Source organism: Chitinophaga sp. (assembly GCF_035761305.1).
GTDB lineage: Bacteria > Bacteroidota > Bacteroidia > Chitinophagales > Chitinophagaceae > Chitinophaga.
The window spans coordinates 1-54,187 of the sequence record NZ_DASTRI010000179.1; the positions used below are offsets into that span (position 1 = coordinate 1).

At 49.3% G+C, this 54,187-nt stretch carries 50 protein-coding genes; 31 read left to right on the forward strand and 19 right to left on the reverse strand.

Annotated elements, in window-relative coordinates; genetic code table 11:
- A partial coding sequence (locus VFS25_RS15240; protein WP_326463024.1) for a hypothetical protein occupies positions 1-524 on the forward strand: 524 nt, incomplete at its 5' end.
- Between the two features lie 66 nt (positions 525-590).
- Here VFS25_RS15240 and VFS25_RS15245 read toward each other — a convergent pair.
- The 9 genes from VFS25_RS15245 to VFS25_RS15285 form a co-directional block, all read right to left on the reverse strand.
- Positions 591-1,208, reverse strand: coding sequence for a DUF4230 domain-containing protein (locus VFS25_RS15245; RefSeq protein ID WP_326463025.1), 618 nt, complete (start codon positions 1,206-1,208; stop codon positions 591-593).
- A 274-nt stretch (positions 1,209-1,482) separates the two neighbouring features.
- Complete coding sequence (locus VFS25_RS15250; protein WP_326463026.1) at positions 1,483-2,001, reverse strand: cupin domain-containing protein; 519 nt, start codon at positions 1,999-2,001, stop codon at positions 1,483-1,485.
- A gap of 52 nt (positions 2,002-2,053) precedes the next feature.
- On the reverse strand, positions 2,054-2,494 hold the full coding sequence (locus tag VFS25_RS15255) for a GNAT family N-acetyltransferase (RefSeq protein ID WP_326463027.1): 441 nt from the start codon (positions 2,492-2,494) through the stop codon (positions 2,054-2,056).
- A 126-nt stretch (positions 2,495-2,620) separates the two neighbouring features.
- A complete protein-coding gene (locus tag VFS25_RS15260; RefSeq protein ID WP_326463028.1) occupies positions 2,621-3,469 on the reverse strand; it encodes a helix-turn-helix domain-containing protein in 849 nt (282 codons plus the stop codon).
- Between the two features lie 248 nt (positions 3,470-3,717).
- Complete coding sequence (locus VFS25_RS15265; RefSeq protein ID WP_326463029.1) at positions 3,718-6,507, reverse strand: alpha/beta hydrolase family protein; 2,790 nt, start codon at positions 6,505-6,507, stop codon at positions 3,718-3,720.
- 69 nt (positions 6,508-6,576) lie between these two features.
- Complete coding sequence (locus tag VFS25_RS15270) at positions 6,577-7,491, reverse strand: DMT family transporter (RefSeq protein ID WP_326463030.1); 915 nt, start codon at positions 7,489-7,491, stop codon at positions 6,577-6,579.
- Positions 7,492-8,235 (reverse strand): polyprenol monophosphomannose synthase, encoded by a 744-nt coding sequence (locus VFS25_RS15275; RefSeq protein ID WP_326463031.1) that lies wholly within the window; start codon positions 8,233-8,235, stop codon positions 7,492-7,494.
- A gap of 73 nt (positions 8,236-8,308) precedes the next feature.
- A complete protein-coding gene (locus VFS25_RS15280; protein WP_326463032.1) occupies positions 8,309-9,082 on the reverse strand; it encodes a 3'-5' exonuclease in 774 nt (257 codons plus the stop codon).
- 124 nt (positions 9,083-9,206) lie between these two features.
- Positions 9,207-10,559, reverse strand: coding sequence for a UDP-N-acetylmuramate--L-alanine ligase (locus VFS25_RS15285; RefSeq protein ID WP_326463033.1), 1,353 nt, complete (start codon positions 10,557-10,559; stop codon positions 9,207-9,209).
- A gap of 345 nt (positions 10,560-10,904) precedes the next feature.
- Here VFS25_RS15285 and ytxJ point away from each other — a divergent pair, with 345 nt between their 5' ends.
- Positions 10,905-11,231, forward strand: a complete 327-nt coding sequence (gene ytxJ, locus VFS25_RS15290) for a bacillithiol system redox-active protein YtxJ (protein WP_326463034.1) — start codon at positions 10,905-10,907, stop codon at positions 11,229-11,231.
- 256 nt (positions 11,232-11,487) lie between these two features.
- On the opposite strand, the gene VFS25_RS15295 is transcribed toward ytxJ, so the two are convergent.
- A complete protein-coding gene (locus VFS25_RS15295) occupies positions 11,488-12,093 on the reverse strand; it encodes a glutathione peroxidase (protein WP_326463035.1) in 606 nt (201 codons plus the stop codon).
- Positions 12,094-12,166: 73 nt separating this feature from the next.
- On the opposite strand from VFS25_RS15295, the gene VFS25_RS15300 reads away from it, so the two are divergent.
- A complete protein-coding gene (locus VFS25_RS15300; protein WP_326463036.1) occupies positions 12,167-12,733 on the forward strand; it encodes a UbiX family flavin prenyltransferase in 567 nt (188 codons plus the stop codon).
- Between the two features lie 29 nt (positions 12,734-12,762).
- Positions 12,763-13,182: a type II 3-dehydroquinate dehydratase gene (aroQ, locus tag VFS25_RS15305; RefSeq protein WP_326463037.1), complete on the forward strand. Its 420-nt coding sequence runs from the start codon at positions 12,763-12,765 to the stop codon at positions 13,180-13,182.
- Positions 13,183-13,257: 75 nt separating this feature from the next.
- On the opposite strand, the gene bioB is transcribed toward aroQ, so the two are convergent.
- The 5 genes from bioB to VFS25_RS15330 all read right to left on the reverse strand — a co-directional run bounded on the left by bioB (position 13,258) and on the right by VFS25_RS15330 (position 18,457).
- Positions 13,258-14,250: a biotin synthase BioB gene (bioB, locus tag VFS25_RS15310; protein WP_326463038.1), complete on the reverse strand. Its 993-nt coding sequence runs from the start codon at positions 14,248-14,250 to the stop codon at positions 13,258-13,260.
- A gap of 117 nt (positions 14,251-14,367) precedes the next feature.
- Positions 14,368-15,465 carry a M42 family metallopeptidase gene (locus VFS25_RS15315; RefSeq protein ID WP_326463039.1) on the reverse strand — a complete coding sequence of 366 codons (1,098 nt, stop codon included), beginning with the start codon at positions 15,463-15,465 and terminating at the stop codon, positions 14,368-14,370.
- A 55-nt stretch (positions 15,466-15,520) separates the two neighbouring features.
- Positions 15,521-16,363 carry a UbiA family prenyltransferase gene (locus VFS25_RS15320; protein ID WP_326463040.1) on the reverse strand — a complete coding sequence of 281 codons (843 nt, stop codon included), beginning with the start codon at positions 16,361-16,363 and terminating at the stop codon, positions 15,521-15,523.
- A 15-nt stretch (positions 16,364-16,378) separates the two neighbouring features.
- Positions 16,379-17,917, reverse strand: coding sequence for an acyl-CoA carboxylase subunit beta (locus tag VFS25_RS15325; RefSeq protein WP_326463041.1), 1,539 nt, complete (start codon positions 17,915-17,917; stop codon positions 16,379-16,381).
- Positions 17,918-18,004: 87 nt separating this feature from the next.
- Complete coding sequence (locus tag VFS25_RS15330; RefSeq protein ID WP_326463042.1) at positions 18,005-18,457, reverse strand: hypothetical protein; 453 nt, start codon at positions 18,455-18,457, stop codon at positions 18,005-18,007.
- A gap of 99 nt (positions 18,458-18,556) precedes the next feature.
- Here VFS25_RS15330 and VFS25_RS15335 point away from each other — a divergent pair, with 99 nt between their 5' ends.
- The 3 genes from VFS25_RS15335 (at position 18,557) to VFS25_RS15345 (ending at position 22,219) form a co-directional block, all read left to right on the forward strand.
- Positions 18,557-19,540 carry an acyl transferase gene (locus VFS25_RS15335; protein WP_326463043.1) on the forward strand — a complete coding sequence of 328 codons (984 nt, stop codon included), beginning with the start codon at positions 18,557-18,559 and terminating at the stop codon, positions 19,538-19,540.
- Between the two features lie 59 nt (positions 19,541-19,599).
- Positions 19,600-20,496 carry a hypothetical protein gene (locus VFS25_RS15340; RefSeq protein ID WP_326463044.1) on the forward strand — a complete coding sequence of 299 codons (897 nt, stop codon included), beginning with the start codon at positions 19,600-19,602 and terminating at the stop codon, positions 20,494-20,496.
- 172 nt (positions 20,497-20,668) lie between these two features.
- Positions 20,669-22,219: a T9SS type B sorting domain-containing protein gene (locus VFS25_RS15345; protein WP_326463045.1), complete on the forward strand. Its 1,551-nt coding sequence runs from the start codon at positions 20,669-20,671 to the stop codon at positions 22,217-22,219.
- Between the two features lie 54 nt (positions 22,220-22,273).
- Here VFS25_RS15345 and VFS25_RS15350 read toward each other — a convergent pair whose 3' ends face one another.
- The 3 genes from VFS25_RS15350 to VFS25_RS15360 form a co-directional block, all read right to left on the reverse strand.
- The gene (locus tag VFS25_RS15350) at positions 22,274-23,341 is read right to left on the reverse strand and encodes an alpha/beta fold hydrolase (protein WP_326463046.1); all 1,068 of its coding nucleotides are present in this window, start codon (positions 23,339-23,341) and stop codon (positions 22,274-22,276) included.
- 95 nt (positions 23,342-23,436) lie between these two features.
- A complete protein-coding gene (locus VFS25_RS15355) occupies positions 23,437-23,802 on the reverse strand; it encodes a response regulator (RefSeq protein WP_326463047.1) in 366 nt (121 codons plus the stop codon).
- Positions 23,799-24,530 (reverse strand): HAMP domain-containing sensor histidine kinase, encoded by a 732-nt coding sequence (locus tag VFS25_RS15360; protein WP_326463048.1) that lies wholly within the window; start codon positions 24,528-24,530, stop codon positions 23,799-23,801. Before VFS25_RS15360 ends, VFS25_RS15355 begins: the two co-directional genes overlap by 4 nt.
- 922 nt (positions 24,531-25,452) lie before the next feature.
- On the opposite strand from VFS25_RS15360, the gene VFS25_RS15365 reads away from it, so the two are divergent.
- The 22 genes from VFS25_RS15365 to VFS25_RS15470 all read left to right on the forward strand — a co-directional run bounded on the left by VFS25_RS15365 (position 25,453) and on the right by VFS25_RS15470 (position 51,155).
- Positions 25,453-26,139 (forward strand): response regulator transcription factor, encoded by a 687-nt coding sequence (locus VFS25_RS15365; RefSeq protein ID WP_326463049.1) that lies wholly within the window; start codon positions 25,453-25,455, stop codon positions 26,137-26,139.
- Between the two features lie 319 nt (positions 26,140-26,458).
- Complete coding sequence (locus VFS25_RS15370; RefSeq protein WP_326463050.1) at positions 26,459-27,139, forward strand: polysaccharide biosynthesis/export family protein; 681 nt, start codon at positions 26,459-26,461, stop codon at positions 27,137-27,139.
- A 122-nt stretch (positions 27,140-27,261) separates the two neighbouring features.
- Positions 27,262-29,667 (forward strand): GumC family protein, encoded by a 2,406-nt coding sequence (locus tag VFS25_RS15375; protein WP_326463051.1) that lies wholly within the window; start codon positions 27,262-27,264, stop codon positions 29,665-29,667.
- Positions 29,668-29,939: 272 nt separating this feature from the next.
- Positions 29,940-30,485 (forward strand): UpxY family transcription antiterminator, encoded by a 546-nt coding sequence (locus tag VFS25_RS15380; protein WP_326463052.1) that lies wholly within the window; start codon positions 29,940-29,942, stop codon positions 30,483-30,485.
- 36 nt (positions 30,486-30,521) lie between these two features.
- The gene (locus VFS25_RS15385; protein ID WP_326463053.1) at positions 30,522-31,538 is read left to right on the forward strand and encodes a mannose-1-phosphate guanylyltransferase; all 1,017 of its coding nucleotides are present in this window, start codon (positions 30,522-30,524) and stop codon (positions 31,536-31,538) included.
- A gap of 148 nt (positions 31,539-31,686) precedes the next feature.
- On the forward strand, positions 31,687-32,634 hold the full coding sequence (gene fcl / locus VFS25_RS15390; RefSeq protein WP_326463054.1) for a GDP-L-fucose synthase: 948 nt from the start codon (positions 31,687-31,689) through the stop codon (positions 32,632-32,634).
- A 140-nt stretch (positions 32,635-32,774) separates the two neighbouring features.
- Positions 32,775-34,118, forward strand: a complete 1,344-nt coding sequence (locus VFS25_RS15395; protein ID WP_326463055.1) for a UDP-glucose/GDP-mannose dehydrogenase family protein — start codon at positions 32,775-32,777, stop codon at positions 34,116-34,118.
- An 84-nt stretch (positions 34,119-34,202) separates the two neighbouring features.
- Positions 34,203-35,300: a GDP-mannose 4,6-dehydratase gene (gene gmd / locus VFS25_RS15400; protein ID WP_326463056.1), complete on the forward strand. Its 1,098-nt coding sequence runs from the start codon at positions 34,203-34,205 to the stop codon at positions 35,298-35,300.
- A gap of 53 nt (positions 35,301-35,353) precedes the next feature.
- Positions 35,354-36,907 (forward strand): hypothetical protein, encoded by a 1,554-nt coding sequence (locus VFS25_RS15405; protein ID WP_326463057.1) that lies wholly within the window; start codon positions 35,354-35,356, stop codon positions 36,905-36,907.
- 20 nt (positions 36,908-36,927) lie between these two features.
- Positions 36,928-38,109, forward strand: coding sequence for a glycosyltransferase family 4 protein (locus tag VFS25_RS15410; RefSeq protein ID WP_326463058.1), 1,182 nt, complete (start codon positions 36,928-36,930; stop codon positions 38,107-38,109).
- On the forward strand, positions 38,109-39,386 hold the full coding sequence (locus VFS25_RS15415; RefSeq protein WP_326463059.1) for a hypothetical protein: 1,278 nt from the start codon (positions 38,109-38,111) through the stop codon (positions 39,384-39,386). The genes VFS25_RS15410 and VFS25_RS15415 overlap by 1 nt, the downstream gene beginning before the upstream one ends.
- Before the next feature lie 56 nt (positions 39,387-39,442).
- Positions 39,443-40,597 carry a glycosyltransferase gene (locus VFS25_RS15420; protein ID WP_326463060.1) on the forward strand — a complete coding sequence of 385 codons (1,155 nt, stop codon included), beginning with the start codon at positions 39,443-39,445 and terminating at the stop codon, positions 40,595-40,597.
- A gap of 99 nt (positions 40,598-40,696) precedes the next feature.
- Positions 40,697-41,608 (forward strand): polysaccharide pyruvyl transferase family protein, encoded by a 912-nt coding sequence (locus tag VFS25_RS15425; RefSeq protein WP_326463061.1) that lies wholly within the window; start codon positions 40,697-40,699, stop codon positions 41,606-41,608.
- 95 nt (positions 41,609-41,703) lie between these two features.
- Positions 41,704-43,071: a hypothetical protein gene (locus tag VFS25_RS15430; RefSeq protein ID WP_326463062.1), complete on the forward strand. Its 1,368-nt coding sequence runs from the start codon at positions 41,704-41,706 to the stop codon at positions 43,069-43,071.
- On the forward strand, positions 43,046-44,050 hold the full coding sequence (locus VFS25_RS15435) for an acyltransferase (RefSeq protein ID WP_326463063.1): 1,005 nt from the start codon (positions 43,046-43,048) through the stop codon (positions 44,048-44,050). Before VFS25_RS15430 ends, VFS25_RS15435 begins: the two co-directional genes overlap by 26 nt.
- Before the next feature lie 10 nt (positions 44,051-44,060).
- On the forward strand, positions 44,061-45,140 hold the full coding sequence (locus VFS25_RS15440; protein ID WP_326463064.1) for a glycosyltransferase: 1,080 nt from the start codon (positions 44,061-44,063) through the stop codon (positions 45,138-45,140).
- Positions 45,141-45,160: 20 nt separating this feature from the next.
- The gene (locus VFS25_RS15445; RefSeq protein ID WP_326463065.1) at positions 45,161-46,297 is read left to right on the forward strand and encodes an XrtY-associated glycosyltransferase XYAG1; all 1,137 of its coding nucleotides are present in this window, start codon (positions 45,161-45,163) and stop codon (positions 46,295-46,297) included.
- Between the two features lie 61 nt (positions 46,298-46,358).
- Positions 46,359-46,802, forward strand: coding sequence for a VanZ family protein (locus VFS25_RS15450; RefSeq protein ID WP_326463066.1), 444 nt, complete (start codon positions 46,359-46,361; stop codon positions 46,800-46,802).
- The gene (locus VFS25_RS15455; protein WP_326463067.1) at positions 46,803-47,354 is read left to right on the forward strand and encodes a WcaF family extracellular polysaccharide biosynthesis acetyltransferase; all 552 of its coding nucleotides are present in this window, start codon (positions 46,803-46,805) and stop codon (positions 47,352-47,354) included.
- 103 nt (positions 47,355-47,457) lie between these two features.
- Positions 47,458-48,729 carry a WcaI family glycosyltransferase gene (locus VFS25_RS15460; protein WP_326463068.1) on the forward strand — a complete coding sequence of 424 codons (1,272 nt, stop codon included), beginning with the start codon at positions 47,458-47,460 and terminating at the stop codon, positions 48,727-48,729.
- Positions 48,730-48,787: 58 nt separating this feature from the next.
- Positions 48,788-50,173, forward strand: a complete 1,386-nt coding sequence (locus VFS25_RS15465) for an undecaprenyl-phosphate glucose phosphotransferase (protein ID WP_326463069.1) — start codon at positions 48,788-48,790, stop codon at positions 50,171-50,173.
- 232 nt (positions 50,174-50,405) lie between these two features.
- The gene (locus VFS25_RS15470) at positions 50,406-51,155 is read left to right on the forward strand and encodes a hypothetical protein (protein WP_326463070.1); all 750 of its coding nucleotides are present in this window, start codon (positions 50,406-50,408) and stop codon (positions 51,153-51,155) included.
- Between the two features lie 93 nt (positions 51,156-51,248).
- Here VFS25_RS15470 and VFS25_RS15475 read toward each other — a convergent pair whose 3' ends face one another.
- Entirely contained in the window at positions 51,249-52,691 is a 1,443-nt protein-coding gene (locus VFS25_RS15475; RefSeq protein ID WP_326463071.1) for a capsule assembly Wzi family protein, read from the reverse strand.
- A gap of 203 nt (positions 52,692-52,894) precedes the next feature.
- On the opposite strand from VFS25_RS15475, the gene VFS25_RS15480 reads away from it, so the two are divergent.
- Together VFS25_RS15480 and VFS25_RS15485 are read left to right on the forward strand one after the other, a co-directional pair.
- Complete coding sequence (locus VFS25_RS15480; RefSeq protein ID WP_326463072.1) at positions 52,895-53,452, forward strand: NADPH-dependent FMN reductase; 558 nt, start codon at positions 52,895-52,897, stop codon at positions 53,450-53,452.
- Positions 53,453-53,533: 81 nt separating this feature from the next.
- Positions 53,534-54,187 (forward strand): AraC family ligand binding domain-containing protein (locus VFS25_RS15485; protein ID WP_326463073.1); only part of this gene is annotated, 654 nt, incomplete at its 3' end.

Sequence of the window (54,187 nt, forward strand, 5' to 3'; positions counted from 1 at the left end):
AGTTTCCCAAAAGGCTTACCGCCATTAACATGGAGAAGCTACAATTATTATATGAGCAGATGATTGCCGATGATGAGCTGATGCAGGAGCTGGAAAGCATTATCCACTATGCCATGCGGAAAATGAACCGGACCATTAAAGACGGTACGGAGATCTACGAAATGGTGGAAGGCAGCTTGAACATTGCGCCGGTTGGCCTTATTCCGCTTGATACCCAGGAAGGCTACCTGTTCCTGTCCGACGGGCGCCACCGCGAAACCCTGGTGTATGAATACCGCCTTACCATATTTGAACGGCATGATGAAAAGTACCGGGGCATTCATACGCAGTATATCGACGCTTACCAGCGCGACCTGGTACACTCCTGCGAGCATATAAAAACCATCCTGATACGCCAGCGTAAAAAGCTGCCTAACCCTGCGGTGTACCGGGTAGATACGGAGCTTACGTTTCCCTTAAATGAAACGCTGCTGCCCATTGCCAAACGGTGTTTGGTGAAATACATTACCACTAATGCAGCTTAACGGTTACGAGCAGCGTAAACATCCGGGGCAGTCATCTGCACATCTGCATATTTGCACATCCGCACATCACCGCAGCTCCGGCGCGCTGCTGCCGTCATCAAATACAATTTCCAGCGTATGGTCCTGTAAAAAGGGCTGGTAATACCGGGTAATGATCTTTTTGATCTTGTCTTTGGATTGTTGCAGGTAAATGGCGTTGCCGGCCAGCTGCTCCCGGGAGGTCTGGTACAGCTTTTTCTGCACGGCGGTGTAGGTTTCATCATCCTGTGTAAGCAGCCAGCCTTTGCGGTTAGCGGTTTCCATTTTGTTTACCTTTAGCTCATAGCTCAGGAGGTGGGGAGCAGGCAGCTGCACGGTAATTTTTTTATCAGTAACGGACACACGGAAATTTTTTTCGTTCACATCTACCCCGTATTTAGCCAGGTAAGGAATAGATACCCAGATGGTATTTTCGAGGAACAGCTTTTTGAAGTTATCGGCCCAGCCGCCATCATGCTCCAGGTTGCTGCGTTTAATGCTGGCCACACCCTGTACTTCCAGGCTGGCCAGCTCGGCTATTTCCCTTACCATGGTGCTGTTGCTTAGCACCTGCTGGCTAACGGAGCGGCTGCCAAACTGCTTGCCCAGCCAGAATACCAGCAGTACGATAAGTGCAAAGCCCAGGAAGTATAAAAATCGTTTCATGAATGAATTACGAATTACGAATTACGAATTTGATTGTTAAGAACAAGGTATAAATTACAATTTTTTTAATTATGATCCCGCAAAGGCATGGCATGCATTCGCAGTAATTACGGACAGCGCTATTGTACAAAATTTTCGCATACCATTACAAGCCTACATGCCACACTGCCCTGCAGCCTCATTTTCCCCATTCGTAATTATGCGCTTCATAATAATTTTCAATGGTGCTTATGCACCGCTTTGCGGGGGCGTAATTGATTAATTCGTAATTGACTTACTCCAGCCGCGTTAGCGCAAGGATTAAGTCCTTATGCTGGGGGTACAGCGCCTGCAGCTTCCTGCGCCGGGCCAGCTCAAAATCCTCAAAATCAAAGCCTGGAGCCACTGTACAGCCTACCAGGGCAAAACCGGCGCCGGCATCCATGCGGGAGGCAAACCAGTTACCGGCAGTGATCACTACCTGCAGCTGTTCGCCCATGTGCAGGTTGCGGCCCAGCCTGTGTACCGTTAACCGGCCGCCGGTATCAATTTCGTATATACTTAACGGTTCGCCGTCGTAAAAATGCCAGATCTCATCGGCCATAATACGGTGAAAGGCCGAGAACTGGCCTGCTTCCAGTAAAAAGTAAATGCAGGTGGCGGCGTTACGGTTGCCTTTCATGCCAGGCGGCAGGGTTGACTTATGCAATATCCAGGAGGAGCGGTAAGTTTCACGGAAGGCGCCTCCTTCCACATGTGGTTGCAGCTGCAGGTGCTCCCGCCAATATTCGGCGGTTTTAAGGGTGGTAATCATCGGGTAATGGTTTTTCCTGTATCGGTTGCTTCGTTTATGAACGGATAGTTATTCATGTTTGGTAAGCCTGGTACACTTCCATAAATCTTTCCGGGTGCGGCAGCGGGGTAAAGCCATACTGCGCATACAACTGGTGGGCGTCGGCTGTAGCCAGCAGCCACCTTCTTAATCCCTGCAGTCCCGGGTGCGCCCGCATGGTTTGCACCAGCCATTTGGAAAGTCCCTGCCGGCGGCAGGCCGGTAAAATAAATACATCGGCTACCCAGGCAAAGGTAGCGTAATCCGTTACCACCCGTGCAAACCCTACCTGCTGCTGTTGTTCAAAAACGCCAAAGCACAGGGAATGTTGTATGGACCGTTCCACCGTTTGCCGGGGTATGCCTTTGGCCCAGTACGACTCGTTGCTAAGGAAATGATGTATCAGGTTTATGTTCAGCCTTTCAGGATCCGTGCTGATCGTATATACTCCCTTCTGTACTTGCAGGATTTCCATTCGCCAAATATTTGGGTTACAAAATAATAAACATCGGGAAAAGGAAGGGGGTATAAAAGCAAAAGGTAAAAAGTGAAAGGGGGACGCCGCCTTTTACTTTTTACCCTTTTGTGGATGATATATCGCTTACGCTACTGCAATACCGGTATTATGCACCGGCATTTGCGCTACTGCAGCGGTATTGTTGTTACTACCTAAAGTGCTGAAGAAAGAAGGCGTTTGCCCGTTAAAATACACATAATCCTGCTTCAGTACGGCTTCATTATAATACTGGGGGCCGGTTGCGGCGGCCGGTTGCCATTGCGGTGTGTTTACCTGCTGCAGCAGCTGCATGGCCTTTTTAAAGCGCAGCATGCGGGCATACAGTTTGGGCGGCAAACCTACCACTTCCAGGAACAGCCTTTCCAGGGTGGGCTTTGACAGCCGGAAACGGGCTGCCAGGTAAGCTATGTTCACATGACCGTCTTTTTCCTGCAGGTAGTTGGCTACCTGCTCAACCTCCTGCCTGTTGTAAGCCTGGTGCTGCATGGCATTGGCCAGGGCAGCGTCCAGCAGGGCCGGCAGCTGTGCGCTGTCTGTATCGGCCAGCTGTGTGGCCAGTGCCTGCCAGTTGGTATCGGGCAGCTTGGCCAGGTCGCGGTAATAGTTGCTGATAGCGTGCATGTTAATGCCCAGCATACGATAGCTGCCATAGGCATTCAGGTGCACCACTACCGCTTTTACCGGGCCTTTTACCTTTAGCTGGCTGGAGCAGGTGAAGTGCCCCACCACCGACATTTGCGGCAAAGTAAAAGCTGCATGCTGGCAAGGCTGGCAGCTTACTTCTCCCTGTTGCAGGAATACCATATACTGATCACCTAATGACAACAGGTTTTGCGGTAAATTAATCACCCCTGTAGTATCATCGTGCCAGTAGTAATAATGCTTTACATAAGGATGTAAGTTGGCTGCAGGACGATAGATATGGAAGTTCATAGGAAAAAATTTCTAAAGGTTATAGGAACATCTATCTGATTACTCTCCCGGAAAACTCAAAAAACCGCTTGTTGATGTAAATATAGGCAAAATATATTATGCAATGACAATAAATAATATTAATCTTTTTTGATATTCAATACCAGGCGTTTAGAAAAGATGCAGCAGCAAATAGCGGGTGGCAATAGGTTTTTCAATATAAGTGCCGCTATTTGCTACCTAAAACGTTTATTATGGAATAATATTATTTATGGATTACTATTACTTGTGTTCCATCCCCAGTTTACCCCTTTTTCTGTAGCCGGCACCCCGTGCAGCAGCCATTGCGGCGCAGGCGCTCCTTTCAGGAAGTGGTCAAAGAACTGCTGTTCCCGGCGCTGTATGTCTTTCCGGTTCTGCCGGTGCACCAGGTTATGCGCTTCGTTATTATAGTTCAGCAGCCATACGGGTTTGCCCAGGCGGCGCAGGCCCGTAAACAGTTCAATACCCTGGTACCAGGGCACCGCCCCATCTGCATCATTGGCCATTATGGCCAGGGGAGTGGTAACATTGGGCAAATGAAACAACGGCGAGTTTTCAATGTACAGCTCCGGCTTTTCCCACAGGGTAGCGCCAATACGGCTTTGGGTATGCTCATACTGGAACTGCCGGTTCATGCCGCTTTCCCAGCGTATGCCGCCGTAAGCGCTGGTCATATTGGCTACAGGCGCGCCGGCCCAGGCAGCCTTGAACAAATGGGTTTGCGTAACCAGGTAAGCCACCTGGTAGCCGCCCCAGCTTTGTCCCTGTATGCCTATGTTGGCGCTGTCTACCCAGCTATGCTGCGCCAGTGCGCGGGCGCCGCTTATCACATAATTGCAGGCGCTTTTGCCAGGGTGCCCGTTCTCGTAAATAATGTCCGGCGCAAATACCAGGTAGCCCCTGCTTACAAAAAAGGGAATGTTCAGGCGTGAGGGCGTAGGCGCGGGCGGTTGGTAGTTGTACAACCCGTCCGACAGCTTTTCATAAAAATAAATAAGCAACGGGTAGCGCCTGGTGCTGTCAAAATCCTCCGGCTTGTACAGGATGCCTTCTGCCGGCTGCCCGTTATAGGCCGTCCATTTGAACAGGGTGGCAGTGCCCCAGTTATAGTTTTGCTGCTGCGGGTTTATATGGCTTAGCTGCACGGCATTTTCAAAAGAGGGCTTTTTGCCGGAAAGCGTGGCTGCGTATACATCCGGCGGCAGCTGGTAGCTGCTTTTGGTGAAAATATAGCTTTCGGCATGCTTTGCTTTTTCCGGCAGCAGGTAAGCATAAGGCCCCATAGCCAGCTGCTGCAGCGCGCCGTTCTTCAGCTGCAGGCGGTAAAAGCCGTTGTACTTGGTAGTTTCATTGAAGCTGGTGAGCAGCAGGTACTGGCCTTTTGTAAAAAAGCGTTCATCCTTATCCAGCTTCAGGTAGCGGAAGCGCGTTTTTTCCTGCCGTCCGGTACCATGGGTAAGGTTTACAGGCAACTGTTTTCCTGAAGGGTCCACCTGCCAGATGTCATAACGGTCATATATATACGCATATTTATCATCTTCCAGCCAGCCGGCTACACCGTAGGTGTCCGGCTCATCGGGGTGGTCATCTACCTCATCATACATGGCGGCAGGTATGTTTGCGGTTATGTTGCGTATGGCGCCGCTGTTTACCTGGAAGGCGAACCAGTGCCTGGCCGCACGGTCGTACCAGTACAGGTACTGCCCTTGGGGAGACATGTAAAAATCGCCGTCCAGTTTTTCCTTTACCAGGCGGCGGGCGCCGGTAGCGATGTTCAGCAGCCACGCGGTTTTCAGCGTACGGCCGGTCCATTGCATGGCAATTCGTTCGCCTTTATCCGTATAGCCCAGGGCGTTAGTGCTGTTACCCTCACCGGCCAGCACCACGGTTTCCAGGTTTCTGTCGCCCAGCTGCAACACCTTTTGCGTAGCGGGATCATATACCGCCTGGTAGCTTCTTTTCAGCTCCCGCTGCAGGTTCCGGAGCTGCATGGGCTGCAGGTAATCATCCTGGTAGTTCCAGATGTCTACCCTGGCTACTTCAAAATCAACCAGGCTGGTATCTTTCGGGGGGCGTACGGGCGCAGTGCCAAAGAACAGGCGCTGCCCGTTTTCGCTGAACATTATTTTGGCGCTGTCCGCCACGCTCCACCCGGCGGGCAGGCCGGCAGTGCGCCGGCTTACGGCAATAATGGCGCTGTCCTGCCCCGGTTTATAGTAGTATAGCTGGTAAATGCGCTGCAGCGCTTTGGCGCTGTCAGTTGTACCAACCCAGGCGGCCTGCTGCCCTTTATCATCAAAGGTCAGCAGCTTGCGTTCGCCATTGCCGCGGCTCAGTGTATCGGCCCGGCGGGCGGCTATATCCCACAGCAGCACTCCTGCCCTGGAAAGCGAATCATTTTTGGCAGTGGTAATTTCGGCCAACAGCTTGTTACCTGGTTTGCTTAACGCATAGTCCAGCACATGCTGCAGGGTATCTTCCTGTCCGCTGGCCAGGTGGCGTATAATAAGCGGCGTGCCGGCAGTGCTGTCTTTACTGTGCTGCGGCCTTTCCAGCAGGTAAGCCAGCACGCCGCTGCCTTTTTCGGGTGTTTTGAATGATTTTACCATGGGCGCTTTCCACAGCTGCCACTGCGCCAGGTTTACAATGCCCAGGGAATCTTTGGGCATTTCAGCGTTTTTTTTCTTTTTGATCTTTGCCTGCCGTAGCGCTTTAAACAGGGGTTCAATGGAAAAAATCACGTAGCCATTATCTGCCGTTATCACAGGCTTGCTGCCCCGCGGCACTTCCATGCTGCGGCGCGTTTTGTTATCATATATGCGCAGGCGGGCATCGCCTTCCTGCGGGGTTATGGTGTATACAATCCATTGCCCGTTATTGCTGATGGCTTTTGTGCCAATACTTTCCCAGCTGTCGTACACGCTGTGGTTCAAGGGCGGTTTAGATAGTGGTTGTTGCTGTGCATAGGTAACCAGCGACAGACCGGTTAGGGCTGCACCTATGATAGTAGTTCTCATAACAGCAAAATACTGGAAAACGCGCAGTGATGGAAACAGAAATGGAGGAATGGCTACCGCGGTCTTACCTTACTCGGGCCTTATCGGGTTGGCCGACAATTGTTTTTCCAGCCGGTGCTGGCGCAGCACCCGCATCATTTGCAGCAGCACCGACAGCATTATGCAAAGCAGGCCCACGTAAAAAGTCCACCCCAGGTATTTGTTTTCTTCAAACAGCAAAAAGGCCAGCAGTATGCTGTACACCGGCTCCAGGTTAAAGCAGAGGTTTACGGTAAAGGCAGATATTTTTTTGAGGGAACTTAAGTTAAGGGCATACAGCCATATGGTACAGGCCCAGGAAAGCGCCAGCAGGTAAAATGCATCCTGCCAGGAGGGCAGCAGGGAGGTAACCGGGGGAGTGGTTTGTGACAGGTATACCGGCAGCAGCAGCGTAATGAACAAAGTGCCTGCCATTACCTCATAAAACCCCAGGGTATAGGTATCAAAACGTTTTACCAGGCGCTTGTTAAACACCGTGAACAGCGCGGCAAAACCGGAAGATATAATGCCCAGTATAATACCGGTGCGGTACGATGTATTAAAGTGGAAAATAAGCAGTATGCCGCATAGTGTAAGCAGGCTTAATAACAGCTCTGCCGCATCAAACCGGCGGCGGTTAATAAGCGGGTCAAACAGGGCGGTAAATAAGCTGGTAAGTGAAAAGCATACTACACCTATTGATACGTTGGCGTATTTAATGCTGCCGTAAAAAAATACCCAGTGCAGGCCAATGATGGCGCCGTTGCTGCCAATGATCAGCACATCCCGGAAGGGAACTTTTTTGAGCATACCACGCCAAAGGAAAATAACAAGCAGGGTAACTGCGGTAATAAACAACCGGTACCAGGTAAGCAAGCCTTCGTTCAGGGAGATCAGCTTTCCCAGGATGCCGGTGAACCCGGCCAGGAAAACAGAGAGGTGCAGCTGCAGAAATGCTTTTTTCATTTATCGGGTGGTATGGCGGCGTTCATAACGCCGGAAAAGGCTTTGCGCCTGTATTTTCAGCACGCCCAGGATGCCTTCTTTCACAATACCTTTGCTCATTTTGGAGTAGCCCTCCCTGCGGTCGCGGAAGGTAATGGGTACCTCCTGCAGCTTAAAGCCCAGCTTCCAGGCGGTGAACTTCATTTCTATCTGGAAAGCATAGCCTACAAACTGTATGGCATCCAGGTTAATGGCTTCCAGCACGGCACGGCGGTAGCAAACAAAGCCTGCAGTGGCGTCCCGTACCGGCATCCAGGTAATAATGCCTACATAAATAGAGGCGCCGTAAGAGAGCACGGCACGATCCCAGGGCCAGTTTTCCGTACGGCCGCCTTTTACATAGCGGGATCCTACGGCCACATCCGCCCCGTTTTTTGCGCAGGCGTCGTACAGGCGCACCAGGTCTTTGGGATTATGGGAAAAGTCGGCATCCATTTCAAAAATATACTCATAACCCCTGGCTATGGCCCATTTAAAGCCATGAATGTAAGCAGTGCCCAGGCCCTGCTTGCCGCTTCTTTCTTCCAGGAAAAGTGTGGCGGGGTATTGCTGCTGCAGTTGCTTAACAATATTGCCGGTACCATCAGGTGAACCGTCGTCTATTATGAGTACATGAAAATCCTGCTGCAAGGAAAATACAGCGTCAATGATCTTTTGGATATTATCCTTTTCATTGTACGTAGGTATTATGACAAGCTTTTCCAATCAGCGAACAGCGTTTTTGTGGACTGCGAAAATAGTATAATCACGCCGCAAGATAGGGCGTTCCTGAAAAATATTACATTTTTTTTAACATCATACTATGATAAATTTCCGTCAGTTTCTGCTTGGTGTTCAGCGGAAAATCAGCCTTCATCATCCAGTCGTAGTACTGCGGTTCCATCTTCAGCACTTCCTTTACAGGGCGGCCTTTGTATTTGCCGAAGTTGAACACTTCTGTGCCGTTTTGCATGACCATACGGCGGGCAAAATCAATATACTCCTCTTCCTTGGTAAACTCTGCCAGCCCGTCCACATCGGACTGCAGGGTTTCATAGCGGTTCAGCTGCGCTTCCAGTATCTCAAAGGTGGCCAGCGCATCGGCTTCTGCGCTATGTGCATTTTCCAGCTGTTTATCGCAATAGAACTTATAGGCGGCGCTCAGGGTGCGCTTTTCCATAAGGTGAAAGATCTTCTGTACATCAATGAACCGGCGGTGCGATACATCAAATTCCAGCCCCGCGCGCAAAAACTCCTCTACCAGCATGGGTATATCAAAGCGGTTGGAGTTATACCCGGCAATATCGCAGTTATCCAGGAACTGGCGCAGCTCATTGGCCATTTGCTTAAAGGTATGGCAATCCTTTACATGATCGTCTGTAATACCATGAATAGCGGTGCTGGACGCGGGGATGGGGCATTCCGGGTTTACGCGTCTTACCTTGGACTGGGTAGATTTGTCCGGGAATACTTTTACAATGGCAATTTCGATAATGCGGTCTGTGGCTATGTTAGTGCCCGTAGTTTCCAGGTCAATAACAGCCAGGGGCCTTTTTAGTTGTAAAGTGGACATCTGAGAAATTTGATGATCTTAGTTTTATGAGTGTTTTGTAGTATGATGTAAGAAGTAAGATACTCACATTATGTGAATACTTATACCTCCTGTTGCTTATTGCTTACTTGCTGCTTTCCGCCGCTTACTGCAGGTATTTCGTCAACGAATGTACGTTCATTCCTTCATAATCGCCGGAGCTCATCATCAGCAGGTTGGTTTCCCTGTACTGTTGTGCATCCAGGAAAGCCTCCAGCTGTGCGCGCTGGTTGAATACATGCAGGTTTTGGCGGCCAAAGCCTGCTGCTATCTGATCCGGCTGCAGCGCGGGCATGCGTTTGATTTCCAGGGCATGCCGGCTGTAAAATACAACGGCTTCGTCGGCTGCATCCATGGCGCCCTGGTACTGGTTTAAGAAGCCGGCATTCAGGCTGCTGTAGGTATGCAGCTCCAGCACGGCTATCAGCCTCCGGTTGGGGTACTGGTGCTTCAGCGCCTGTATGGTAGCCTTTACTTTAGAGGGGGCATGGGCAAAGTCGCGGTAAATGGCGCACTGCTCATTTTTACCTACCAGCTCCAGCCTTTTTGCAGCACCTTTAAAAGTGGCAATAGACGGTAAAAAGGCATCATCGTCAATACCCAGCTCATTGCATACCAGGCGGGCGGCGTGCAGGTTCAGCAGGTTGTGCTCTCCAAACACCTGCAGGTCTGCAAAGCCTTCCTCAAAGTATACGCGGGTTACGCCGTTGCGGATCATGTGAATGGGCAGGGTGTAAGGCACCAGCTTCAGGTGGCGGCCTTCCCTGGCTACCAGGCCGCCCAGCATCTCATCTGTACTGTTGTAGATGAGGGTATGGCCGGCTTCCATTTGCCGGATGAAAATGGCAAACTGTTCCAGGTAAATATCAAAAGTGGGGAATACGTTAATGTGGTCCCAGGCAATACCGCTTAATACCGCTATATGCGGGTGCAGGAAGTGGAACTTGGGCCGCTTTTCTATTACCGAAGCCGGGTATTCATCGCCTTCACATACGATGAGCGGCGCATCCGTAATATTCACCGACTGGGCAAAGCCCTCCAGGCGGGCGCCTACCAGGTAGTCAAACTCTTTTTGCTGTGCCTGCAGCACGTGCATGATCATGGCGGTGATGGTGGTTTTACCATGGCTGCCGCCTATTACCACCCGCTTTTTCTGCAGGCTTTCCTGGTAAATATATTCCGGGAAGGAATATATTTTAAGGCCCAGCTCCTGCGCGCGCTGCAGCTCGGGGTTATCGGCGCGGGCATGCATACCCAGTATTACAGCGTCCAGGTCGGGGGTAATGCGGGCTGCATCCCAGCCCATAGATCCCGGTAAAATCCCTACCTTTGCCAGGTTGCCGAGTGCCGGTTCAAAAATTTCATCGTCGCTGCCTGTTACCTGGTAGCCTTTATGGTGCAATGCAATGGCCAGCTGATGCATAACGCTGCCGCCAATAGCAATAAAGTGAACTTTCATAATCGGACAGTAGGAGTTTGGAAACAGGATTTATTCACTGTGTAATGACAATCAGGTTTAAATCACTGCGCACACATCTTGTTGTTTTTTTTAATATATTTTTTATATTTGCAAAGTAACGTCACAAAGGACGATTAAAAAAGATTTTATACGCTTTCCCTATGATTTTTCGTTTATTCAATAAATTTCCCACCATGAGATTTCATGCTAAATTGTTGGGCGTTGCCGGCCTTATTGGTATCTTTGCAATTTTATTTTCTTCGTGTGCAACGCATCAAAAGCTTGGGTGCCCGATGAAAATATCCAAGACGGCGCCGGCACAAAAAAGTAAGGAGTGTTAAGAAAATGAACTGGAAAACGCTTGACAGCGCATCACAACTAGAACAAATTAAAGCAGCATCGGCACAGCAGCCGGTGGTAATTTTTAAGCACAGCACCCGCTGTGCCATCAGTGCAATGGTAAAGTCCCGGCTGGAACGGGCCGAAGCCCCCGGAAATGTGGACTTTTACTACCTGGATCTGATCAGACATCGCGATATTTCCAACAAGATTGCAACCGACTATGCCGTGGAGCATGAATCACCCCAGGTATTGTTGATCCGTAACGGGGAATGTGTGTATGACGAAAGCCATAACGGCATTTCAATGGATGAGCTCAGGGACGTAATATAATTGCAGATTACGGCCGCGCTAAAAGGGGCAATACCTGTTCCGCTTTGCAGGAAGCGCCGGGCTGCCTCCAGGTGAGCATATTGCAACTTTAGAGGTAGAATAATCTTTACAGGCATTCATGTGTGCTGCTATAGTGTAGTGTGCATGAATGCTTTTTTATTGAGCAGGGAATAGCTTTGCTGCCCGCTGCTATTTAATACCGGCGTTCGTATGCTTTTGTACCCATGAAAGGTTTATCCCCGCCGCCGGAATAGCATCAATCGTTTGTGGTCTTTTTTATACTAGCGTTTAGTTGATCCATAACGGCTTCCGGCGTTATTGCGGGGCCAAAATAATACAGCAGCTTACCCGATGCGCTTACCAGGTATTTGCTGAAATTCCATTCCGGGGCCTGGCTGTTCCAGCCGTTTGCCTGCGCATCGGACAGCCAGCGGAACACCTGGTTCTGCTGCGGCCCTTTTACCACGCTGCTTTTGGCCGCCAGCATAAAAGTAACTCCATAATTAACCTGGCAAAACGCGGCAATCTCCTGGTCCGAACCCTTTTCCTGCTGCTGGAAATCATTAGCCGGGAAGCCGATGATCACCAGCTCAGGATGTTGTTCCTGCAGCTTTTGCAATTGGGCATACTGCCCGGTAAAACCGCAGTCTGATGCGGTGTTCACCAGCAACAGCGTTTTGCCATTAAATTGCTTCATAGGCACTACATCGCCCCGGTTATTTACGATGGTAAGTGATGTAAAGGGCACTGATGGGTGTTTGCCGGCTTTGTTGAACAATATCTTATTTCTGCTGCCAAACAAACGGGAGAGGCGCATGAAGAGCGGGTATATTTTTTTCAGGAAAGATTGTCTGCCTGTCATAATAAGGTGTTTATGGCCGGTGATGCTTGTCTAATGTTCAAATTTCCTAGTTTTGCGCTATATATACAAAAGAATGAAGCATCGTATAGTAGTAGCTGTTACCGGCGCCAGCGGCTCCATTTATGCCCGTCAGCTGCTGCACAAGCTGCAGGCGGCCGCAGCGCAGGTAGATACCGTGGCGGTGGTGATGACGGAGAATGCCAAAACCGTATGGGAAACAGAGCTGGGGGATAAAGGATATGCGCAGCTGCCTTTTCGCTTTTACACCCAGCAGGATTTTCATGCACCTTTTGCCAGCGGTTCCGGGCGATTTAACACGGTGATCATTTGTCCCTGCTCCATGGGAACGCTGGGCCGCATTGCTACCGGCGTTTCCAACGACCTTATTACCCGTGCGGCGGATGTAGTGCTGAAAGAACGCCGCAAGCTGATATGCGTAGTGCGGGAAACCCCTTATAACCTGGTGCACCTGCGCAATATGGTAACCTTAACAGAGGCCGGCGGCATCATTTGCCCGGCCACCCCCTCTTTTTACAGCCGGCCTTCCACGCTGGAAGCCGTAGCCGCTACTGTTACCGACCGTGTGCTGGACCTGGCCGGCATTGAGCAGCAAACGTACAGGTGGGGAGGCGGGGAGTAATTCATTATTAAGTAATTCGTATTTGACATATGCGTATAGTTATCATCAACGGGCCTAACCTGAACCTGCTTGGAAAGCGGGAGCCTGGTATTTACGGCAGCGAAAGTTTTGAAGCTTATTTTACCACTTTGCAGGCGCAGTACCCTGCGGTGGAGTTTAATTATTTCCAGAGCAATGTAGAGGGCGAGATCATTAACCAGCTGCATGCGGAGGGCTTTAGCGCCGACGGTATTCTGCTTAACGCCGGCGGCTATACGCATACTTCTGTAGCCATACGCGATGCCATTGCAGCTATTAAAACGCCGGTTATTGAAGTGCACATCAGCAACGTATATGCCCGGGAAGAGTTCCGCCATACCTCAATGATAGCGCCTAAATGCGTGGGCAGCATTTGTGGCCTGGGCATGAAAGGCTACAGGCTGGGAGTAGAATATTTTTTACAGCAGTAATAACTGCCATGTATAAACGTAAAGAGCGCCCGTACAGGCGCTCTTTTGTTATTTGTACTTTTAGTCATGACGGTTTTAACAGGCAGCAGCTGTTTCTTTTTCATCTTTGAAGGCTTCGCGGGGTTTTAATCCCAGCAGCTGAAACATCAGGTTGTCCTCTTCAAAAGACGGGTTTTTGGTGGTCAGCAGCTTTTCGCCGGTAAAGATGGAGTTGGCGCCTGCCATAAAGCACAGGGCCTGCTCTGAAATGCTCATTTCCGCACGGCCGGCGCTCAGGCGTACCATGGCGCCCGGCATCAGGATGCGGGTGGTGGCAATCATGCGCACCATATCCCAGAATTCTACTTTAGGCATATGCTCCAGCGGCGTGCCTTTTATGCGGGTAAGCGCATTAATAGGCACAGACTCGGGGTGCTGAGGAAGATTGCTGAGGGTGTGCAGCATTTTTATGCGGTCTTCATGGCTTTCACCCAGGCCTATAATACCGCCGCAGCATACGCTTACGCCGGCCTTGCGCACGTTATCCAGCGTTTCCAGGCGGTCGTCGTAGGTGCGGGTGGTAATGATCTCGCCGTAATATTCATCGGAAGTATCAAGGTTATGGTTGTAGGCATATAAGCCGGCATCGGCCAGTTTCTTCGCCTGCTCTTCGGTAAGCATGCCCAGTGTGCAGCATACTTCCATACCCAGCTCGTTTACGCCTTTTACCATATCCAGCACCCGGTCAAAGTCGCGGTTATCGCGTACTTCGCGCCAGGCGGCGCCCATGCAAAAGCGGGTAGAGCCGGCATCTTTTGCCTTGCGGGCATATTCCAGCACGGTATCTTTCTGCAGCAGGCCATGCACTTTAATATCAGTCTGGTAACGGGCTGCCTGCGGGCAATAGGCGCAGTCCTCGGTACAGCCGCCGGTTTTAATAGACAGCAGCGTACAAACCTGTACTTCTGCCGTGTCCTGGTACTGGCGGTGAATGCTGGCAGCGCGGAACACCAGTTCCAGCAGCGGTGTATTATAGATAGCTTTTATTTCTTCAATGGTCCAATCATGGCGAATCTGCACATCTTGCATAAGTATATTATTTAATAGGAAGCAAACGTACGGAAAAAAAGCTAAAAGCTCAAAGTATAAAGCCTAAAGCACTGAAAGTCATACGGCGGCATTCCACGTTAAGCATTCAGTTTCCCTTTACAAATACCTGAAATTCGTCTTGGGCGTAATATTCAGCAGCGTATGGTAAATAAGCATGATAGTGTTCTCAATATCCTCCTTCTTCACCATTTCTACTGTAGTATGCATATACCGCAGCGGCAGGCTGATAAGCGCTGAGGGCGTGCCGTCATTGGAGTAGGCAAAGGCGTCTGTATCTGTGCCGGTGCTGCGGCTTACCGCGTGGCGCTGGAACGGAATGTCGTGCTTCTCCGCGGTTTTTATGATCAGGTCACGGAGAATGTTGTGCACGGCAGGGCCGTAGGTAATGCTGGGGCCATTGCCGCAGCGGATCTCACCTTCTACATTCTTGTTGATCATAGGAGTGGTGGAGTCGTGCGTTACATCCGTAATAATGGCCACATTGGGCTTAATGCGTTTGGCGATCATTTCTGCGCCCCGCAGCCCAACCTCTTCCTGCACGGCATTTACAATGTACAGGCCAAAGGGCAGCTGCTGTTTGTTCTCTTTCAGCAGGCGGGCCACTTCCGCTATCATAAAGCCGCCAATGCGGTTGTCAATGGCGCGGCATATCAGGTAATTATAGTTCAGCTCTTCAAAGCCGTCTTCAAAAGTTATTACGCAGCCTACGTGAATGCCCAGGTCTTCCACCTCTTTTTTACTGCGGGCGCCGCAATCCAGGAAAATGTTATCCACTTTAGGCTGTGGTTCTTTATCCGGGTTGCGGTTGCGGGTGTGGATGGCCGGCCAGCCGAATACCGCTTTTACAATGCCTTTTTCCGTATGTATGTTCACCCGTTTAGAGGGCGCTATCTGCTGATCAGAGCCGCCGTTGCGGATCACGTAAATCAAACCTTCTGCGGAAATATAGTTTACAAACCACGAGATCTCGTCTGCATGTGCTTCTATTACTACTTTAAAGGGAGCATCCGGGTTAATGATACCTACGGCCGAGCCATATGCATCTACGATCTGCTCGTCAATATAGGGTTGCACGTATTGCAGCCACAATTTCTGGCCTTCCTTCTCAAACCCGGTAGGAGAGGGGTTATTGAGGTAGTTTCTCAGAAAGGTCATTGAGTCTTTAGTTAGTACGGTTTTTTGTTTTTTCGCCATGATCTGCATGATTATCCGGCAAAAATAGGAAAATACCGCCAGTGGGTAGCGGCTTTTAATGATTTAGGCTAATGAGCAGGTGCAGCAGGGCCGATAACATCATGAGCCCGTCCAGCACGAAATAGTACATATAGTCGGAACGGTTATGCCGGGCATTGCGGGTAAGCAGGCCTGTAACCACCACCGGCACCAGCAGCGTGGCTACTGCCACCGGTGTTGTAAAAGGCCATAGCAACAGTGCGCACAGGGCCGCCATCAGCAGGGCTATATAGTATATCCAGAATAATTGCCGGTCCGACAGGATAGTGATCAGGCTGCGGATGCCTTCCTTTTTATCGGACTCTACATCGCGGTAATCGAACAGGATGCAAATGGCATATATCAGGAAAAAGCGGTGCAGCGTAAGCAATATAGCAGCCGGCGTAATGGGGGCGCCGGCAATGAACACAGGCAGCGGGGTAGATACATACGTCCATACAAAAGTGAGGAACAGCGTTTTACCTACTGCTATGGTGCGCAGCCATACAAACAGGCGGTACGGCAGCTTGGGAGCCGAGTACAGGAAGGTAAGCATGGCAGCGCCGGCCAGCGGCAGCCAGTGCTGCTTCAGCTGCCAGAAGAACACCAGCGCGCCTATTGCGCCTATAGCGCAAAATGCCAGCTGCATAGTACGGTGCCGGGCGCCCCACAGGATGCGCTGTGAGGTAGAATACTCTGCCGGCGTTAAATACCAGTGAAAATTATAGCTGCAGATGGTGGAAAAAAATACAAAGGCATTATACGTAAAGTAGTCGTAATGCAGGTTCAGCACGGTGTTGGTTTGCCATACCATTAACACGGCGCACAGCGAGATATAGATGGAGCTGAAAAGTAAGAAATTGAATATCGATCGTAACATAAAAAGAGGCGCTCATTAGAGCGGTATATTCCCGTGTTTTTTACGGGGCATGTTCACCACTTTGTTCTCCAGCATTTTAAAGCCTTTCATTAGTTTAATACGCGTTTGGTCCGGTATAATCACTTCATCAATATATCCTTTTTCCGCTGCCAGGTAGGGATTGGCGAACCGTTCTGTATAATCTGCTACCAGCGCATTCATACGTGCCTCCGGGTCAGGGGCTGCATCTATTTCCTTTTTATAGATGATCTCTACCGCGCCTTTGGGCCCCATTACCGCTATCTCTGCCTGCGGAAAAGCAAAGTTAAGATCTGCGCCAATATGTTTGGAGTTCATTACGCAGTATGCGCCGCCGTATGCTTTGCGGGTGGTAACTGTTATTTTGGGTACGGTGGCTTCGCTTAGCGCATACAGCAGCTTGGCGCCGTTGGTAATAATGGCGTTCCATTCCTGGTCGGTGCCTGGTAAAAAGCCCGGCACATCTACCAGCACCAGCAGGGGAATGTTAAACGCATCGCAGAAGCGGGTAAAGCGCGCGCCTTTTACAGATGCATGTATGTCCAGCACGCCGGCCAGGTGTGCCGGCTGGTTTGCTACAATGCCTATGCTGCGGCCGCCTATGAGCGCAAAGCCCACAATAATGTTCTCTGCAAAATCGCGGTGCACTTCAAAAAAGCTATCTGTGTCTGTTACCTGCGCAATCACCTCCTTCATATCATACGGCTGGTTGGGATGCCCGGGTATAATGCTGTTCAGCGCTTCCCTGGTTTCCGTTGCACGCTCGTAAGGGTACACCGGCGCAGCTTCCTCGCAGTTCTGCGGTATATAGCTTAACAGGCGTTTGATGTATTGAATGCATTCTACTTCATTGCTGCAGGCAAAATGGGTAACACCGCTTTTGGTGGCATGCGTTTGCGCGCCGCCCAGCTCCTCTGCGGTTACCTCTTCATGCGTAACGGTTTTTACCACGTTAGGCCCGGTTACAAACATGTAGGAGGTTTGTTCCACCATCATTATAAAATCTGTAATGGCCGGCGAGTATACGGCGCCGCCTGCGCAGGGGCCCATAACAGCGGATATTTGTGGTATTACGCCGGAGGCGCGGGTGTTACGGTAAAAAATGTCGGCATAACCGCCCAGGCTTACCACGCCTTCCTGTATGCGGGCACCGCCGCTGTCGTTCAGCCCTATTACGGGTGCGCCGTTCTCCATAGCCAGGTCCATGATCTTGCAGATCTTGCGGGCATGCGGTTCAGACAAGCTGCCCCCGTATACGGTAAAGTCCTGTGAAAATACATATACCAGCCGGCCGTTTATGGTGCCGTAGCCGGTAACCACACCATCGCCCAGGAACTGCTCCTGGTCGGCGGTAAGGCCGCGGTTACGGTTGGCCACCAGCATGTCCAGCTCCTCAAAAGAGCCTTCATCCATCAGCAGCTGCAGCCTTTCGCGGGCAGTAAGCTTTCCTTTCTTATGTTGGGATGCGATGCGGGTTTCGCCGCCGCCCAGGGCAGCTTCCGCTATCTTACTATGTAATTGTGCAGTTTTGTCCATGTGCGTAAATGAGGGGTAAAGCTAAAAAAATAAAAGGACTCCTGTAAAAAGGAATCCTTTCATAATATCATACTCATTATCGGGTAACTATTCTTTTATGATGCCCAGCTTGGGGGTGGTAATCGTATCGCTGCTATGCCCTTCATCATCCATAATAAAAACCTGCAGGCGCAGGCTGTCTGGTTTTACAAATGGATCATATATCTTAAAATCAGAGCCCTGCAGGTTGTAAATTACTTCCGCATCTACCTTGCTGCCTTTATGCGCGCCAATATCCGGCATTTGCCTGGCTTCAAAAACAGTATCGTTCAGGGTAGTAGGGTCGCTGTCTAAAATAATGCGGAAATTAAACGTGTTCTGAATATCCCCGTCGCCGTCGGTTACCTGGAAAGCAGCGTCAAAATCAGATGTCAGGCTGTCAATATAAGGAATAGAATAAGACTTGAAGGTTATCGTTGGCTTGGTACCTGATGCACTGTCTTTTGAACAGGCCGTGAAAATCAGGGAAACTGCCGCAGATAATAAAAGTATTTTCTTCATAAAACAAACGTACGTTAATTATTTTATATTAATAACGCGTTTTACATGCCTTTTGTTACCCCGGCGGCCGTAACTTTGTGCGGTTTTTAAAAGTGACAGATGAACAACCAGGCACCGGTACCCGATTTTAATATGCAGGCGGCAGACCTGACCCCTGCCGCGCTGGAAATGTTCCGCTACCAGTACCGGTATAATGCCCTGTACAGGGCGTATACAGATGCCCTGCATATACAGCCGCAGGCAGTGCAGGCCCTTACCGATATTCCCTTTTTACCCATACAGTTTTTCAAAACCCATGATGTGGTTTGCGGGCAGTTTCAGCCTGAGCTGGTGTTTGAAAGCAGCGGCACCACGCAAACGGTTAACAGCCGGCACCTGGTGAAAGATGCCGGCATGTATGAGCGCAGCTTTATAACCGCCTTTGAGCAGTTTTACGGCCCGGTAACCGATTATGTGGTAGTAGGCCTGCTGCCCTCCTACCTGGAGCGGCAGCACTCGTCCCTGGTGGTAATGGTGCAGGAAATGATACGCCGCAGCGGCCATGCCGGCAGCGGCTTTTACCTGTACGAGCATGAAAAGCTGTATGCCCAGCTGCAGGAAATGGAAGCCCTTGGACAAAAGGTGCTGCTGATAGGCGTTACTTTTGGCCTGCTGGATTTTGCTGAAAAATACCGCCTTTCACTACAGCATACCATTGTAATGGAAACCGGCGGTATGAAAGGCCGGCGGGAGGAGTGGACACGGGAACAGGTACACGCCTTTTTAAAGGACCGGCTGGGCGTAACCGCGGTGCATTCAGAATATGGTATGACGGAGCTGCTTTCCCAGGCATATGCTTACCGTAACGGCATTTTTAATACCCCGCCCTGGATGAAAGTGCTGCTGCGCGATGAAAATGACCCCTTTCAGCTGTTTACTGCAGCTGCAGCCGGCGTAATAAACGTAATAGACCTGGCCAACGTATATTCGTGCGCGTTCATTGCCACTGAAGATATTGGCAGGCTGCACGCAGATGGCAGCTTTGAAGTGCTGGGCCGCCTGGATAACTCGGCGTTGCGCGGCTGCAGCCTGATGGTGGGGTGAGAGAATGATTTTACATTTAATATTTTCATAATTCGTATCTTGCAGGCTGAAATACGCCTATGAAAAAGCCGCTATTATTGTTGATATGGGCAGCCCTGTATTGTATTCCTGTGCAGGCCCAGTGGTTAAAGAAAATGACCGATAAAATAAAAGGCAATAACAATACTACCGAAACAGCTGCAGGCACGGAAAATACCCATGCAAAACCGGGAGAGGATGGAGAAGGCGATCCGCTAAAAGCAGCTGCCATACCAACAAGCGGCCCCTCCCTGGTGATTGGCGGCGACGACTCCGTAACCATCGATTCCAGCTATGAGTTTGATGTGGCCGTGTACCAGGAAACTACCGCCCTGCAGGGTAACCAGGTAGTAACAGACGGCGGGCAGGATATTATTATCTATTACAGCAGCAAGTCCCCGCAGTTCAGCATACAAATGACCAGCAAAAGCACCGCTGCCCGTTACCAGTTTTTTGTTGATTTTGAACATGAAGCCGTGTTAAGCATCACCGCCGTTAATAAAATAGCCAGCGGCGACAAACAAAAGCTGAACCTCGAAACCATGGAGCCGGTGTTTCCCGGCGAAACCGGTTACCTGAGCCAGCTTATAAAAACCGGCGCCAAAAAAGTGATTGCAGGCGTAGCCTGCGAAGAGTACACCGCGCAAAACCTGAAAAACGACCCGCGGGTAAATGACCGCGGCACCAACCGGTCGCTTATTACCGCACACGTGTGGATTCCCCAGGAGCCGCATACGCTGTTTCATGCCTATGGCTTAATCCCCGACAAGTATAAGATACAGATTGAAAAAATGCGCATTGAAGGTTCCTATGCGCCGGTAGTACTGCCCCTGGAAATGTATCTCGACTATGGCAATGGCGACCGCGTATATACCACTACCTCAGAAATTATTACCGGCGAGCCGCGCAAGGTGAACATCATGGATGTGATCCGGTGAGGATGCGTTTTACATTTTATTTGTACTTTTAGCGATTTATTTCCCATATTTAGCGCGAGAACACAACATTCAAAAGAAGGACGGCAGGGCCGTCAGTAACCATATTACCTGAGCATTTGCTGTTGTCAGCAATAATAAACGCGTCCTGCGTAAAGAGGGCCTACCAATCTTTATGGAAAAACGTAACCTATGCACCATTGTGTGGCTGTTCCTGTTGCTTACCGGTATTACCTTGCAACTACATGCGCAGCATATACCGCTGCGAAATCCATCGCTGGAGGGTACGCCCTCCGGGAAAAATGCCATACCGCATAGCTGGTATAAAATATCCGGTACGCCCGATGTGCAGCCCGGCATGTTCAGCGTAACCCTGCCGCCGGCTAACGGGCAGCATTTTACAGGCATGCACAGCGGGCCGGAGATCATGGAAGGTATTGCGCAGGAGCTGCAAAACCCTGTGAAAGCCGGGTTACAATACACCTTTTCTTTTAAGCTGGCCTTTGTAACGGTTTACTCCTTTTACACCTGCTACGGCAACCTGGCTGTTTTTGGCGGCAACAGCCCAAAAGATACGGCAGAGCTGTTATGGTCATCCGGGCCTTTTACACACCAGCAATGGAAGTCGTATACCGCGGTGTTTACCCCACATAAGGATTATAAGTACATTTCACTGTGGGCATATCCCACGCTGCCCTGCCACAAAAGCAAAATAGGAGTGGCAGTGCTTATAGATGATTTGTCAAAGGAGCTGCAGCAAACCGTAACGGCAACTGTACGCAGCACCCCTTCCTGCAATAACAGCAATACCGGCACCGCGTCTGTAACAATTACCGGCGGACAGGCGCCGTATGAATACACCTGGAGTCCTGGCAATTATAAAACCGCCGTCATCCGGCAGGTGCCTCCGGGCACTTACCAGGTAACGGTAAAAGCGGCCAACGGGGTGCAGGTGCAAAAGCAGGTAACGGTAAAAAGCTCAACACTGGATGCAGCAGTAAATGTGGCTACCTCCTCCTGTTATTACGATAACAAAAACCGTATTAACGTTAGTGCCAGCGGCGGTGTGCCGCCTTATATATATTCCCTGAACGGTGACTCGTCCCATGCGCCGCTGTTTGACCATGTGCCGCCGGGGCAGTACCGCCTGGTGGTGCAGGATAAACAGGTATGCGCCGATACCTTTGCCCTGCATGTGCAGCCGCCCCCGCCGCTGTTGGTACAGGTAACCGTGGTGCCGCCCAGCTGCAGCGCTACCGGTAACGGGCAGCTGATACCGCATGTGCAGGGCGGCGGCAGGCCGCCGTTTGCCTACCGGCTCAACGAAGGGCCGTGGCAGGCCGACAGTGTGTTCAGCAACCTGCCGGCAGGCAACTATTATTATGAAGTAAAGGACCAGGGAGCGTGCAGTGTAAGCGGTACCGTAACAATTACCTCAACTTATAATAACTGCACCCTGATAATGCCTACAGCGTTTAGTCCTAATGGTGATGGAAATAATGATGTGTTCCGGCCAAAGGTATATGATAATATAAGCCGGTACCACATCCGCATTTTTAACCGGTGGGGCGCGGTGATCTATGACGGTAATAACTGGCAAACCGGGTGGGATGGTACTTATAAAGGTGCGCCGCAGGACCAGCAAACTTATATTTATATATGCACCTATGTAGATGGGCGGCATCGCCCGCAGGAGCTTAAAGGTACCGTTACTTTGGTTCGATGATTTTTTTCTACATTCTGGGGCAGTCACAGCAATAAATTCCCCGCCCGCCTTTTATCAGTTTTTCAGTAGGATTCGCAGGTAGTTATTCCATATGGCAGGTAACGAGTTGGTGCCATGCCCGGAGGTGAGGGGGCTGGTGGGTATTAATATGTACCTGCCCCTGGGAACTTTTTTGATTTCCCGTTCCATGATGCCAAGCTCCGGCGGATTGATCTCGTCATCCGCAGAATTTACTGCAAATACCGTGGCTTTTATTTTTGACAGGTAAGGGGCGGGGTTATAATTGCGGGAAGCTTCCAGCGCATAAATCACATCATTGGCGTCCAGGCTGCGAAGGTTGCCGGCTTTTATCCTGGCGGCCAGGGTATCGGCCTTCGCCCGTGTAGGGGCGCTTTCCTGCAGGTGATAAGGGCTGCTGTTCATGAAAAAGAAGGAGGAGATGGCGCCGGTAAGGCCCAGCACAGGCTGCGAAGCATAGTTGCCCTGGTTCCAGGCAGGGTCCATTTCAATCAGATCAATAGCCATTTTACGCATAATGCGGTTGCGGCCTGCAATTTCGGTGGGCAGGCTGGCCAGGGGCATCAGCGCATCAACAAAATCGGGATAAGTATACCCCCATATCCAGGCATGCATGGCGCCCATGGAGGTGCCCAGTATCAGGCGCAGGTGGTTAATGCCCAGGTGCCGGGTAAGCAGCAGGTGCTGTGCTTTCACCATGTCATCATAAGTATATTTCGGGAACTGCATACGCAGGCCGTCACTGGGTTTGCCGGACCCGCCATGCCCTATGCCGTCTGCCAGTATAATAAAGTATTTGGCGGCATCCAGCGGCTGGCCGGGGCCAAACAGCTGGCCGGCAAATTGCCGGCCCAGGAAGTTACGGGCGGCCGCGCAGGTGCCGTGCAGTATAAGCACTGCATTTTTTACCACGCCGTTCCTGTCTTTTTGCGGAGTGCCTATGGTATAATAGTGCAGGCGCAGGCTGTCCAGCTGTTCGCCGTTTTCAAACTGAAAATGGGTGGCGGTATAAGTGTCTTCAGCAGGGGCAGGGTAGTTGCGCTGTGCGGCGGCAGGTAAGGAGAAATAGAGCAGCAGGGCTGCCAGCAGGCTTTTAAGTGGCATATTGTATTATCCGGTGAGCTCCCAAAATAGTACATATTTTCTTTATATGCCAGCTACCGGTAAATGCAGGTAAGCAGTTTCTTTTATAAGCAATGTTATTGCAGGAATTTTTTGATAACAGCGTGCAGGTTCTTAAAAACAAAGGGTTTGGTTACATAGCCCACAGCGCCTTTTTGCATGGCCATGTCTATTTCCTCTATTTGTGTTTTGGCGGTAAGCATAATAACGGGAATATTGCGCAGGGCTACATCCTGTTTAAACTGCTCCAGCATATCATAGCCGTTTAGCACCGGCATATAAATGTCGCTGATCACCAGGTCGGGGCGGTTAAGCCGGGCCTGTTGTACGCCTTCAGCTCCGTTAGCGGCTACTATAACAGTATACTGGTACAGCTCAAGCAGGCTTTTGAGTGTATCCAGCAGCGTGGGTTTGTCTTCTATCAGGAGAATGGTTCTGTTCATGCCTGTGCAGTAATTTCCGGGGCGTATTTAAATACAATAGTAAAGATGGTGCCTTTATTTTCTTCACTTTCAACCAATATAGTGCCGTTATTCCTTTCCACAAAGTCCTTCACTATAGAAAGGCCAAGGCCGGTGCCTTCAATACCGTCAACATTGCTGCCGCGGTAAAAAGAGTTAAAGAGATAGGGAACATCGTGCGCCGGAATGCCTATGCCCTGGTCTATTACTTTTATCACCACCTGGTGTTGCTGGTATTGCAGCTTCAGCATAGGGTTATCGCCGGAGTACTTAAAGGCGTTACCCACCAGGTTGGTAAAGATTTTTGACAGCTGGTTTTTATCGGCATATATCTTGCGGCGTGTACCGGTAACCTGCACGTTTAGCACCCGGTCATCTTTACGCTCGGAAAAGTATTGGTATTTAACATCGGCAATTACCTGTTCAACGTCTATCAGCTGTTTTTTGATTTCTATGTTATTAGATACAATGGTGCTCAGCGTTAATATTTCATCCAGCATAGTATTGAGCTTAAATATCTCTGCAGATATTTTAGAGATGTTATGCTGGTAAAACTGGTCTAGCAGGTTGTCCATTTGCAGCTTGGTTTCAAGCAGATCTATGGTAGAGGAGATAGCGGTTAGCGGCGTTTTAAATTCATGGGAAGCCATAGAAATGAAGTGGGATTTCATTTCGTGGAGCGACTTCTCTTTTTCAAGCGACTGGATCATGCTTAGTTCTTTTGTTTTTCGCGCGCTAATGTCAGTAATAATGTATATGCTGTATTGGTTACTACCCTGCATTACTGTTTGGGTGGTTACCTCCAGCCATAGATGTGATTTTTTACCGGGGATAGGTTGTCGTGTTTCAAACGGTGCAGCACCTTCTCCTTTAGCCTTGCAAATGTCATGTAAAATTATCTTAATGTCTGATAACAACACTTCCCTTTTCGTGTTAGTTAGTTGCTTAAAAAGAACATGGGCGGGTTTATTAGCGTATATCACGTCCATTTGCGGATGCAGCAACACTATTACAGGAAGTGGAAGCGAAGTTAAAACCAGTTCGTATGGCATGATAATTGACTGTTGAGCTTTCATTTTTCAGATATGGCTAATTACGGGCCGAAAATAAAATAAAGAATTGAACCGTCCGGTTAGTGTAACCATGCGGCAACCCGGTTGATGTGAAGTAAGGGTTATAACTTAAATAAGTATACGCATCTTTCTTTTTTTTTGGATGGTGTTGAAGCAGGTGAGCAGGCTGATACAGATGCCGTTACTATTAAAGTAAATTAAACATGCGCGTAAAATATTAATGTATGTGCAAAAACTGAGGTTAATTCAATTGAAATCAGGCACACAGATTGTATCATTCGTGGAAAGAACAAACTACTTATGCCAGTAATATTTAAAAAAAGTGTGAGCAGGTCATTTCGTAATAAGGATCACAAAGATTTAGCAGTCGATTGTCAAATGTAACTTTTTATAATGGGTTTATTTTTTCGTAAGCGTATAAAACTTAACATATAATTAATGCGCTTTCAACACTGTGTAAAACTGAACCTTTTTTCTTCCCGAATTCGGTGTTATATTTGATTTATATTATTGAAAAACCATATCGATTAAATCCATATCAATTGTTACCCTTATTACGATGATCAATATTGGAATCATAGAGGACAACCATTTTCAGTTGAACAATTACAAAGAGTTTCTGGAAGACTTCCAGGAATGTAAAGTGGTGTTTGCCTGCAAATCAATGGAGGAATTTAAGGCGCTGCCTTTTAAGAATCCGGATGTGAAAGTTATCCTGCTGGATATTTCCCTGCCCGGTGAATCCGGTATACAGGGCATGCAGGAGCTAAAGCAAACTTACCCGGAAGCCAAGATCATAGTGCTTTCCGGCCACGACGGTAAACAGTATGTAATTGAGTCGATAAAGAAAGGCGCCAGCGGGTATATTATTAAAACCAGCCGCCTGATGGAGATCTATCATTCCATACTGGATGCAGTGAACCAGGGCGGCACGTTATCGCCCAAGGCTGCACATCTGCTGATCAGCTACATTAACAAAGATCCGCTGGAGAATATCAAACATAAGCTTACCAAGCGCGAATACGAGCTGCTGGCGCTTTTGAAGGAAGGATATTCTTATAAGGAAATGGCGGATAAACTTTATGTAACCGTATTTACGGTGAACCAGCATCTTAAAAAGATCTACCAGAAACTGAATGTTGCATCCAAATCAGAATTGATTTCAAAGATCTGGTCCAACAATCTTTTTACCAGTTCAGGGGCGCTGATTTTGTCAGCTTCATTGATAAATTTAATATTTATTTAATAGAAGTTAAGGCGATTTTACCTGCCTACTTTAATGAGTAAGGCGCCATACCCTGAAAGTGGTATTTATACTTCAGTAAGTAGTTGTAACCGGAGGGCGGTTGAAGTAATATTGTAACGTGAAAATGGATTGAACAATGATGCCCCTCATGCAATATTAAACGTGTAAGCTTTAAAACCATATAAACAGTAAAATGCATCTGAGAACGGAATTCAGTTTAAAATTGCTTATTGCGGGGTTTGTGATTGTTAGTTTGTTGATTACGTCTTGTGCCGCACCCAAGAACGTACTTTATTTAGAGAATTTGCATGATACAACAATGGCGGTGACAAGTAACTTTGAACCGCTGATACAAAAAAATGATGTGCTGCAGATTACAGTGACAAGCTTAAACCCGGAGGACGCTGTAATATATAATGCATCCAATACAGTAGTACCAACGGGCGGCGGTGGCGCATCATCCGGTAATACAGCTGCTTTAGGCGGTTTCCTGGTAGACCCGCAGGGATATATACAATACCCGGTGCTGGGCGCCATTAAAGCAGCAGGATTAACCAAGAAAGCGTTAACCGACTATATACACGATCAGCTGGAGCAGCGTAAACTGCTGGTAGATCCGGTTGTAAGCGTACGCTTTCTGAACTATAGGGTTACGTTGCTGGGAGAAGTAACAAGACCAACGGTAGTGAATGTAACCAATGATAAAATATCAATACTGGAAGCACTCGGCATGGCAGGCGATATTACAGTGTATGGCAGAAAAGAGAATGTGCTGCTGATCCGGGACCAGGACGGCCAAAGGATCATCAAAAGGTTGAACCTGAACGACAAGAACATCCTGGCTTCCCCGTACTATTACCTGCAATCAAACGACGTAGTGTATGTTGAGCCTAACAAGGCCAAACAAATCAGCGGCGAAAAAAGCCGTGTAGTTTTACCCATTGTATTCAGCGGCCTGTCACTGATCGTGATTATACTTGACCGGCTTGTACTGAGATAAGAAAAACCATCGCCTGCCATTTATGGCCGGCAGCCCTGAAAACCAGACCATATTCATGTGAAACCATATCGAACTTGTTTTTTAATTATTGACAAACCAATTTGATGAGGCCTGGAATAAATATGCAACACCCGAACAGACGCCCGCAGCAGGAGGAGCAGGTAGACCTGATGGCATTGATCAGACAAAGGTATTTGCCCTACTGGCCCCTGTTTTTGCTGTCAGTGATCATTGCGCTTACCATTGCATTTGTTTACCTCCGGTATGCAACGCCTGTATATTATGTATCTGCCACCTTGCTGGTAAAAGATGAAAAAACAGGCATGGATGAAGCAGACATTCTGCAGTCACTGAACATAGGCGGCGGTTCCAAAAAAGTTATTGATAACGAAATAGAGATCATAAAGTCCCGCACGCTGGCAAAGGATGTGATACGCAACCTGAACCTGTTTGCAGAAGTATCTGTAAATGGTAAGATACGCGATGTAGTGGCCTATGACGACAGCCCGGTACGCTTTAAGTTCCTGGACCCCGACTCCATTAAGCCCACCGCATACACGGTTTTACCATTGGTATTTGACGCCAGGCATCAACAGGTGAAAATAGGCAGCCAAACCTACCCTTTATATGATACCGTTCATACCCGGTGGGGAAAAGTGGTGATCACACCCAGGCCGGGCAAACCGGTGAACGTAGCCGGCAAAACTTATGTTGTTCGCATTGCAGGAGAAAAAATACTGGCCGGTTTGCTGCAGAGTAACCTCAAAGTAGAGCCCACCACCAAGTCAGGCACCATCATCAGCCTGGGTTATACCGATGTGGCGCCCAAACGCGGGGAAGACATCCTGAATGAGCTGGTAAGAGTATATAACGACGCATCTATAGAAGATAAGAACCGTACCTCCGCCAACACCATGGCCTTTGTTGACGACCGTTTGCGGGTAGTGAACCAGGAGCTGAGCGAAGTAGAGTCTAACGTAGCCTCTTTCAAAAAACAGCAGGGTATTGTGGATATATCCGAACAAAGTAAGCTGTTTCTTGAAAGCGTTTCCGAGAACGACCGCAAGATTGCCGAAAGCAGCATGCAGCTGTCTATGCTGGACTCTATAGAACATTATGTACGCGGCCGTAAAGAAGGCGAAAGCACGGTGCCGGCTACACTGGGCGTATCGGACCCGGTGCTGCTGGAGCTGGTAAGCAAGCTTTCCGAAGTAGAGCTGCAGCTGGACAGGCTAAGCAAAACTACCGGCGAAAACAGCCCGCTGCTGCAAAGCCTGCGCAAGCAGGAAGCACAGCTGAAGCCCAGCATACTGCAAAATATACGCAGCCTGCGTTCAAACACCCTGGCCGCGCAGGCCCGGCTGCAGGCAGAAAACAACCGCTATAACAGTATGCTGAGAGGCGTGCCGGAAAAGGAAAAAGCATTTGTTGAAGTAAGCCGTCAGCAGGAAATAAAGAATAACATCTATACCTTCCTGTTACAGAAACGGGAAGAAACAGCAGTAGCGTCTGCAGCCGCAGTATCAGACAGCCGTATTGTAGATGCGGCAGAAGCGCTGGGTACGCCCATCAGCCCCAAAAAGACGCTGGTGCTGGCTATTGCCGTAGTAGCGGGGTTGGCGTTCATTGCAGGTCTGATAACGATACGGGATATGATGAAGCGTGAGATAACATCACGCGCTGAAATAGAGAAGGCAACGCAAGCGCCAATTCTGGCAGAGATATTGCAGGATGTGAGCAAACAACCACTGGTGATTGCCGAAGGCAGGCGAAGCTATGTGGCAGAGCAGTTCCGCTCTTTGCGTACAGCGCTTTCTTATATAGGACTCAGCAATCTGAATGGGAACGGGGCAGTAAACGGAAACGGCACTAACGGCAGCACGCATCACCGGAAAACATTGCTGGTAACATCATCCATTTCAGGGGAAGGTAAAAGCTTTATCTCTGTTAACCTGGCTACCAGCCTGTCACTGGTGAAAAAGAAAGTGGCGCTGCTGGAGTTTGATTTGCGCAAACCGCAGATCAGCAAAATGCTGGGTGTGTCAAGAGAACCGGGTATCAGCAATTACCTGGTAGGGCAGGCGGAGATAGCTAGTATAATACAACCTGTGCCGGGCAATGAGTATCTCTATATACTCCCTGCAGGCGCCATACCTCCCAATCCCACGGAACTTATATTGAATGGTCAGCTGGAAAAGCTGATCGCCAATCTGAAAACACGGTTTGATTATGTGATCATTGATACTGCGCCGGTAGGTTTGGTTACCGATGCACGGTTGCTGGCGGCGTATGCAGATGCTACGCTGTATGTGATCCGCCACCAGGTAACGCCCAAACTGTACCTGAGAGTGATCAATGAGCTGTATCAGAACAAAGAGCTGGGTAACCTGAACCTGGTGTTCAACGGCATACAGCCGCGCGGCATAAACGGGTACGGACCCAATGGCTACGGCTATGGTTACGGGTATATTGAGGACGCAAAAGGTACCCGCCGCAAACAATTTTTGAAAGGGATTTTTAACATATAATGTAGGATCTGAAGCAACGGGTGGTAAGCTATATAGCTGGCTCCCGGTATCTCAATCAATAAACGGAAACAGTATATGCCAACCGCTACTCATGTGACTGAGAGAGCGAAGCTATTCCGGGAATATTATTTAACTGTCTTTATTGAAAAAAACCGATTGTATGATGAAAAGTTCAACAGCAGCGCCATTGTCTTTAAAAATCCCCCGTTATAGAAACTGCGCAATGTTAACCAGAGTATTAACCTTAAAATGAGATGCCCATGCAACAGGAAATGTCAACTTGGTATGCAGTATATACCAGAGCAAGATGGGAAAAGAAAGTGGCTGACTTACTTACCCGCAAACGGGTAGAGAACTATTGCCCCATGAGCCCCGTAGAACATCAATGGAGCGATCGCCGCAAAGTAATCAGCGAGCCGCTGTTCAAATCCTACGTATTTGTGAGAGTGCCTGAAAGCAGGAAATGGGTGGTGCGTGAAACGGAAGGCATTGTGAATTTCGTGTACTGGCTGGGCAAGCCGGCCATGATCCCTGATCATGAAATTGAACTGATCAAACGTTTCCTCCGCGAGTATAAAGATGTAACGGTAGAACAGTTTCCGTTGCATGAGAACGACCTGATTGAGGTAAAATCCGGGCCGTTAATGCACCAGCGTGGCCGCATCATTGAGGTGGGTAAGAATAAGGTAAAGGCAAAGCTGTCCAGCCTGGGCTATACGCTGGTAGCTACCTTACCGGCAACAGAAGTGATAGTGATCGGCAACGATGCAGTGCCTGCAGAAGCAGAAGCACCCTATGCAGGACTTTACCAGCAATAACCGAATACCCTTAACAGATTTAACCAGCTACAACGAATGATGCAGCATATCATACTTTGCGGCGGGTCGGGCACCCGCCTGTGGCCCTTGTCAAATAAACAAACGCCCAAACAGCTATTGCCGCTGTTTGAAGGCAGCAGCCTGCTGCAGCTGGCTTACCTGCGCAACCAGGAGGCCTGTAACAGCGTGCTGGCTATTGTAAATGAGCAGCATGCCGCCACGGTAGAGCAACAGTTGTTGCATGCCGGCGCCGTTAACCTGCGCATGCTGGCCGAGCCGGTAGGCCGTAACACCGCCGCCGCCATTGCGCTGGCCGCCTTTGTATCTAAACCCGAAACTATTTTACTCATAACACCCGCAGACCACCTGATAGGTACGCCTGATATTTATGCCCAAACCATAGAAACCGCACAGCTGCTGGCCGCCGGCAACAGCCTGGTAACCATTGGCCTGCAGCCTACCTACCCGGAAACCGGCTTTGGCTACATCCAGTACAGCGGGCATGATGTGATCCGCTTTGTAGAAAAGCCCGATGCCGACAATGCTTCCCGGATGCTGAAAAGCGGCGATTTCCTGTGGAACAGCGGTATTTTCTGCTGCAAAGCAGGTATATTGCTGCAGGAGCTGCAAAAGTATGCACCGGAAATTTATGAAACCGCAGCCATAGCAGCCAGCGAATGGCTGCGCACCGGCAAGCTCAGCCTGGCTGCCATGGAAGAAATACCCGCTACCAGCATAGATTATGCAGTAATGGAAAAAAGCAATAAAGTAAAAGTAGTACCCAGCACCATGGAATGGAGCGATGTAGGCAGCTATGAAGCCCTGGCGCAGGCGCTGGTACAGCACTACCAATACCATAACCACCAGGCCGTATCTATCCAAAGCGGCAATAATATGGTAATTGGCACCGAAAAGCTGGTAGCGCTGGTAGGCGTTGAAAACCTTGTAGTAGTAAATACGCCGGAGGCCCTGCTGATCATGAAAAAAGGAAAAGGGCAGGAGATCAAGCAGCTGCACCAATGGGTGAAGGAAAACAGGCCGGAGCTGCTATAATTAATAATTAAGAATTAATAATTAATAGGATTGGCGTAGTAACAAAAGCCCACCTGTTTACCGTTACATATTAAAAAGTAAACACTTTCATTCCTTGACACAGTGCATCCCCTCATTATTAATTATTCATTGTTAATTATTCATTATAATGAAACTCACGGATAAAATCTATATCGCCGGCCATCGCGGGATGGTGGGCGGTGCTATTAAACGCAGACTGGAAACATTAGGTTATCAGCATATTATAACCCGCACTTCTGCTGAACTGGACTTGCGCAACCAGGCGGCAGTGAATGAATTTTTTGCGGCAGAAAAGCCGGACTATGTATTCCTGGCCGCTGCCAAAGTAGGCGGCATACACGCCAATAACACTTACCGTGCAGAATTCTTGTATGATAACCTGGTCATGGAAGCCAACATAATACATGCAGCTTACCAAAACCAGGTCACAAAATTGATGTTCCTGGGCAGCTCCTGCATTTATCCCAAGCTGGCTCCCCAACCCCTGAAAGAAAGCAGCCTGCTTACAGGCCCCCTGGAATATACCAACGAACCATATGCCATTGCCAAAATAGCCGGCATTAAGCTGTGTGAGGCTTACCGCGACCAATACGGCTGCAACTACATCAGCGTAATGCCAACCAACCTGTATGGTATTGGTGATAACTACCATCCGCAAAACTCTCATGTGCTGCCGGCGCTCATCCGCAAGTTTCATGAAGCTAAAGCCGCTAATGCACCCAATGTAACGGTATGGGGAACGGGAACGCCTAAACGTGAATTCCTATATGCAGATGACCTGGCAGACGCCTGCGTGTACCTGATGCTGCATTATGACGGCAAGGAGCTGGTGAACATTGGTACCGGGGAAGACCTGACCATACGTGAACTGGCGGAAACAGTAAAAGAGGTGATCGGCTATGAAGGCGGACTGGTATTTGATACCACTATGCCCGACGGCACTCCCCGCAAGCTGATGGATGTAAGCAAGCTACATAGCCTTGGCTGGCATCACAGCACCGGTTTAAAGGAAGGCATAACCATGGCGTATGCTGACTTCAAAAAGTCAATTACGAATTATTCAATTACAAATTAGGAATGAGCAGGGCAGTGAGCAATGAAATTTTTAATGCTTAATTCGTAAACAGTAATTCGTAGTTGATAATTCGTAATGCATAAACGCACCGCATTCATCATTCGTAATTGATAATTCATCACTAATAACTGATTTAACACATGAAAGTAATAGTTGTAGGTACAGGCTATGTAGGATTAGTGACCGGCGCCTGCCTGGCAGAAGTAGGCACCAACGTGGTATGTGTAGATGTAAATGAAGCCAAGATCAATGATCTGCAAAAAGGCATTTTGCCCATATATGAACCCGGGCTGGAAGAAATTGTACACCGCAATTATCAGAACGGCCGCCTGTCCTTCAGCACTAACCTGGCATCCGTAATACCCGGCGCCGACCTGGCATTTATTGCAGTGGGCACCCCTCCCGGTGAAGACGGCAGCGCCGACCTCAAATACGTATTGCAGGTAGCTAAAGAAATAGGCGCTTCCATGACCAACTACCTGGTGGTGGTAACCAAAAGCACTGTACCGGTAGGTACGGCAGTAAAGGTGAACCGCGCCATTAAACAGGCCTTGCAGGAAAGGGACAGCCAGCTGGATTACGACGTGGCCTCCAACCCCGAGTTCCTGAAAGAAGGCGCGGCGGTTGCCGACTTTATGAAGCCCGACCGTATAGTCGTGGGCGTTAATACGGAAAGAGCGCAGCAGGTGCTGGCGCAGCTGTACCATCCCTATGTGCTGAACGGCCGCCCCATACTGTTCATGGATATAGCTTCCGCAGAAATGACCAAGTACGCAGCCAACGCCATGCTGGCCACCAAAATATCTTTCATGAACGATATTGCCAACCTGTGCGAGCTTACAGGCGCCGATGTAAATAAAGTGCGCAAAGGCATCGGCAGCGACCCGCGTATAGGCGACCGCTTTATATACCCCGGCATTGGCTACGGCGGCTCCTGCTTTCCCAAAGATGTAAAGGCGCTGGTACGTACCGGTAAAGAGTATGGCCATGCCATGCGCATACTGGAAAGCGTGGAAGCAGTGAACGAAGACCAGAAGAAAGTAATGTTCAGCAAAATAAACCGCCATTTTGATAACAACCTGCAGGGGAGAACCTTTGCCATCTGGGGCTTATCCTTTAAACCCAATACAGACGATATGCGCGAAGCGCCTTCCGTAGTGCTGATAGAAGGGCTGCTGCAGGCCGGCGCACAGGTACGGGTGTTTGACCCCGTTGCCATGCACGAAGCCAAAAAGGAGCTGGGCGAACGCGTAACCTGGTGCAACGACCTGTACGAAGCGGCTAATGGCGCCGACGGCGTTGTGCTGGTAACAGAATGGAACGAGTTTCGCCTGCCGGACTGGAACCGCATTAAAGCCTCCCTGAAAACAGCCGTGGTTTTTGACGGCCGTAATATTTACGACGATGTACAGCTGCAGAAACAGGGCTTTGCCTACTACGGCATAGGACTGGCAACAGTGCGGCCGGATGCGGTGCTCATTTAACAATTAATAATTAATAATTAAACGTGTGAAGTAAGTGAATAGTCGTTCTACCGCTTACTTCATACATCAGAAAAATACACAAATATGAAAGTTGCCTTAATTACCGGTATCACAGGACAAGATGGCGCCTACCTGGCGGAGTTGCTGTTGGAAAAAGGGTACATGGTGCATGGTGTTAAACGCCGCGCTTCTCTTATTAACACCGAACGTATTGATCACATGTACCAGGACCCGCACAGCGAGCATGTGCGTTTTCGCCTGCACTACGGTGACATGACAGACAGTACTAACCTGATCCGCATTATACAGGAAACACAACCCGATGAGATTTATAACCTGGCAGCCATGAGCCACGTAAAAGTGAGCTTTGATACGCCTGAATATACTGCAAATGCAGATGGTATTGGCACTTTACGTATACTGGAGGCCCTGCGCATCCTGGGGCTCGAAAAGAAAACCCGCGTTTACCAGGCCAGCACCTCCGAGCTGTACGGCCTGGTGCAGGAAGTGCCGCAAAAGGAAACCACGCCTTTTTACCCCCGCAGCCCATATGCGGTAGCCAAGCTATATGCTTACTGGATAACGGTAAACTACCGTGAAGCTTATGGCATGTATGCCTGCAACGGCATCCTGTTCAACCACGAAAGCCCGCTGCGCGGCGAAACTTTTGTAACCCGTAAAATTACCCGCGGCGTGGCGGCTATAGCCCTGGGCCTGCAGGATAAGCTGTTTTTAGGCAACCTGGATGCGCGCCGCGACTGGGGCCATGCAAAAGATTATGTAGAGGCCATGTGGCGCATACTGCAGCAGGACACGCCCGAAGACTATGTGATTGCAACCGGCATCACCACCCCGGTGCGCGATTTTGTACGCATGTCTTTTGCAGAACTGGGCATTGAGGTAAAGTTCACCGGCGAAGGTGTGAACGAAACCGGCGTGGTAACAGCCTGCAACAACGAAGAATACCAGCTGGAAATAGGGAAGGAAGTAGTAGCGGTAGATCCGCGTTACTTCCGCCCCACGGAAGTGGAGCTGCTCATAGGCGACCCTACCAAAGCCAAAACAAAGCTGGGCTGGGAGCCTAAATATGACCTGCCCGCACTGGTAAAGGAAATGGTAGCATGCGACGTAGCGCTTTTTCGCAAAAAAGATGTAACCCAGTGGGAACACCTGGTAGGATAAGCCGTACAGATCATTAAAAGCAATCGTGGAATTGGTAAACAACAGCTAGAGTAATGCAAGCAGCAAACCGGGTAGTATTAAACACCGGCGCACTTTACGGACGGATGTTGATCACAATGTCAATCGCATTGTACTCAACCCGTCTTGTACTGAACGCCCTGGGCGCGGAAGATTATGGCATTTTTAGTTTGGTAAGCGGCGTTATCGTAATGCTTTCCTTTTTAAATGTGGCCATGACCATTTCTACCCAACGGTACCTTTCCTATTTCATAGGCGCAGGTGACCAGGAAAAATTAAAACAGGTATTTAACTCCAGCGTACTGCTCCATTTTCTGATGGGCATTACGCTGGTAATAATATTTGAAGTAGTGGGCATGTTCTTTTTCAACCAGGTATTGAACATACCGGCTGTAAGGCTGAACACGGCCAAAATAATATTTCACTTTACAGTAATCAGCACCTTTTTCACCATTGCTTCCGTACCATATGATGCTACGCTTACAGCAAGGGAAAACATGTTGCTGATTGCCGGTATTGGCATATGGGAATCGCTGGCCAAGCTGGGCATAGCCATTTACCTGCAGTATACGGCGTATGATAAACTGGTGGTGTATGGCGGCTTAATAGCATCTGTTACCATTATATCGCTGTTGATTAAACGGGTGTACTGCTCCGCCAAACACCAGGAGGCGCATATAAGAATACGCAGGTATTTCAGCAAATCGCTGTTAAAGGAAATGTTCTCCTACGCCGGCTGGAACATGTTTGGCGCAGGCAGTGTAGTAGCCCGTAACCAGGGCCTGGCCATGATACTGAATGTTTTCTTTGGCGCGGTTATTAACGCCACCTATGGTATTGCCAACCAGGTAAACTCGCAGCTAAGCTACTTTTCGGTAACCATGCTGCAGTCGTTAAACCCGCAGATCATTAAAAGTGAGGGCAGCGGCGACCGGCCCAGGATGTTGCGCCTGGCCATGATAGCCAGCAAGTTCTCCTTTTTTCTGCTGTCGTTCTTTGCCATACCGGTAATTATTGAAATGCCGGAGCTGCTGAAGCTGTGGTTAAAGAATGTGCCGGCGCATAGCATTATTTTTTGCCGCCTGATCATTATTGTGTCTATGATCACCCAGCTAACGGTAGGGTTACAGGTGGCCATACAATCTGTAGGCCGCATAAAAACCTACCAGATAGTGGTAAGCGCTTTGCTGATGCTGAACCTGCCGGTTTCTTATGTGCTGCTGAAAACGGGACTGCCGCCGCATGCTGTGCTGGTAAGCGCTATTTGCATAGAAGCCGTTACCTGCAGCTACCGGGTACTGGCGGCGCACCGGCTCACGGGCTTGTCTGTAAGCGAATACCTGCGCAAAGGCGTGCTTACCTCCCTGGTGCCGGTGGCGGTAGCTTTTTGCATAGCGCTGCTGCCGCAGCTGGTAATGGCACAGGGCTTTTTGCGGCTGCTGGTAACATGCTGCGTAGGCGGCGCATCTGTTTTACTGTGTGTGAAGTTCCTGGGATTAACGGCTTATGAGCAGGAGAAGATAGAAGGGATTATTATGAAAGGGCTTTCCAAAGTACAGCTCAGGTTTTCAATGGCCAAGGCCAATTGAACAAATTGACCCGTAAGGATATGAACATTTTATTTTATACAGACATATCGCCCTTTCCGGCCAATGGCGGGGAAAAGATCAGGAGCTATTACCTGATAAAAGCCCTGGCCCGCCTGGGACACCAGGTAATAGCGCTCATCCAGAATGAGGAGAACACGGACCTGGCCGGTTACCAGGTACCGAATGTAGTGTTTTACACGCATCCCAAAAGGCCCTATGACCTGCTGGACCGCGTGGCCGGTAAAAATTATTTCCGGCGTTCCCGCCAGGTGCTGCAGCTGTTTGATGAAGCATGTGCAAAACATGAGATTGATGTAGCGGTGCTGGATTATGGTTACATAGGCCATTATATACAATACTTTAACGACCGCGGCATACCGGTGGTGTTAGGCACGCATAATGCGCAGCCCATGATTACGGCGCAGGTGCCGGCGAACAGCCTGCTGGCCAGGCTGCGCCGCTTTCAGCTGGTAACGCTGGAAAAGCTGCATGAGCGCAGGTACTTTAAAAAAGCAGCTGCCGTGCTGGTGGTAAGCGAAGATGACCGCAGGTACCATGAGCAGTTCCTGGAAAAGGAAAAAATATTCTTTGTACCCAATTTCCTGGATGAAAAGGAATATTCCCTGACCGGGCAAAAGCAGCCCAAGGTGCTGGTAATGACGGCCAACTTTGGCCAGTATATGAACTTCCAGGGATTAAAATGGTTTGTGGAAAAAGTATGGGACGATGAGCTGGCAGAACGGTATGATATTTGGCTGGTAGGCAGGCGCTCCAAAGAAGCGCTGAAACAGATCACCGGCGCGGAGCATTATAAAAATATTACTGCGCTGGGCAAGGTAGATGATGTGAAGTGGTATATATCCGTAGCCAACGGCGTAATTATTCCGCTGCTGCATGGCAGCGGCACCCGGCTCAAATGCCTGGAGGCCATGGCGCTCAGAACGCCCATTATCAGTACATCCAAGGGAGTGGAAGGCGTGGCCAGCAAAAACTTCATTATTGCCGACAGCCCGGAAGATTTTAAACAAGCCATCCTCCGCTTCAAAGGGGATGCAGGAACAGGAGAAGCATTAAGAGCGGATTTTATGCGCGAGTACAGTGCAGATGTAAACACACAGCGCCTGCACCAGGTGCTGAACTACACGCTGTATGGCCGCGGGGAAACAAAGATCAGCGTGAAAAGTGAAATGGTGAACAGCTAATGAACAAAATGTTTAAAAAGCTCAGGATTGCAGCCTATGCGCTCGGCAATGCCCTTAACATACCGTTGGTAGGACAGTTAAAGGGTAGTGAGGTGATTGTGCTGCTGTCTGCCCCCTTTACTTTTAAGCTGCGCGACTTTAAAGACTATCCCTATTTCCGCAAGATCATTTTTGCATTAATAGCCCTGCTGGTGTTCCAGTGCATTACCGATGTGCTGGTGGTGCACACCAGCATGCAGGATTTCCTGCGCGGGTGGGCCGGCACTATCATGTCGATGGTGTCGTTTTTAGTGCTGTTCAGGATAATGGACACAGAGGAAGCGGTAATGACCTACATTTTCTGGGCCATGATAAAGAACATCCTGTTCACGGATGATATTGTTGACTCGGATATGTCGTTCTTCAAGTTTAAGGTTGTGCCCATTATAGCCTCTGCATTGCAGCTGATTTCGGTATACCTGTACAAGCGCGGCAAATTAACGCAGCTAATGATTATAATGGCTGTGGCCTGCCTGTTCTGTTTTGCGCACGATGCGCGTTCCAGCGGCATGCTGTTTTTCGTGGGCGCCGGCATCATATGGATCATGGGCCGGGGCATACGCATTACGCGCCAAAAGCTGTTTGCCATATTAATAATAGGCGCTGTAGCGTTTGAAACAGCCTATGTGTTTTACGTGAATGCGGTGCTGAGCAACGAAATTGGCGGCGGGCACTCCAGCGCCCAGCTAAAGCGGCTGGATAATCCGTATAACCCGTTTGAGCTGTTAATGACCGGCCGTGGTGAAACCTTTGCTGCCGTAACTGCCATTAGCGATAAGCCCCTGTTCGGGCATGGCTCATGGGCTAAAGATAAAGACCTCAAGTATTATAAGATAGTGCTGAGCTACCAGGATGAAGAGGAATTTGATCTGAAGAAAGCCGACTCGGTAGACCGTTACATACCCAGCCACTCTATTCTCATGGGAGGGTGGATCAGCTGTGGCCTGGGCGGTTTTATAGCGGTGTTCCTCATTTTCTGGTACCTCTGTAAAATGGGTTTTACCCTGGTGCTGAAAGGGCAGGACCTGCCTTTATACCCGTTGTATGTAATGCTTACCATTACCATGGTGTGGACCTTCCTGTTTTCACCCTTCCAGCATTTACGTTTTACCATCCCGGTTGTTGGCTGTATACTCATGAACGGGTATTACGACTGGCTGTACGGGCCTAATACAGATGAAGCGGAAGATGACGGCGAACCGGCCGATGTGGAAGAGGAGCATGTTATGCTGAATTAACGGTCAGCTGCCGGTTTTTAGAAAGGAAATTTGACTAACCGTAAAAATTGTTTTAGATGAAAATATGTTTCATTACACTGGGGGATATTAAATCAATAGCTACCATGAAAAGGGCGCTGGGCATGGCTAACCCCCTGCAGGCGCTGGGTTGGGATGTGTCCATTATTGCGCTGGACAGTGAGGAGAACCGCAGCCGTATATCCATTGAATGTAATGAAAATGTGCAGGTACATTATTACAAGGACTGTAGCGCGAAGGAAGAGGTAGCAATAAAAACCAGGCTGGTGAACCAAATATGCCCGGACTTTATTTACTTCTGCTCTTTCAGCTTCCGCAACCGCATTATTAAAAGCAAGCTGAAACACAAACCAAAAATACTGATAGAGCATTCTGAGTTGGCTTCATCCATACCGGATAACAAAGGGCCTAAGAAAATTGCCCTGCGCCTGCTGGAATATTACTCCGTGTATTATGCCGACGGGTTGCTGTGCGCCAGCCGCTACCTGGAGCGGGAATACCATAAAATGGCCCGGCAGCTGATGAAGAAAAGGCTGCCCATCCTGTATTCTCCCTACGCGTTCAATAATGATGTAATAGATGCCGCCAGGATATTGCAGCAGGAGCTGAACGAGCGCTATAAAAATAACACCGTGCTGTTATACATGGGCACCATGACCCGCAACTACGGCCTCTTTACCATGCTGCAGGCAGTGGAGCAGGTAACAAAGCAAAAGCCCGATATAAAGCTGCTGCTGCTGGGCAGGGGCCGCCACCTGGAGGAAGCAAAAACCTACGTGCAGCAGCATGGGCTGGAACCTTATGTGGAGTTTAAAGGCTACACGCCGGAAAATGAGCTGAGCTCTTATTTTGACAGGGCAGACGCCTTCATTTCTCCATTGAATGACACTGTACAGGACTGGGCGCGCTGCCCAAGCAAAATATATATGTATATCCCTTTCAGGAAACCCATCTTCACCAGCAAAATCGGCGAGCCCAAGGAAATATTCGGCGATGACGGCCATTACTTTAACACTAACCAACCCGATACCTTATCAAAACTAATTGCAGCACTGGCAGACGGCCGGCTACAGAAAACAGATGTAAACATCGACGAACATAGCTGGGACCAGCGCGCCGTTGATTTCACCAACTGGATCAGCGCGCAATATGCCGTTCGTTTTGCGGCTGCAGGCAGTGAAGTGTTTTCGTGAAAGGAGGCCATGCTTATTTAACAGGATTACCGAATACCGTATACACCAAGGCCGGTGGTGCATGCCATGCGGTTATTTGAAAAACTAAAGAGGTTTCAAGTGAACTATATCTATTACAAAGATCCTAAGGGAAATTTCGGGGACGACCTGAACGGCTGGCTGTGGCCTAAGCTGTTTGGAGAGGAAAAGCCCGATAACGATGCATTTATCGGCATCGGGTCTATACTATTCAATGGCTCTCCATTATTCAGAGGGCTGGAGCACAAAAGAAAGATTGTGTTTGGCACGGGCATACGCCCCGGGTATAAAAACTTCACCTGTGACGATACCTGGGACATCCGTTTCCTGCGCGGGCCGCTTTCTGCCTGCAACTTCAACAATACATACGAATACATTGCAGATGCCGCCTATGCCCTGCGCCTCACCAATGAATTTAACAGCATACGGCACATCAATAAGCAATATGAGGTAAGCGTAATCCCTTACTTTAAATCGCAGGAGTTCTTTGACTGGCAGGCCTTGTGCGACAAGCTGGGCTTTCACTACATTTCGCCTGCCGCAGAAAAGGGCGTAGAGTTCACCCTGCGGGAAATTGCCGCTTCAAAGTATGTAATAGCGGAAGCCATGCACGGCGCTATTATTGCCGACATTATGCGTGTGCCCTGGAGCCGCTTTGTACTGTCTACCCCGTTTACCGAAGGCGGCAAGGTGTCGGAGTTTAAATGGATGGACTGGCTGCATGCCATACAGCTGTATAATACAGAGGCTACGCACATACCGCTGTACCGCAAATCATCCCTGCATAAAAAAATAAAAGCGCTCACCGGCAATATGGTAAGCGCGGAGTTTTTAGTAAAGCGCATGGTGAAGGATGAGCTGTTGAACAAGCTGGCAAACATCAGCGACTATTACCTTTCTCCGGATAGCGTGATAAATAGTATTGACAGCCGCATGTTTGAAAAGGCCGCCCAGCTGAAGCAGGAGCAGGGCCGGCTTGTGGAGAGGCGGTGAGGAGGAATGAATAATTAATAATGAATAATTAAGGAGTTGTGACGGAGGAAGGTGGAGGAGAAAATAAAAAGCGATCTGACTATTTGATATACTATATGCAGCAAGCGAAGGTTTTAACAAAAGGAACGGGTAATTTCTTTTTCGGCTTCCATGACCTGGTGGCCTGGAATGCTGCAGGTGACAAATTGCTGGCACTGCGCATCGATAATATTTTAACGCCGCCTAACCCGGATGTTCCCTGTGATATTGGTTACGTGAATGGCGACAACACATTTGTAAAGCTGGGCGAAACCTATGCCTACAACTATCCCCAGGGCGCCCGCCAGCAATGGGTGGGCAATACCGACCTGTTTGTAGTGAACGACCGTATTAACGGCGCATGGCGCTCCAAAGTGTACAATACCGCTACCGGTGAATGCATGGAGCTGGAACATCCTACCCATGTAATTACGGATGACGGATGGGCATTTGGCCTGGACTATGCCCGCCTGTACCGTGTAGGCGGTTACGGCTATACCGGCCTGCCGGATGCTTATGCCAATGTGCATACACCGGAAAACTCCGGCATTGTAAAACATAACATTCATACAAAAGCAGCCTCCCTGTTGATATCCATTAAGGAGGTAGCCAATTTCCAGATGAACCCTAACCTTGGCAATCATCATTACCTCACACACCTGCTGCTGAACCCATCCCAGAATCGCATTGCCTTTTTGCACCGTTACAAGTTAAAGGACGGTGGCGAAACCACCCGCCTTATGACCATTGGCACAGACGGCAAAAATCTGAAATGCCTGGCCGCCGGCTTCCTGAGCCACTTTGACTGGAAAGATGATACGCACATTGCTATTTGGGGGCGCACCGGCAGCGGGGTTGAAAAGCTGAGAGGATCGCTGTTATACAAGCTCATGCCTTCCGGCCTTATAGCGCAGGCTAAAAAGCTGGTGAAAAAGCTGATGTACAGGAAACCGAAAGGCGCTGCCGCCAGGCCTAACTCCGCTTTTAACTGGCTGCTGTTCAAAGATGAGAACAACGCGGAGGCGGGCTACCTGGCAAAAGGCATTATTAATGAAGACGGGCATCCCATGTTTTGCCCCGCCAACCGCGACTGGATGGTATGCGATAATTACCCGGACGAGAACGGCATTCGCACGCTGTTCCTGTTCCAGTACAGCACGCAAAAGAAAATAGACCTGGGCACCTATAAAATGATAGATACCAAACCGGACCTGCAGGTGTCAAAAGCTTTCCTGGACGGGGTAGACAAAGGCATTATGAAAGCTTTTTCCCTGGAGCAGATGGCCTTTACCCGCAGCGGATTGCATTGCGACCTGCACCCGCGATGGAAAAAAGACGGCACCATGGTAGCCTTTGACTCTATTCATGAAGGGCACCGCCTGATTTACGGATTTGATGTAAGCGATATTGTGTTAAAAAATGGCACTACTGCAACCCATAGTTAAAGACAAGCTGTATATAAGGGGCTTTGACCTTATACGGCCCATTGCCGCCTTCAGCGTAGTATGGATCCATGGCTGCGAAACCAGCTTCTGGACCAAAAGGCTGAATGGGCTGAATGAGTATGCCGTGCCCGTATTCATAGCCATTTCCTTTTTCCTGTTTACGGGGCAGGTATTAAGCGGGCGTTTACAGCACTACCGGGAAATGGCCGTGGCGCGTTTTAAAAGGCTCATGATCCCGTTCTTTATCTGGACGCTGATATACCTGGCCATCCGCTACGCCAAATCCATGTACCTGCATGAGCCGTTTGAAGTGCCCCTGGTAAGCACTTTCCTGTTCAAAGGCAGCTCTTACCAGCTGTGGTACCTGCCCAACCTGTTTTACCTGTTCCTGATCTTCTTTCCGTTCCTGAAAGTAGCAGGACAGAATGTAAGGAAAGCCAACCTTACCTTAATGACGGTGATCATTATTGCGCTGGTGATCATTTTTTCCAATAATGCCGGCGTGCAGGAGGCCGACTGGTTTACCAGGCACCTGCGCCTGTACTTTGTACCGTCGCTGGTATCGGCCAGCATAGGTATGCTGTATTATCTGAATTACAACACCATTAAAAGTAAGTACGACGGAACGGCCCGTGTGCTGGTGCCGTTGCTGGCCGCGCTGCTGTTCATAGCGCAATATTTTCAGCCGCACCTGTTTGTATCGTTGCTGTTCATAGCGGTGCTGTTTGCCTGGGTGCTGTACCAGGTAAATATAAACAGCAGCTTTATCAAACGCCTGTCCGACAACTCCATGGGCATTTACCTGGTGCATGGCATTTTCCTGGAAGGCATTAAAACAGGGCTGAGTGTTGCCAAACACCCGGTAAGCGGCTTTTTACCAACAGTAGGGCTGATTGTGCTGGTATATGCGCTGAGCTTTATCACATCGGATGTTATGTCGAGGAACAGCACCTTGCGCAAATATTTTATGGGCAACTGAGCAATGATATATGATAGCGATACTACAACCATTTATACCGCATTACCGTGAGCAGTTCTTTAACCGGCTGCAGCAAAAAGCTGCATTTGACCTGTATTGCTATGAGGCAGACAAGCTGTCGCAAATGAATTTCAAACAGGGCCAAACACCTGTTAAACCGGTGAACGCCTTTAACATAGGACCTTTTATCATTTATAATCCTTTTACATTTTTTAAAAAAGATTACCAGGTGCTGGTGCTGATGTTAAACTTTTCGCATCTCTCCACATGGTTCATATTGCTCATGAAACCATTGCTGCGCCGCAAGGTGATACTGTGGGGGCATGGCATATCTGTAAAGCGTTACGTGCAGGAAGAGCAGCAGCCCGATTTTTTGCTGAAGTGGATGATACGCCTTTCAGACGGTATCTGGTTTTACACCAAAAAAGAGCAGGAAATGTGGCAGCGCGTAGTGCCTGCCGTAAAGGGGTATGCGCTGGGTAACACCATTTCAGATGTAGAAAGTATTCTGCAGCTGGATATGCGCGGCAACAAAGCCGCTATTAAAGCAAAGTACAACATCACACAGCCGCGGGTGCTCATTTACTGCGCACGCTTTAATGAGCCGGGCCGGCGCGCCGACCTGCTGGTAAAGCTGGTAGCGCAGCTGGACCCGCAGCAGTTCGGAATGATCATTATTGGCGATGGTAAGCTAAAGCCGGATTTTTCGCCCTATAAGCACGTATACGATTTTGGCGCGGTGTACAGCCGGGAACAGAAAGATGAGCTGTTTGCTGCCGCGGACATTTACTTTCAGCCGGGGTGGGTGGGCCTGTCTATTGTGGAAGCTATGGCCTACGGCAAACCGGTGTTCACCCTGCGGCGCACCGCGGAGCTGTTGCAGTGTGTGGAATACAGCTATATACAGGAAGGCTTTAATGGAATGATATTTGAAAACCTGGACGACTGCCGGCAGGCGCTCGGCAGTTTGCGTGATGAAGAAATTATTACCATGGGCAATAACGCGCGGGAATACGTAAAAAAAGAGCTGACCATGAACACCATGATCAGCAATGCCATGCAGGCGCTTACCAGTGTTGCCGGCAATTAAAGAAGAAACAAGAACCAGCAATGAAAATATTATTCATAGTACCGTCATACAAACCCGCTTACATATACGGGGGCACCATAGTGGTGATAGCCAGGCTGGCAGAGCGCCTGGTGCAGCTGGGCCATTCAGTAACGGTGTATACTACCACGGCCAATGGCAAAACAGAGCTGCAGGTACCGGTAGGCGAAACCGTGATGGTGAATGGCGTGGCGGTAAAATATTTTAAACGCATCACCAAAGACCACACGCATGCTTCGCCTGCACTGTGGCGCGCTACCTGGAAAACCGTGCGTGATTTTGATGTGGTGCACATACACTCATGGTGGAACTTCCTGGTGCTGGGCGCTGCCATGGTATGCAAAATGCGGGGTGTAAAGCCGGTATTGTCGCCGCATGGCATGTTCTGCGATTATGTGCTCAGCACCAACAACAGCCTGAAAAAGCAGCTGATCCATAACCTGCTGGGCAAGCGTTTGCTCAGGAATACCTTCCTGCACGTATCGTCGCACATGGAGTGGCAGGAGAGCATAAACTTCAATAAAAAGTGGAAGGACGACGGCGCTATGGTATTTAACCTGGTTGACCTGCCGGTGAAGGACTATGCGCGCAGGAACAACCATGTGTTCACCATCAGCTTCCTGTCGCGTATTGATCCTAAGAAGGGACTGGAAATATTGCTGTATGCCCTGTCGCGGGTGAGCTTCAGCTACCGCCTGCGCATAGCGGGCTCCGGGGATGAGGAGTATGTGCAAAAGCTGCAGCTGCTGGTAGCGGAGCTGGATATGGATGATAAGGTGGAGTGGGCCGGCTGGAAAGGACCGGAGGAAAAGTTCCAGTTTTTTGCAGAGTCGGACCTGTTTGTGCTTACATCGCTGAATGAAAATTTTGCCATTGTAGTGGTAGAGTCGCTGTACGTAGGCACGCCGGTGCTCATCAGCAATAACGTGGGGCTATCCCGTTATGTAAACGACCGCAAGCTGGGTTGGATCACCGGTATCGACAATATAGATGAGGTGGCGGAAAAGCTTACCGCCACTTACCATGCGCAGGAAGAGCGGCTGAGGATTTCACAGGAAGCCAGGAACGTAATAAACAATGATTTCAACGAAATCAAGCTGGCATTGGACTATGTTGAATTATACGAAAACAGCAAGTGAAAGAACGCCTGGCAGGTTGCAACTGGCAACCCGCCCGGGCGGGATTATAATAAGTAGCGGAATGAAAGGATTAAAAGCAGCGGCTGTATTAACATATGGCTTTATACTCTCTTACATAGTTTTATGGGCGCCCGCAAGGCGCGAGCACCGCGTGGACGGCATTTACCGTACACGGTTCGTACCCTTCAAGGGCACCTGGGACGATATGATGCATCCCAAGGGAAACAATGTAGCGGCGCACTGGGTAATGTTCCTGGGCAACTTTGCCGGCAACATCCTGCTGTTTGTGCCCTTCTCTTTTATTGTAATGCTGGTGTTCCGTATTACAAGCACACGCACAGTTATACTACTGGGGTTTTTAACCAGCGTGTGCATAGAGATAATACAGTACATAACGCATTGGGGCGTAGCAGATGTGGATGATGTGATGCTGAACACCCTGGGCGCTTTAATAGGCGCTTACCTGTGCCGCCCTTTTTTTAGCAGACTTAACATGCAATCATAAATGCAAACCGAGCTATCAAAATTTACAACAGGCAATTATCACCCGGGCGCCGGTAAGCTGAAAGTGCTGATATGGTATTTTTTTAACTACGGCGTTATGAACAGCGCTTTTCCCTGGCCTTATGGTATAAAGAGCGCTTTGCTGCGCATGTTTGGCGCCAGGGTAGGCAAAGGGCTGGTAATTAAAACAAAGGTGCGCATCAAAAATCCCTGGCGCCTGACCATTGGCGACCATTGCTGGATAGGAGAGAGCGTTTGGATCGATAACCTGGAGGACGTGGTGCTGGGCAACAACGTATGCGTATCGCAGGGTGCGCTGCTGTTAACCGGCAACCATGATTACAAGAAAAGTGATTTTCCTTACCGCCTGGGAAAAATAACAATAGAGGATGGCGTGTGGATAGGTGCCCAGGCAGTTGTATGCCCCGGCGTAGTATGCCGCTCGCATGCCATTTTAACCGTAGGTTCCGTAGCTACCCGCGAGCTGGAGCCCTGGGGCATTTACAGCGGCAACCCTGCGGTAGCGGTACGGGAGCGGGTGATCAGTGAATAATTAATAATTAAGAATGAATAATTAAGGGATTGGTGTTTGTTGGTTGGAATAGAGATGAATACAGCATAGAGAATATAAACACTGATAATTTTTAGTAATGGATATGGGAAAACGTGTACTGCTTATTGGAGGAAATTTTGCACCGGAACCTACGGGCATTGGTAAATATAACGGGGAAATGATGCAATGGCTGACTGCTAACGGGTACGACTGTACGGTAATTACCTCCTATCCCTATTACCCGCAGTGGAAGGTGCAATCGCCGTACGACAAAGGAAAGTCGTGGTATAAAAAAGAGAAACTGTCTGTAACAACTACGCTGAACGGCACCGCGCAGCTGCAGGAGCTGAAGATACACCGCTGCCCGCAGTATGTGCCGGCCGCCCCTTCCGGCGCTAAAAGAATGCTGCTGGATTTTTCCTTTGCCCTTTCGGCCTTTTTCAAAGTAATGCAGCTGCTGCCTGGTAAAAAGTTTGATGTGGTGATTGCCGTAGTACCGCCTTTTCACCTGGGCCTGCTGGCCATTTTATACAAAAAGCTGCGGGGCGCCAAATTCATGTACCATATACAGGACATGCAGATAGAAGCGGCCCGTGACCTGAACATGATAAAATCCAAAGCGCTGGTAAAAATGCTGTTTGGAATAGAGCGGTACATTTTTAAGCAGGCCGATATTGTAAGCAGCATTTCAGACGGTATGATACGCAGAATACAGGAAAAGGCAGGCAAGGAGATATTCTTTTTCCCCAACTGGGTAGATGTAACCTTGTTTTACCCGCTGGATGACAAGGCAGCGCTGAAACAGGAGTTTGGCTTTGCGCCTACAGATAAAATTGTCCTGTACTCTGGCGCTATTGGCGAAAAGCAGGGGCTGGAAGCCATTTTACATGCGGCCAAAACCTTTACCAACCGGCCGGAGCTGAAGTTCCTGATCTGCGGGTCCGGGCCGTATAAAGCCAGGCTGGAAGCACAGGCTGCTGCCATGGGGCTGCAGCAAGTGATCTTTTTCCCGCTGCAGCCGGTTGAAAAGTTTAACCGGTTTCTGAACATGGCCGATGTGCACCTGGTTATACAAAAGGCCAATGCCAGCGACCTGGTAATGCCTTCCAAACTCACCACCATACTGGCGGTGGGCGGGCTGGCGCTTATTACCGCCAATCCCGGCAGCAGCCTGTACGAGCTGGTGAACCGTTACAACATGGGCGTGCTGGTGAATGCAGAAGACCAGGAAGCGCTGAATGCAGGCATGCACCAGGCCATAGACCATGCGGATGCCGCTGCCATTAAACAGCATGCGCGTGAATATGCGGCTACTTATTTATCCATAAGCAAAATAATGTCCCGCTTTGAAGAGGCGGTAGTGAATGCCAACTAACAGCAGTATATGAGGATGCACCATCCTTATTACGCATAACCTTGACAACCTTCTTTATATGTTAGACCGATATCTCAAAATCAGCAGCATTCAGATTGTGGTGCTGGATTTTATAGGACTGAACGGGATCTTTTATCTCGTAAGGTTCTGGCTGCGGCAAAGCGGCGTACCTATACATATTGATGTTGACACTTTTTTGCTGGGCGCCAATATTGCCTGGATGATAGCCCTGTACACTACCGGTATTTATTTTGCCAGCCAGCAGCTGTCGTATGAGCGCATAGCGCGGAAAACATTGAACGGCATTTTCCTGTTCCTGTTAATGCTGCTGGCCTACCTGTTCCTGAACAAGCTGCTGTACTCGCGCATTTTTGTGATCCTGTACTGCTCCCTGTTTGTGCTCACGGTGCTGATAGACCGTTTCCTGTTTTACCTGGTTACCAACTATATACTGCGCAGCAAAGCCATACAAAAGAAGGTGGTGATACTGGGTTATAACGACGTGTCCAAACGCCTGGTGGATAGTTTCCTGGATGTAAAAAGCAACCTGCAGTTTGAAGGGTTTTTTGAAGAGTACAGCAAGGTGCACGAGCTTTCCTACTACCCGGTGATCGGTAACCTGGAGGAATGTGTGCCATACGCCAAGACCAATAATATACAGGAAATCTACTCCACATTGTCGCCGGAGCAGTTCCCCTACCTGTACACGCTGGCGCATGAGGCGGAAAAACATTTTATCCGTTTCCGTTTTGTGCCCGACTTCCGCATGTTTGTAAACCGGCAGATATATGTTGATTACTTTAATAACATTCCCATTATATCCCTGCGGTCAGAACCGCTGGATGACATTGCCAACCGCATCCGCAAGCGTATTTTTGATATTGTGGTAAGCGGGCTGGTAACCTTGTTTATATTAAGCTGGCTGATACCGTTGCTGGCGCTGCTGATATGGCTGGAGTCCAAAGGTCCCATCTTTTTCATACAGCACCGTACGGGCCGTAACAACCAAACCTTCCGCTGCCTGAAGCTGCGCAGCATGAAGGTGAATAAGGATGCAAATGAAAAACAGGCGTCCCGCAACGACAACCGCTTTACCAGGGTGGGCCGCATTTTGCGCAAAACCAATCTCGATGAAATGCCGCAGTTCCTGAACGTGCTGCTGGGCGATATGTCTATTGTAGGGCCGCGCCCGCATATGCTGCGCCATACGGAGGAATACTCCCGCATTATACAGCAGTACATGGTGCGCCACTTCCTGAAGCCCGGTATTACCGGCTGGGCGCAGGTGAATGGTTTCCGGGGTGAAATTACAGAAGAACACCAGCTGAGAAAACGTATAGAGCACGATATATGGTACATGGAAAACTGGTCGGTGTACCTGGATTTACGCATTATGTTCATGACGGTAATGAATACAGTGCGGGGCGATAAAAATGCCTTCTGATCGGAGAAACGCCTTGTTATAAGTAGTAAAAAGCGGGTAGATAAACCTAAAAAACATTATATTGTACTGGTTTCAGTAATGTCATCTTTTTAAAAAGATGCACAACTTGCAATACAATAAAACGGGAAGATTATTGTTTATATTCTGATACAAAAGCGGGATCCATAGTAAAAGCAACCCTTTAATCATCTAAGACCATTTAACATTGGGCACACGAAATCCGGGTTTCACAATGAAAGCTTCATCCTTAAATCGCTTTGATCTGTTAGGAAGCAGGGGCCTGATAGAAGATATTTTTCATGAGCTGAAATCTATCCTCTCCAGCATTCTGTCGAGTGTAGAGCTGATAGAGCTTTACGGCGGCAACAGCGGCAACGGGTTACAGGGCGAAAAGGCAACCAGCGGAAAAATAACACGGCAGGCAGGAGCCATTAAATCGCAGGTGATAGAGTTGGAATTCCAGCTGCAAAATGTGAGGATCATTCAACATATCCTGAACAAATCATTTGAACCCAAGAAAAACCTGACAAGCATTGTTTTTTTCCTGCGCAACTTTATACATGACGAACCGTATGACACGTTATTCGGATCTGCAGTGGAAGTAGAAATGAACAAGGAGCATGCGGATGCGTATATAGACGAGTTCCTGATAAGGCAGCTGGTGCTGAACATCTTTTTCTGGATGATGAAAAACTCCCCCACTAACCAGTCGCCGGGGCTGCGTTTTGTTTTTGAGGAAGATCACTTCGAGATCAACGGCAGTTTTTCCGCCAATGCGGCCAGCTATTTCTTTTCGTCTTATGCAGAACCGTACGATAACGGCAAGCTGCATTTTGATACGGAAATGCTGAACCAGCGTATTTATTACCTGATCTCCTACATTGTGGAGCTGCATGAAGGCAGCCTGAATGTAATGGTAGAGGGAGAAAAGAACGTGGAGATTTTGGTGAAAATTCCGTACCGGCCGGCGTATACGCTGTAGGCTAGGCATGTAAAATGTAAAATTTCAAATGTAAAATATCAAACGCTAAATGTAAAAGTAAGGGCGGTGTTTTATAAAGCACCGCCCTTACTTTTACATTCCCCTGAACTGCCACGTGACCCCCAGCAGGGCGCCCGCATTATCGGTTAGCTCACCCCAGTCCAGCGCCAGGCCAACATGTATCAGCAGCGGCAGGTCAGGCAGCTGGTAGCTGAACTCCTGCAGGCCGTAAAACTCATACCTGGAAGGAGCGAATACGCCGGCCTGTATGTCGCCGTAATTTTGCGTAAACGTTAAGCGGGTTTTTGCATACAAGGCGCGGCCAATCGTGTACATTAGCCCCAGGTGGCCGCCTACCACGCGGTTATTTACAATGTTCCGGCCTTTGCCTTTAAACGAGTCTACAGGTGCGCTCCAGTTAAACGGCTCAATATGGCCCGGGAAATATTCACTGGCCTTTTTACGGTCTATGAACAGGGGCGTGCCTATAATGCGGTCCTGGTATTCCCAACCGGTAAGGTAAATGCCGTTGTTGTAATAGCTTTCCCGGACATGCGACACATAAAAATCGTTCATCTGCTTGGTGTACAGGAATTCGCCTACCACTTTCTGCAGCCAGGCGCCTTCACGCTTGTTGGTGTAGGCAAGTCCCCAAAGGCGGTCTATATTACGGATGTCAATACCCTGGCCGGTTTCAAAAGGCATTTGCATATAAGCATGCAGGCCGGTAACATCGTTGTCCCAGTCAATAGTGCCTTCTACAATGCCGCGGTGGTCGCCCACACGGTTAGGCAGGTAGTTGCCGGCCACGGTGCCGTCGTTAGCTTCTTTGGCCAGCAGCACGTTCCAGAATGCGCTGAACGATTTATCTATTTTCGCCACGCCTTCGCGTCCGCCGCCCCATACGGCAAAGTGGGCAACACCTGCGCCTACCTTCAGCTTTTTCTTACCTACGCGTATGTACAGGTTTTTCTGGTGCAGCCAGCTATTGCGTATAAACTGGTCATGGTTGCCCATCCAGCCATGGCTGATCATTGCTTTAAACTGCACCCAGCCATTGGTGTAGGGAACGTTTGTATAATTGGTTATAGCCAGGCCAATTTGCGGTATGGGCAGCGCATTGCCGCTAATGCCCAGGGAGCCGCTGGAAAGGTCTTTATCCACTTCTCCAATGATCTCGTTATAGCGGCCGGCGCGCAGCTCCAGGTTTTTATAGCCGGCTTTTATATATCCCTGCTGAAAGAACACCTTTCCGAAATGATCATTATTATTCAGGTAAGCGCCGTATTTGATATAGAACTGTTTATTGTTGCCCAGCACATGCATATTGCTGAAACCTACCTGGGTAGAGAGGTCCGCCTTACGGTCGGTAATGGCGCCAAAGCGTTGTGAAGTGATCCATAAAGGCTGATAATCTTTGGTGGCGAAAGTGCCGGTAGTGCTTACTTGAATGAGTAATGAATCTGAGAACTGTGCATGCACCAACGGGATTTGCAGGCACAGTAAAACAGTCAGCAAAGTGATGGGCCGTTTCATAACTTTAATCCGGTTTTTCAATATCTGTAATATAGGCGCTTGTTAAAGATTGCTTGTGAAATTGCTCCGCATGAAAAGCCTATAGCGTGTAACATACAACAGCAATTTAACGGGGATTTACAGCATTTAAATTACTCGAATAAGTACAATCAGTTAAATGCAGTATTACGTCAAAATCCGCTTTGCTATTTATCTTTGGCGGCATGAACACCATGCCACCGTATCATGTGCTGGCCATTTCCGGCAGCACAAGAAAAAATTCCGCCAACCTGCAGCTGCTGAAAGCCTTTGCCGCCATGGCGGCGGGCCGGCTGAATGTAGAGATTTACCAGGCTATTGATACTTTACCGCATTTTAATCCCGACCTGGATGTAACACCGGCGCCGCCGGCCGTGCAAGCTTTCCGGGATAAAATAAAGGCGGCGGCCGGCGTAGTGATCTGCACGCCGGAATATGTGTTTACCTTACCGGGCAGCTTAAAAAATGCCCTGGAATGGATGGTGTCAACCACTATTTTCTCCGGCAAACCGGTAGCGCTCATCACGGCATCGGCCATGGGCGATAAGGCGCATGAGGCCCTGCAGCTGGTAATGAAAACCATTGAAGCCCGTTTTACAGCAGCTACCCGGCTGCTGGTTCGCGGTGTAAAGGGTAAGGTGGATGATGGCGGCAACATTACCGACGCTGCTACCCGGGCCGCGGTGGCCGGCCTGGTAAGCGCATTTGCCGGGCTTATCAGCAGTAATCAATCCAATCAGTAAAAAGTGCCATAAGAACCCTGTTCAATCCCACAGGGTCGTTTTCTCCTTTTGTACCTTTGTGCCGTACAAAATAAACCGCACATGCCCAGAACCAGGATACCGGTATATGACATTTACAGCATCATTCCCGGTCATACGCAGCACGATCTGCTGATAGAACGCCTGGGGCCGTATGTGCAGGAACACCAGCATTTGCACAGCCAGCACGGGCATTCTTTTTATCACCTGGTGCTGTTCACCGCCGGAAGCGGCAGGCATACCATTGACTTTACACACTTTACCGTACAGCCGTACCAGGTATACTTCATGATACCGGGGCAGGTGCACAGCTGGCATTTTGAGGGAGCGGTAGATGGCTACCTGGTGCACTTTTCACCGGCCTTTTTCCAGTCGTTCCTGAATGATCAGCAGTACCTGCAGCGTTTTGATTTTTTCAAAGGCGATGCAGCAGCCGCAGTGCTGAAAATACCGGCGCCGCTGCGCGAAACAGTACTGCAGCTGTTTGAGCAGATGCTGGCCGAGCTGGAAAAACCAAAAGAAGGCGGGCTGGATATGATACGTATGTACCTGCTGCAGTTTTTCATACAGCTGGAGCGCAGCAGCACCAAAGGCGTACAGCATCATATACCGCTGCAAAAACAGCTGTTGCTGAATAATTTTCAGCTGCTGATTAACCAGCATTACAACACCATTCGCCTGCCGAAAGAGTATGCAGAGCTGCTGTACATAACGCCT

Excerpts from the sequence above, each read along its gene's own strand:
- VFS25_RS15260 (WP_326463028.1), bottom strand. The coding sequence starts at position 3,469 with ATGAACTTCCATATCTATCGTCCTGCAGCCAACTTACATCCTTATGTA.
- VFS25_RS15405 (WP_326463057.1), top strand. The coding sequence starts at position 35,354 with ATGCAAGCAGCAAACCGGGTAGTATTAAACACCGGCGCACTTTACGGA.
- VFS25_RS15420 (WP_326463060.1), top strand. The coding sequence starts at position 39,443 with ATGAAAATATGTTTCATTACACTGGGGGATATTAAATCAATAGCTACC.
- aroQ (WP_326463037.1), top strand. The coding sequence starts at position 12,763 with ATGCGTATAGTTATCATCAACGGGCCTAACCTGAACCTGCTTGGAAAG.
- VFS25_RS15245 (WP_326463025.1), bottom strand. The coding sequence starts at position 1,208 with ATGAAACGATTTTTATACTTCCTGGGCTTTGCACTTATCGTACTGCTG.
- VFS25_RS15450 (WP_326463066.1), top strand. The coding sequence starts at position 46,359 with ATGAAAGGATTAAAAGCAGCGGCTGTATTAACATATGGCTTTATACTC.
- VFS25_RS15345 (WP_326463045.1), top strand. The coding sequence starts at position 20,669 with ATGGAAAAACGTAACCTATGCACCATTGTGTGGCTGTTCCTGTTGCTT.
- ytxJ (WP_326463034.1), top strand. The coding sequence starts at position 10,905 with ATGAACTGGAAAACGCTTGACAGCGCATCACAACTAGAACAAATTAAA.
- VFS25_RS15255 (WP_326463027.1), bottom strand. The coding sequence starts at position 2,494 with ATGGAAATCCTGCAAGTACAGAAGGGAGTATATACGATCAGCACGGAT.
- VFS25_RS15280 (WP_326463032.1), bottom strand. The coding sequence starts at position 9,082 with ATGTCCACTTTACAACTAAAAAGGCCCCTGGCTGTTATTGACCTGGAA.
- VFS25_RS15375 (WP_326463051.1), top strand. The coding sequence starts at position 27,262 with ATGCAACACCCGAACAGACGCCCGCAGCAGGAGGAGCAGGTAGACCTG.
- VFS25_RS15445 (WP_326463065.1), top strand. The coding sequence starts at position 45,161 with ATGAAAATATTATTCATAGTACCGTCATACAAACCCGCTTACATATAC.
- VFS25_RS15480 (WP_326463072.1), top strand. The coding sequence starts at position 52,895 with ATGAACACCATGCCACCGTATCATGTGCTGGCCATTTCCGGCAGCACA.
- fcl (WP_326463054.1), top strand. The coding sequence starts at position 31,687 with ATGAAACTCACGGATAAAATCTATATCGCCGGCCATCGCGGGATGGTG.
- VFS25_RS15295 (WP_326463035.1), bottom strand. The coding sequence starts at position 12,093 with ATGACAGGCAGACAATCTTTCCTGAAAAAAATATACCCGCTCTTCATG.
- VFS25_RS15370 (WP_326463050.1), top strand. The coding sequence starts at position 26,459 with ATGGCGGTGACAAGTAACTTTGAACCGCTGATACAAAAAAATGATGTG.
- VFS25_RS15385 (WP_326463053.1), top strand. The coding sequence starts at position 30,522 with ATGATGCAGCATATCATACTTTGCGGCGGGTCGGGCACCCGCCTGTGG.
- VFS25_RS15325 (WP_326463041.1), bottom strand. The coding sequence starts at position 17,917 with ATGGACAAAACTGCACAATTACATAGTAAGATAGCGGAAGCTGCCCTG.
- VFS25_RS15380 (WP_326463052.1), top strand. The coding sequence starts at position 29,940 with ATGTCAACTTGGTATGCAGTATATACCAGAGCAAGATGGGAAAAGAAA.
- VFS25_RS15460 (WP_326463068.1), top strand. The coding sequence starts at position 47,458 with ATGGGAAAACGTGTACTGCTTATTGGAGGAAATTTTGCACCGGAACCT.
- VFS25_RS15395 (WP_326463055.1), top strand. The coding sequence starts at position 32,775 with ATGAAAGTAATAGTTGTAGGTACAGGCTATGTAGGATTAGTGACCGGC.
- VFS25_RS15350 (WP_326463046.1), bottom strand. The coding sequence starts at position 23,341 with ATGCCACTTAAAAGCCTGCTGGCAGCCCTGCTGCTCTATTTCTCCTTA.
- gmd (WP_326463056.1), top strand. The coding sequence starts at position 34,203 with ATGAAAGTTGCCTTAATTACCGGTATCACAGGACAAGATGGCGCCTAC.
- bioB (WP_326463038.1), bottom strand. The coding sequence starts at position 14,250 with ATGCAAGATGTGCAGATTCGCCATGATTGGACCATTGAAGAAATAAAA.
- VFS25_RS15250 (WP_326463026.1), bottom strand. The coding sequence starts at position 2,001 with ATGATTACCACCCTTAAAACCGCCGAATATTGGCGGGAGCACCTGCAG.
- VFS25_RS15270 (WP_326463030.1), bottom strand. The coding sequence starts at position 7,491 with ATGAAAAAAGCATTTCTGCAGCTGCACCTCTCTGTTTTCCTGGCCGGG.
- VFS25_RS15475 (WP_326463071.1), bottom strand. The coding sequence starts at position 52,691 with ATGAAACGGCCCATCACTTTGCTGACTGTTTTACTGTGCCTGCAAATC.
- VFS25_RS15355 (WP_326463047.1), bottom strand. The coding sequence starts at position 23,802 with ATGAACAGAACCATTCTCCTGATAGAAGACAAACCCACGCTGCTGGAT.
- VFS25_RS15265 (WP_326463029.1), bottom strand. The coding sequence starts at position 6,507 with ATGAGAACTACTATCATAGGTGCAGCCCTAACCGGTCTGTCGCTGGTT.
- VFS25_RS15410 (WP_326463058.1), top strand. The coding sequence starts at position 36,928 with ATGAACATTTTATTTTATACAGACATATCGCCCTTTCCGGCCAATGGC.
- VFS25_RS15330 (WP_326463042.1), bottom strand. The coding sequence starts at position 18,457 with ATGAAGAAAATACTTTTATTATCTGCGGCAGTTTCCCTGATTTTCACG.
- VFS25_RS15340 (WP_326463044.1), top strand. The coding sequence starts at position 19,600 with ATGAAAAAGCCGCTATTATTGTTGATATGGGCAGCCCTGTATTGTATT.
- VFS25_RS15470 (WP_326463070.1), top strand. The coding sequence starts at position 50,406 with ATGAAAGCTTCATCCTTAAATCGCTTTGATCTGTTAGGAAGCAGGGGC.
- VFS25_RS15365 (WP_326463049.1), top strand. The coding sequence starts at position 25,453 with ATGATCAATATTGGAATCATAGAGGACAACCATTTTCAGTTGAACAAT.
- VFS25_RS15415 (WP_326463059.1), top strand. The coding sequence starts at position 38,109 with ATGAACAAAATGTTTAAAAAGCTCAGGATTGCAGCCTATGCGCTCGGC.
- VFS25_RS15315 (WP_326463039.1), bottom strand. The coding sequence starts at position 15,465 with ATGGCGAAAAAACAAAAAACCGTACTAACTAAAGACTCAATGACCTTT.
- VFS25_RS15360 (WP_326463048.1), bottom strand. The coding sequence starts at position 24,530 with ATGATCCAGTCGCTTGAAAAAGAGAAGTCGCTCCACGAAATGAAATCC.
- VFS25_RS15455 (WP_326463067.1), top strand. The coding sequence starts at position 46,803 with ATGCAAACCGAGCTATCAAAATTTACAACAGGCAATTATCACCCGGGC.
- VFS25_RS15335 (WP_326463043.1), top strand. The coding sequence starts at position 18,557 with ATGAACAACCAGGCACCGGTACCCGATTTTAATATGCAGGCGGCAGAC.
- VFS25_RS15320 (WP_326463040.1), bottom strand. The coding sequence starts at position 16,363 with ATGTTACGATCGATATTCAATTTCTTACTTTTCAGCTCCATCTATATC.
- VFS25_RS15440 (WP_326463064.1), top strand. The coding sequence starts at position 44,061 with ATGATAGCGATACTACAACCATTTATACCGCATTACCGTGAGCAGTTC.
- VFS25_RS15435 (WP_326463063.1), top strand. The coding sequence starts at position 43,046 with ATGGCACTACTGCAACCCATAGTTAAAGACAAGCTGTATATAAGGGGC.
- VFS25_RS15285 (WP_326463033.1), bottom strand. The coding sequence starts at position 10,559 with ATGAAAGTTCACTTTATTGCTATTGGCGGCAGCGTTATGCATCAGCTG.
- VFS25_RS15465 (WP_326463069.1), top strand. The coding sequence starts at position 48,788 with ATGTTAGACCGATATCTCAAAATCAGCAGCATTCAGATTGTGGTGCTG.
- VFS25_RS15300 (WP_326463036.1), top strand. The coding sequence starts at position 12,167 with ATGAAGCATCGTATAGTAGTAGCTGTTACCGGCGCCAGCGGCTCCATT.
- VFS25_RS15430 (WP_326463062.1), top strand. The coding sequence starts at position 41,704 with ATGCAGCAAGCGAAGGTTTTAACAAAAGGAACGGGTAATTTCTTTTTC.